This window comes from Streptomyces sp. NPDC091376 (assembly GCF_044757085.1).
Classification (GTDB): domain Bacteria; phylum Actinomycetota; class Actinomycetes; order Streptomycetales; family Streptomycetaceae; genus Streptomyces; species Streptomyces pratisoli.
On sequence record NZ_JBIVUF010000006.1, the window covers coordinates 283,693 to 339,955 of the forward strand.

A 56,263-nucleotide genomic window follows, 5' to 3' on the forward strand; every position below is an offset into this window, starting at 1 on the left:
CGAGCTCACGGTCCGGGCCGAGGCGCGCGAGGGGGTGTCCGCGGAGCAGCGGGAGGCCGCGGCCGGGATGATCGCGGCGGCGGTGAAGGACGGGATCGGGGTGTCGGTGGCGGTGGAGGTGGTCGATCCGGAGACGCTGGAGCGCTCCGTCGGCAAGATCAAGCGGATCGTCGACCTCCGGTAGAACGGCCTCGTCCCGCCACGGGTTCGGCGGCCGGATCCCGGCGGCCCGGGGCGCGGGCCTGCCGACCTGATGCCCGAGCGGCACCGCCGACAGGATAGGCTCGGCAGCTGCTCCTGGTCCTCGGGAGCTGAACTCGCTTGAGGAAAGGGCTGGTTGGCTGTGTGGCAGGAGGCGCCGATCTACGACCGGCTCGTCACGGAACGCGGTGACGTGCCCGCGCAGGTGCGCCGGGAGGCCGAGCACGCGCTGCGGACTCTGGAGCAGGTCATGCGCTCCGGGCTGCCGCCGCTCGGCATGCATCCGCAGCAGACACAGCCGTACCCGACCGGCCCGTGACGGCACGTCCCTCGCGGTGAGATCCGCGGTGGGACCCGCGGTCGGCACCGGAGCCGGCGGGCCCCACGCGCTCACCAGAGCCGGCGGGCCCCCACGCCCTGACCGGAGTCGGCCGGCCCCGCGCGCTCAGGCGAACCTGTCGCGCAGCTCCCGCTTGAGGATCTTCCCGCTCGCGTTGCGCGGCAGCTCGTCGACGAACAGCACCCGCTTGGGCGCCTTGAATCCGGCCAGGTCCTTGCGGGCGTGCGCGAGGAGTTCCTCCTCCGTGACGCCGTCACGGGGGACGACGACCGCGGTGACGGCCTCGATCCAGCGGTCGTCGGGGAGGCCGATGACGGCGGCCTCGGCGACGGACGGGTGCGTGTAGAGGACGTCCTCGACCTGGCGGGAGGCGACCAGCACTCCCCCGGAGTTGATGACGTCCTTCACCCGGTCGACGATCGTGTAGTAGCCCTCGCCGTCGCGGACCGCGAGGTCACCCGAGCGGAACCAGCCTCCGCGGAAGGCGTCCCGGGTCTCCGCCGGCTTGTCCCAGTACCCCTCGCACAGCTGCGGTGACCGGTAGACGATCTCGCCGGCCGTCCCGTCGGCGACGTCCTCACCGTCCTCGTCGACGACTCTCGCCTCGACGAAGCGCACGGGCCGGCCGCAGGAGTCCATCCGGCCCTCGTGCTCCTTGGGGCCGAGGACCGTGGCGAGCGGCCCGATCTCGCTCTGGCCGAAGCAGTTGTAGAAGGCGAGGTGCGGCAGGCGCTCGCGCAGTCGTTCCAGTACGGGCACGGGCATGATCGACGCCCCGTAGTACGCCTTGCGCAGGGCACCCAGGTCCCGGCCGGCGAAGTCCGGGTGCTGGGACAGGCCGATCCAGACGGTGGGCGGTGCGAAGAGACTGTCGGCTTGTCCCGCCTCGACCAGATTGAAGATCTGTGCGGCGTCGGGCGCGTCGAGGATGGTGTTCTCCGCGCCGACGGCCAGGTAGGGCAGCAGGAACACATGCATCTGGGCCGAGTGGTACAGCGGCAGCGAGTGGACCGGCTTGTCGCTCTCGTCCAGGTCCAGGGCGGCGACGGCACTGACGTACTCGTGGACGAGCGCCCGGTGCGTCATCATCGCGCCCTTCGGCTGGGCGGTGGTGCCGGAGGTGTACAGCAACTGTACGAGGTCACGGGCGTCGCGGTCGGTGTCAAAGTCCTCCGGCTCGGCCAGCGCGTCCAGCAGCGAGTCGCCGGTGTCGCGCAGGGCCCGTACGGGGAAGCGGCCCGGCACCGGGTCGGCGAGTCCGGGATCGGCGAGGACGAGTGAACTGCCGGACTGGTCGAGGATGTACGCGAGGTCGTCGCCCGTCAGGTTGTGGTTGACGGGCACATGGATGAACCCGGCGCGGGAACAGGCCAGGAAGGCGATCAGGTAGGCGTCGGAGTTGTGGCCGTAGGCGGCGACCCGGTCGTACTGGCCCAGTCCGTGCCGCTCGCTCAGCACGGCAGCCGCGGTGGAGACGGCGGCGTCCAGTTCGGCGTAGGTCCAGGACCGGTCGCCGTACCTGACGGCGATGCGGTCGGGGACGCGCTGGGCGGTGCGGCGCAGGACGCCGTCGACCGTGCTGTGGACGAGTCGCTCCAAGGCTGCCATGGCTGGATCCTCGGCCGTGCGCTCGCGCGGGTCAAGGAGCGCATTCGTCGCCGGGCCCGGGGCCGCCGGACGGCCGATCGGCGTCGAGGGCTGAACGACGGAAAGTCGTAAGGGGCTGAACGACGGGCAAGCCGTCAGGGGCTGAACGACAGGAACACGAAGGCGGCGAACAGCACCACATGCACCCCGCCCTGCAGGAGAGTGGCGCGCCCCGGCACCACCGTGAGGGCGCTGACCACGGCGGTGAGCGTGAGCAGCACCATGTGGGTGGCGTCCTCCCCCAGGATCAGCGCCCCGGGCAGCCAGATCGAGGCGAGGGCGATCGCCGGGATCGTCAGACCGATGCTCGCGATGGCGGAACCGTAGGCCAGGTTGAGGCTGGTCTGCATACGGTCCCGGCGCGCGGCGCGCAGGGCGGCGAGGGTCTCCGGCATCAGCACCATCAGGGCGATCACGACCCCGACGACGGACTTCGGCAGCCCTGCCGACTCCACCCCGCCCTCGATGGTCGGCGAGACGAGTTTCGCGTCGCCGACGACGGCGACCAGCGCCACGAACAGCAGCGCGACGCTCCACCAGGTCTGGCGGACACCGGGCGGCGGGGCGTGTTCGTCGGGGTCGCTCCGCTGCCCCTCGCGGGCGACGGGCAGGAAGTAGTCGCGGTGCCTGACGGTCTGTACGGCGACGAAGAGCCCGTAGAGGCACAACGAGGACACGGCGGCGAACGTCAGCTGGGCGGAGGTGAATTCGGGGCCCGGCCGACTGGTGGTGAAGGTGGGCAGCACCAGCGTCATCGTGGCGAGGGTGCACACGGTCGCGAGCGCCCCGCCCGAGCCCTCTGCGTGGAAGACGGCGACACGGTTGCGCACCGCGGCCACCAGCAGGGACAGCCCGACGATGCCGTTGCAGGTGATCATCACGGCGGCGAACACGGTGTCCCTGGCGTACGTGGACGCCTTCGCGCCGCCGCCGGCCATCAGGGTGACGATGAGACCGACCTCGATGACGGTCACGGCGACGGCGAGGACCAGCGAGCCGAACGGCTCGCCCACCCGGTGGGCGATGACCTCGGCATGGTGCACCGCCGCCAGCACCGCGCCGACCAGGCACAGACCGACGAGGGTCACGGCGAAACCGGGGAGATGGCGGCCCCAGCCGAGGACGAGCGCGATCGCGGCGACCACCGGCACCCAGGTGGTCCACTGTGCCCCCAGCCCTGTCGTGCCGGTCTTCATGGCGGCCACGCTGCCAGGCCGCCGGGCGGGGCGCGCGGGGTACTGGGCCAACGGGGCCATGGCGGCCCCCACCGGGTCAGAGCGGGCGGTCGTGTCCCGCCCAGTAGGGGTCCCGCAGCCGGCGCTTGTAGAGCTTGCCGTTGGGGTCGCGCGGCATGGTGTCGATGAAGTCGACGCTCTTGGGGCGCTTGTAGCCCGCGAGGCGCCGCTCGCAGTGGGCGAGGATCTCCGCGGCGAGGTCGGGGCCGGCGGCCCGGCCGTCGGCCGGTTCCACGACGGCCTTGACCTCCTCGCCCCAGTCGGCGTGCGGGATGCCGAAGGCGGCGGCGTCGGCGACCGCGGGGTGGCTGAGGAGCACGGCCTCGATCTCGGCGGGGTAGATGTTCACCCCGCCCGAGATGATCATGTCGATCTTGCGGTCGCGCAGGAACAGATAGCCGTCCTCGTCGAGGACACCGAGGTCACCGACGGTGAAGAAGTCGCCGATGCGGTTCTTCCGCGTCTTGGCCTCGTCCTTGTGGTAGCTGAAGCCGCCGGTCGACATCTTCATGTAGACGGTGCCCAGTTCGCCGGGCGGCAGGCGGTTGCCGTCGTCGTCGAAGACGGCGAGCTCGCTGATCGGCCAGGCCCTGCCGACCGTACCGGGCTTCTTCAGCCAGTCCTCGGCGGTGGCGAAGGCACCTCCGCCCTCGCTCGCCGCGTAGTACTCCTCGACGCAGTGGCCCCACCACTCGATCATGGCTCGCTTCACGTGGTCGGGGCAGGGTGCGGCGCCGTGGATGGCGTGCCGCATCGAGCCGACGTCGTACCGGCCGCGGACGTCCTCGGGCAGCGACAGCAGCCGGTGGAACTGGGTCGGGACCATGTGGGTGTGGGTGCAGTCGTACGTGTCGATCATGCGCAGCATCTCCTCGGGCGCCCACTTGTCCATCAGCACCAGCCGGTGGCCGATGTGCAGGGACGCGCCCGCGAACTGGAGCACGGCGGTGTGGTAGAGCGGCGAGCAGACCAGATGGACGTTGTCGTCGAAGGGCCTGATGCCGAAGATGCCGAGGAAGCCGCCGAGATAGGTCTCCTCGGGGAGCTTTCCGGGCAGCGGGCGGCGGATGCCCCGGGGCCTGCCTGTGGTGCCGGAGGTGTAGTTCATGACCCAGCCGAGGGTGCGCTCGCCGGGTACCGTGTCCGGCTGTCCTTCGAGGAGTTCGGCGTACGCCCGGAAGCCTTCGACCGGGCCGACGGCGTAGCGGTGGGCGGGCGGCAGGTCCGCCTCGTCGGCCGCGGCCCTCGCGGCGCCGGCGAAGCGCTCGTGCGCGATGAGGACCTTGGCTCCGGAGTCGGCGACGATCCAGGCGATCTCCGGTCCCACGAGATGGTGGTTGACGGGTACGAGATAGAACCCGGCCTGGGACGCGGCGAGGTACGCGGTGAGGAACTCGACGCCGTTGGGCAGGACGACGGCGAAGGCGTCGCCCCGCCGCAGACCCGCGGCGCGCAGCCCGTGCACGAGGCGGTTGACGTCGGCGTGCAGCCTTCCGGCGGTCCACTCCTCGCCGTCGGGCGCGATCAGAACCGTACGGCCGGGGTCGGCCGCGGCCTGGGCCCAGAATCCGTTCGGGGACTGATTCATGCCTGACTCCGTCCGGCGATGCGGTTGATTCGGTCGACAGCGCGTTCGAAGCCGCGGGTGAGTTCGTCGAAGACCTGCTGGACGCTGCGTTCGGATTTCATGCGGCCGACGATCTGGCCGACGGGCGTACCGAGCAGCGGTTCGATCTCGTGCTTCTGGATACGGGAGACGGCGTCGGCGACGAGGAGGCCCTGCAGCGGCATGGGCAGGGTGCCGGGGCCGCTGGGGTCGTCCCAGGCGTCGGTCCACTCGGTGCGCAGTTGCCGGGCGGGCTTCCCGGTCAGGGCGCGCGAGCGGACGGTGTCCCCGGAACCCGCGGCGAGGAGTTTCTCGGTGAGGGCGCGGGAGTGGAGGTCGGCCTCGGTGGTGGTGAGCCAGACCGAGCCGAGCCAGACGCCCTGGGCGCCGAGAGCGAGTCCGGCGGCCATCTGTTCACCGCTGCCGATGCCTCCGGCGGCCAGTACGGGCAGCGGGCCCACGGCGTCGACGACCTCGGGGGTGAGCACCATGGAGGCGATCTCGCCGGTGTGGCCGCCCGCCTCGTATCCCTGGGCGACGACGATGTCGATGCCGGCCTCGGCGTGTCGGCGGGCGTGCTTGGCGCTGCCGGCGAGGGCGGCGACGAGGACGCCGTGGTCGTGGGCGCGGCTGATGACGTCGGCGGGCGGGGAGCCGAGGGCGTTGGCGAGGAGCTTGATCGGATAGTCGAAGGCGACGTCGAGCTGGCTGCGCGCGACCTGTTCCATCCAGCCGGTGATCCGCCAGCCGGATGCCTCGCCCGCCGGCATGGCGGGCACGCCGTGCTTGGTGAGGGTTTCCTCGACGAAGCGGCGGTGTCCTTCGGGGATCATGGCCTCGACATCGGCCTCGGAGACGCCCTCGACCTTCTTGGCGGGCATCACGACGTCGAGGCCGTACGGCTTCCCGCCGGTGTGCTCCTGCATCCAGTCGAGATCGCGCGCGAGATCGCCGGGGGCGGTGTAGCGCACCGCGCCGAGGACGCCGAAGCCGCCCGCTCTGCTGATGGCGGCGGCGACCGCGGGGAAGGGCGTGAAGCCGAAGATGGCGTGCTCGACTCCCAGTTTCTTGCTCAGCTCCGTCTCCATGGGCGCAGGATGCCGCAGCGGAACGGCCGAGGGAAGAGATTTTCTGATGCAGTGTCAGATTCTTGACCGGTCTTGACGCGCCCTCACCCCGGTAAGAAAGTTTCACGTGTTGCGCGATCTACGAAGGATTCTTTCAGGGAGGGTGAGGTATGACGGATGCCTCGGCGGGCAGAGGGATCAGCCGCCGCCGGCTGGGCGGCGCCGCGCTGGCACTGGGAGGTGCGCTGGTGATCGGACCCTTCCCGGGGGCCGCCACAGCGGCGCCGGGCGGAAACGGCGGCGGGAGCGGTGAGCGGCGGCGCACGACGCTGCGACGCGGCTCGCCCGAGCGGGCCGGGCTGATCGCCACGCATCTGGACCAGCTCGTCTCGGACGCCGAGAAGTACCTCGCGCCCTCCCCCAAGCACCCCTGGTACGCGGGCGCCGTGCTGCTCGCCGGCCGCGGCGGGACGGTGGCCCTGCACCGGCCGGTCGGCATGGCGGTGCGCTACGCGGCGTACGACGAGAAGACCGACACCGGCGTGGAGTTCCCGCCGGAGCAGCAGATCCCGATGGCCGAGGACACCGTCTTCGACCTGGCGTCGGTGTCCAAGCTGTTCACGTCGATCCTCGCGGTGCAGCAGATCGAGCGGGGCGCGCTGGAGCTGGAGGAACGGGTCGCGGCGTACCTGCCGGAGTTCGGGGCGGCCGGCAAGCAGGACATCACCGTACGGCAGCTGCTCACGCACACCTCGGGCTTCCGGGCGTGGATCCCGCTCTTCCAGGAGCCGACCCGGGAGGGGCAGCTGCGGCTGCTGTGGAACGAGGCGCCGGCCAGTGCGCCGGGCACCAAGTACCTGTACTCCGACCTCAATCTGATCTCGCTCCAGCTGGTCCTGGAGAAGATCACCGGCCGCGGACTGGACGCCCTGCTCCACGACGAGATCACCGCCCCGCTCGGCATGCACCGCACACGGTTCAATCCCCCGGCCTCCTGGCGGCCGGGGATCGCCGCGACCGAGGACGCCCGGCTGCCGTGGTCCGGCCTGGACCGGGGGCTGGTGTGGGGCGAGGTGCACGACGAGAACGCGTACGGCTTCGGCGGCGTCGCCGGGCACGCCGGGGTGTTCTCCTGCGCCTGGGACCTCGCGGTGCTCGCCCGCACCCTGCTCAACGGCGGTGCGTACGGGCGGGCGCGCATCCTGTCCGGCGCGTCCGTGGAGCTGATGTTCACCGACTTCAACACCGCGTTCCCCGGTGACGAGCACGGACTCGGCTTCGAGCTGTACCAGCACTGGTACATGGGTGCGATGGCCACGCCCCGCACCGCCGGGCACACGGGCTTCACCGGCACGAGTCTCGTACTCGACCCGTCGACGGACTCGTTCCTCGTCGTGCTCGGCAACTCCGTGCATCCGGTGCGCAGTTGGCGCTCCGGCAGTGCGCCGCGCGTCGCCGCCGCGAACCATCTCGCCCGGGCCGTCGCCGTACGCCCCGACGAGGGCCGCACCGCGTGGTACTCCGGCATGGCCGCGGCGACGACCGCGACCCTCACGCTGCCCGAGGTCACCCCGTCCTCCGACCGTGCCGTCGTGCGCTGCTCGCTGTGGTGGGACACCGAGCCCGGCGCCGACAAGGTCTTCCTGGAGGCCTCGTCCGACGGGGGCACCACCTGGCAGGCGGTGCCCTTCACCACCGCCCGCAAGGGGCAGCAGCCCGAACCGCGTCCCGCCGGCTCGGTGACCGGCTGGTCCGGGCGGGTCTGGCACCGGCTGGAGGCGTCCCTGGCCGGGTGGCACGGGCGTGCGGTGCGGCTGCGGTGGCGCTGTGCGACGGATCAGCTGTACGTGGGGCGGGGGGCGTACGTGGACGGGCTGCGCGTCGAGGACGGTGGGCGCGTGCTGTTCGACGAGCGGCGGCCGGGGGACGCGGGGCGCGTCCAGGCGGTGGGCTGGACGGTGTCACGCGACTGACGCCGGGCCGGCGGCGGGTTCCTCCGGAGCCCGCCGCCGGCCCAGGGCGCACACGCCGGCCGCGGCGCCCGTCACCGCCCCAGCGCCGCCATCGCCGCGTTGTGGCCCGGGATGCCGCTCACGCCGCCGCCCCGCACCGCGCCCGCCCCGCACAGCAGCACGTTCGCGTGGGCGGTCTCCACACCCCAGCGGCCCGTCGAGTCGTCCGCGTAGGGGAAGGCCAGGTCGCGGTGGAAGATGTGCCCGCCGGGCAGCCGCAGGTCGCGCTCCAGGTCCAGCGGGGTCTTGGCCTCGATGCAGGGCTGTCCTGCCTCGTCGAGTGCGAGGCAGTCGGTGATCGGCTCGTCCAGGTGGGCGTCGAGTTCGGCGAGGGTGGCCTTGAGCAGCTCGTCGCGGGTCGCGTCGGGAGCGGCGGCGAACAGCCGGGCCGGGGTGTGGAGCCCGAAGAGCGTCAGCGTCTGATAGCCCTGGGCGGCGAGTTCGGGGCCGAGGATGGACGGGTCGGTCAGGGAGTGGCAGTAGATCTCCGACGGCGGGGCCTCGGGGAGGCGGCCGGACGCGGCCTGGGCGTACGCCGTCGCCAACTGGCCGTAGCCCTCGGCGATGTGGAACGTGCCGGAGAACGCCCGGCGCGGGTCGACGGCGTGGTCGCGGAGCCGGGGCAGCCGCCGCAACAGCATGTTGACCTTGAGCTGGGCGCCCTCCGCCGGCGGCGGGGGCTCCTCGCCGAGCAGGGCGGACAGGGCCTGCGGCGAGGCGTTGACCAGGACCTTGCGCGCGGCGACCGTGCCTTCGCCGTCGTCGGTGCGGAACGCGACCTCCGCGCTCTCACCGTCCGTCTCGATCCGGATCGCCTCATGACCGGTGACGATCTCGGCGCCCGCTGCGCGCGCGGCGTCGGCGAGCGCGTCGGTCAGCGCCCCCATGCCGCCGACGGGCACGTCCCAGTCGCCGGTGCCGCCGCCGATGACGTGGTAGAGGAAGCAGCGGTTCTGCACCAGCGACGGATCGTGCGCGTCCGCGAACGTGCCGATGAGCGCGTCGGTCAGGACGACCCCGCGGACGAGGTCGTGGCTGAAGTTCTCCTCGATCGCGGTGCCGATCGGCTCGTCGAACAGCATGCGCCACGCCGTCTCGTCACCGACCCGCTCGCGCAGTTCGTCGCGCGTCGGCAGCGGCTCGGTCAGCGTCGGGAAGATCCGCTCCGCGACGCGTCCGGTCATGCCGTAGAACGCTTCCCACGCCTCGTACTCCCGGTCGGAGCCGGTGAGGTCCGCGAACGACTCACGGGTACGGTCCCCGCCGACCAGCAGCCCGGTCGCGCGGCCGTCGCGCACGAGCGGGGTGTACGAGGAGACGGTCCGCTTGCGCACCGAGAACGAGAGGCCGAGCTCGCGGACGATCCGCTGGGGCAGCAGGGAGACCAGGTACGAGTAGCGGGACAGACGGGCGTCGACCCCGGCGAACGGGCGGGTGGAGACGGCCGCTCCCCCGGTGTTCCCGAGGCGCTCCAGAACGAGGACGGAACGGCCCGCCCGGGCGAGGTAGGCGGCTGCGACCAGTCCGTTGTGGCCGCCGCCCACGATGACGGCGTCGTACACGGAGCGGCTGAAGGTTTCGGCAGAGGCTGCTGGCATGCCTCTTCGTAACACGCGAAGATCGCCCCGGACCAGAGGTGCGGCCGCGGCGGTGCCCGTCTCAGGTGCCGGTGGCGGCCTCTATCGCCCCCGACGCTATCGCCGCCTGAAGCGCCGCATGGTCCTCCACGGTCCGGTCCGCGTAGGCGAGCGCGAAGGCGGCCATGGCCCGGTCGAAGGTGTCGGAGGTGCCCAGATACGCGGCGATCGCGATCCGGTCGCCGGACCGGGCGTGGGCACGGGCCAGCGCCCTGCCGCACAGCGCCGCGTAGTCGCGCAGCAGCGTCGGGGACATCGTGGCGATGTCGGCGGAGCCCTTCATGTCGCGCAGTTGCCGCCAGTAGAAGTGCCGGCCCTGCGGACCGCTCACCCAGCCGAGGAAGATGTCGCTCGCAGCCTGGAGAAGCCGCTGGCCGGCCACGACCCGCTGGCCCTGGTGACGGTAGGCCGACTTCGGCAGATGGGGTTCGAGGACGGACCGCTGGGCCTGCTTGATCTGCAGGAACAGCGGATCCTCGTCGTCCCGGCCGGTCATCAGCGCCACGAAGCAACGGGTGCCGACGCTGCCCACCCCGACGACCTTGCGGGCCGCCTCGACGAACCTGTACCGGTCCAGCAGGACCCTCCGGTCCTCGGGCAGAGTGCTGCGGTAGTCGCTGAGGATCTTCCGTACGGCCGCCGCGTCGATGTCCGGCGCCGCTTCGAGCAGCGGCGGGTCGTGGACGATGCGGCGGTGTCCGTCGACGGTCTCGGTGAGTTTGTCCACCGCCTGGAGGCTGGTGCGGCGGCGGGCCTTCTCCAGCTGGGAGTGGAAGCGCTCGCGGTCCATCTTCCGCACCAGCGGCACGATGTCCTCGGTGGTGATCCGCTCGTACCAGACGTCGAGTTCACCGAGGCCCGCGAGGCGGCGCATGGACAGCCGGTACGACTCCGCCGCGGCCCGCGCGGCCTGCCAGGCCCGCGCGTCCGGCTGACCGTTGTCGCGCCCGGCCACGGCCACGCTCGCGACCAGTCGTTTCACATCCCATTCGAAGGGGCCCGGCAGGGTCTCGTCGAAATCGTTGAGGTCGAACAGGAGCGCGCGTTCCGGTGAGGCGAAGACGCCGAAGTTCAGCAGATGGGCGTCGCCGCAGAGCTGCACGGTGAGTCCCGTGTGCTGCTGTGCGGCGAGATCGGCGGCCATGACGGCCGGGGCCCCGCGCAGGTACGTGAACGGCGAGACCGCCATGCGGCCGTAGCGGATGGGCACCAGGTCCGGCTCCCGGCTCCTGGCCTGCGCCTCGAGGACGGCGAGCGGTTCCGGCCGGCCGGCGGCGGGGATCCAGCGGCCGTGCGAGGAGCGCGGCGCCTGTTTGCGCGCGGCGCGACCGCGCCGTATCTCTTCGGCCAGGTCCGTCATGGTCACAGTGTGCGGGCGGGCCGGGCGCGGTGACAGGGCCGAGTGGCCCGTTCGGGTGAGGCCGCCGACGCGGCTCAGCGGCCCCGGCTGCCCCGCTGCTGGCGCAGGGCGGCGACCCGCCGGTACAGCTCGACCGCCTCGCCGCCCCGGCCCAGCTGCTCCAGGCAGTGGGCCTCGTCGTTGCGACTGGCCAGCGCGTCGGGGTGGTCGGCGCCGAGGACGCGCTCGCGCGCCTCGGCGACCTGGCGGTAGACCGCGAGGGCGTCGCCCCAGTGACCGAGCCAGCCCAGGCCGACGGCGATCTCGCGGCGGCTGACGAGGGTGTCCGGATGGTCGGGGCCCAGCACTCGCTCGCGGATCCCGCAGACGTCGCGGGCCTCGGCCAGCGCCTCCTCCCAGCGGGCGAGCCGCCCCAGGTTGACTCCGAGGCCGTGGCGGGCGCGCAGGGTCTCGGCGTCGCCCGGGCCGTGGACCCGGGTGCGGTCGTCGACGAGGGCCCGGTACAGCTCCAGGGCCTCGGCGCTGCGCCCGAGGCGACCGAGGCTGATGCCGACCTCGTAGCGTGCGGAGAGCGTGTCGGGATGGTCGGGTCCGAGCGTCTGTGCGCGGCCGGCCGCGACCTCCCGGTAGGTCGCCAGGGCCTCGGTCCACCGGCCCAGCTGGCCGAGCGCGTACGCGACCTCGTAGCGGGTCACCAGGGTGTCGGGGTGCCCGGCCCCGAGCACCCGGGCACGGGCCGCGGCGACCTCGTCCGCCATGCGGTAGGAGTCCTCCAGCCGGCCGAGCCGGCTCAGGTTGAAGGCGAGGTTGTGGCGGCAGCGCAGGGTGTCGGGGTGCTCGGGGCCCACGGTCCGCATCCGGGAGGCGAGCACCGACGTGTACACCTGGTGCGCGTCGAAGTGACGGCCGAGCTGGCCGAGGACGTACGCCGTCTCCTGGCGCGCGGCGAGGGTCTCCGCGTGGTCGGCGCCCATGGTGCGTTCGCGGCCTTCGGCGACGCGGCCGAACTCGCGTAGCGCGTCCGCCGTGCGGCCGGTCCTGCTGAGGGTGAAGCCGACCTCGTAACGGCTGGCGAGCGTGTCGGGATGGTCGGGTCCGAGGGCGTGCTCGCGCTCGGCGGCGACCGCGCGGTGCACCTCGCCGGCCTCCTCCCAGCGACCGAGCCGCCCGAGGCTGAGGCCGGCGTTGTGCCGGCTGGTGAGGACGGCGAGCAGCTCGGGCGAGGGGGTGGGGCGCTCGGGGCGGGGCGGCTGCACCAGGACGGGGTCGTGGAGCCGCACGCCCGTGGTCCACTCGCCGGTGAGGCCCGCGGTGTGGTCGGGCGGCACGGCGCTGAGGGCATGGACACCGGCCGCCTTGTGACCGGTGGTCATGCCGCGGGTCCAGGACGGCAGGTCTCGCTCGCCCGACCGCGGGTGCGGGACCTGCGGCGGGACCGCCGGGTTCGGGGCAGCGGGTGCGCCGGGCGCGGTGCGGACGGCGGCGGTGATCCTGCGGCGCAGGTCCTTGGCGTCCTGCGGACGGTCCTCGGGGGTCTTGGCGAGCAGGTCGAGGACGATCCGGTCGATGGAGCCGGGCAGTTCGGGGCGGTGCGTGCGCAGCGGCTCGGGCGGGGTGTCGCGGTGTCCGACGAGGACGCCCCAGGCGTCGTCGAGGTCGAACGGCGGGGCGCCGGTGGCGATCTCGTACAGCACGCAGCCCAGCGAGTAGAGGTCGCTGCGGTGGTCGACGTGGCCGCCGCCGATCTGCTCGGGCGACATGTAGTGCGGGGTGCCCATGGCGATGCCGGTGCCGGTCAGCCGGGAGGTGAACCCGATGTCGTGGCCGAGGCGGGCGATACCGAAGTCGCAGATCTTCACGGTGCCGTCGGTCAGCCGCATGATGTTGGCGGGTTTCAGGTCGCGGTGGACGATGCTCTGTTCATGGGTGTAGGCGAGGGCGTCGGCGACCTGCTCCGCGATGTCGACGACATCGGACACCGGCAGCGGGTGCTGCTTGTTGTCCTCCAGCAGCTGGCTGAGGTTGCGGCCTTCCAGCAGCTCCATCACCAGGTAGAGCACGCCCTCGTCCTCGCCGAAGTCATGGACGACCGTGACTCCCCGGTGCTGGAGTGCGGCGGCGACCCGGGCCTCTCGGCGGAAGCGTTCGCGCAATACCCGGATGAAGGTCTGGTCGTGCTGTGGGCCCAGTGGTTTCAGGCACTTGACCGCGACGTGCCGCCCCAGTGACTCGTCTCGGGCCTGCCACACCTCGCCCATGCCGCCCCGGCCGATCAGATCCAGCAGCCGGTACCGGCCGTGGATCAGCCTGGTGTCCGCCATCGCGTGCCGTCGCCCCCGTCGCTTCGCTACGCCCTCCCCGGCCCGTCCAGTATGGCCGCCTGTCTGCGTAGTTTGTACGGTGCGGGGCGGCTCCCGGGGCCGAGTCGGGCCATCGCCTTCAAGATGTGACCTGGCGGCAGCTGCCAGCGCAGCCGTGCGGGAACGCAGCGCAGGGCCCTGCCCGTGGCGGCGAGCCGGCGGGTCACGCGCTCCTGCGAGGGCGCCGGTCGGCCGTACAGCTCATGGGCGTACGGAGGCAGCGCGTCGTACGCGAGCGCCGCGACGCGCCGCCAGAGCACGTCCCGCGCCGGGACGAGGAGCGGGTGAACCGGCGGGCTGCGCAGGAAGTCGTCGACGACACGGGCGTCCGCGCCGGCTTCGAGTGCGGGGCGTACGGAGCTGAAGTAGTCGGCGAGCGCGGCCCTGGAGGCGGGCACCTCGGCCGGTTCGAGTCCGACGAGGCGGGCGCTGACGCGGTGTTCGTCGATGTACCGGTCCGCCTGGGCGTCGCTGAGCGGGAAGCCGGAGCGGCGCAGGACGGCGAGGTAGGAGTCCACCTCGGCGCAGTGCACCCAGAGCAGCAGCTCCGGTTCGTCCACGCCGAGGAGCCGGTGGACCTTGCGGACGCGCGCCCCGGCCTTCTCGGCCGCCTCGGTGGTGCCGTACGAGAGGGTGCCGACGAAGTCCGCGGTGCGCAGCAGCCGGCCCCAGGCGTCCTTCCGGAAGTCACTGTTGATCATGACGCCGCGGACGGCGCGCGGGTGCAGGGCCTGGAGGTAGAGCGCGCGGACACCGGCGACCCACATCATCGGGTCGCCGTGCATCTGCCAGGTGACCGAACCGGGGCCGAACAGGCCCGGGTCCCGGTCCTCGGTGACGGCGCTCATGTCTCGACGTCGTGCCTCACAGCTTCGGTTCCCGCCAACGTACAGGCCTCAACGTACAGGCCGTACCGCCACGTGTTCGAGTGCGCGCCCCTGTCAGGGCAGGGTCCAGATCTGGGTCGTGACGACGAAGAAGAAGGCCACCCAGAACAGCATCGCCACGGCGACGATGCCGAGGCCGACGCGGTTGGACCTCGCCGGCGGTTCCTCGGGCGACGGCCGCAGCCAGCGCCTGAGCAGCGGGTTCACGTAGTAGGGCATCGTGAGGAAGCTCATGGCGAAACTGGAGAACAGGTTGCCCACGAGCAGCCCGAGCCACAGCGGCATGTTCAGCGGTGCCAGGGCGAGCGCGAGCAGCACGACGGTCGGGTACAGGCCGACCCAGACCGCGATGGCCGTCTTGGTCTCCGAAGGTGGCGGCGCTTCCCTGCCGTTGTCCCTGAAGGCGAACCAGCTGCCGAACGAGTTGTCGATCGTGCGCATCCTGAAGTCGTTGAACCTCGCGCCTTCGGCGAGGATCTCCTGCCGCCTGGCCGACGTCAGCCAGGAATTGAGATGCTCGGCGTTGTCGAAGCGGTACAGCGTGGTCCATTCGTCCTGGAGCCCCTCGACCGGCCGGAAGATCTCCGTTCCGCGAAAGCCTTCGAACCTGCTCTTCTCCTGGCTCATGCGGCTCTGCCAGTCGAGGAAGTCGTCCACGTGGTTCGGGTGGACGCGGTGGGTGACCACGACGGTCACCAGCGGATCCTCCCTCGGCCGTGTGCCGCCGGTGACGACCTGCTGGGTCGCGGGACCGTCGAAGTAGCTTCTGCCGGTCTCCAGAAGACTCTGCCGGGTCGCGCTGTTGATCCACATCTGCAGATGGGCTATCGAGTCGAATCGGTACACGACGACCCAGTCGGACTGCAGGGATGTCGGCGGGGAGATCTCGGCTCCCAGGAAGCCGGTGTACTCGGCGGCGACGGCGTTGACGGTCTCCTGCCATGTCTCGAACTCCCGCTCGTGTCCGGGCAGGACCTTCTGGCCGATGATCGCCGTCGCCGTGGCGTCTCCGAGCCTTTCGGTGCCCATGGCTCAGTCCGTCCGCACCGGCTGGTTCTCGCCGAGCCGGCTGTAGATCCGCTCCGGGGTCAGGGGCAGCGCGCGGTAGCGGACGCCCGTCGCGTCCTGGAGCGCGTTCGCCAGCGCCGGTGCCACCGGATTGATACAGCATTCCGCCATGCCCTTGGACCGCATGGGCCCGACGGAGTCCGAGGAGGCCACCAGGAGCAGCTCGGTGCGAGGGATGTCGGCAAAGGTGGGGATGCGATAGTTGCGGAAGTTCGGGTTGGCCATGACGCCGTTCGCGTCGACGTGGTGGTTCTCCGTCAGCGTGAAGCCGATTCCCTGGGCGACACCGCCCTCCACCTGGCCCCGCACCTGCGCGGGGTTGATGACGACTGCGGCGTCGGTCGCGTGGACGCTGTACAGGACGCGGATCTCACCCGTCACCCGGTGGACGGCTATCCGGAATCCCTGCGCATTGGAGACGACGCTTCGCGGGGAGCCATAGGCCTTGCGGGCGGCGGTGAACCGGATGCCGCGCGCCCGGGCCAGGGCGACGAGTTCGGCCAGGGACACCCGCTGGTCGCCGCAGAGGACGGCGTCGTCGTCCATGGAGCACATCACGGGATGGACACCGGTGCGCGCGGCTGCGAACTCCAGGATGCGGTCGCGCACGGCGTTGGCCGCGCGGAGCACCGCGTTGCCCGCCACGAAGAGGCCCGCGCTCGCGAAGGCCCCGGTGTCGAATCCCGTACGGTCGGTGTCGGACTGCACCAGGCGTATCCGCGACGGCGTCGTGCCCAGCTGGTCTGCCGCGATCTGGACGTGCGCCGTGGATGTGCCCTCGCCGAACTCGACCGTCCCGACGGCCACCTCGTACACGAGGTCGTCGCCGAGCGTGACCCACGCCTCGGAGATGTGCTCGGTCGGGGGCGCCGTCTCGTGCAGGGAACTCGCGACGCCGGCCCCGACGAGCCACCCGGGACCCGGGGAGGGCTGATCGGCCGTGCGGGCGAGAGCGTCGTCCACCCGGTCGATGCACTTCCCGAGTCCGTCCTCGGTGAACACCACGTCGTCGGGGCCGTCGTGCAGGGCGACGAGCGGCTCACCGGGGCGCACGATGTTGCGTCGTCGCAGTTCGAGCGGGTCGATGCGCAGGGCGCGGGCCAGTTCGTCCATCGCCGATTCCACGGCGAACGCCAGCTGGGTCATCCCGTAGCCGCGCAGCGCGCCACTCGGCACCGTGTTCGTGTAGACGGAGAACGCGTCGTACTTCTTGTTGGGGCAGCGGTAGATCATGACGGCGGCGCCGCCCGCGAACAGCGTTTCGCCGCCGTGGTTGCCGTAGGCGCCCGTGTTCGACACGTTGCGGACCTTGAAGGCCGTGAGCGTGCCGTCCGCCTTCGCTCCGAGCGTGACCGTCAACGTCATCGGGTGGCGTGGCGAGGCGGTGGTGAACTCCTCCTCACGCGTGTACTCGAAGCAGACGGGCCGCCCGGTGTCCAGGGTGGCGAGCGCGACCAGGTCCTCCGAGATCACTTCCTGCTTGCCTCCGAAGCCGCCGCCGACGCGTTTGCAGAACACGCGGATCCGGTCCGGTCGCAGCCCGAAGAGATGGGCGAGTTTGCCCTTCGCGATCGACGGCGACTGCGAACTGGTGCGGACGTTCAGGCGGCCGTTCTCCATCCAGGCGATCGAGCCGTGGGTCTCGAGATGCGCGTGCTGCACCCGCGGTGAGAAGTACGTACCTTCGTGGATCACGTCGGCCGCGGCGAACCCCGCGTCGACGTCGCCGATGTGCGAATGGATCTCCAGCAGGATGTTGTGGACGGGATCGCGGACGAACGGGTCCTCCGCGCCGTGCAGTTGGGGCGCTCCCTCGGCCATCGCCTCTTCGGGGTCGAGGACGGCCGGCAGGACCTCGTACTCCACGACGACCCGTCGGCAGCCCTCTTCCGCGGCCGCGACCGTGTCGGCCAGCACCGCGACGACGCGCTGACCGACGAAGCGGACCGTGTCGTCGAGGATGAAGGTGTCGTCGGGGTCCACGAGATGGTCGGTGTGGATCGCCGTGGTGAAGCGTTTGCGCGGCACGTCCTGCCAGGTGTAGACCCGCCGCACGCCGGGGACGGCGAGCGCGGCGGTCCTGTCGATCGAGACGATCCGGGCGTGCGCGTGCGGTGAGTGGAGCACCTTGAGGTGCAGCATGCCTTCGACGTGGGTGTCCATCGTGAACTCGGCGCGGCCGGACACCACGTCGTTGCCCCCGGGCGCGCCGACGCTCGTCCCGACGGCCTTTCCCGGCGCGGCCGTCTCCAGACCGACGACGCCCTTCACGGCGTCCTCGATCGCCCGATAGCCGGTGCAGCGGCAGAGGTTGCCCTTCAACGCCCTTGGCAGGTCCGCCTTCTGGGCCTCGGTGAACGTCGCCGACGTCATGATCATCCCTGCGGTGCAGAAGCCGCACTGGAACCCCGGGGCGTCGCGGAACCGCCGCTGCATCGGATGCAGGTTGCCGGGTGACCCGATGCCCTCGATGGTCGTCACCTCGTGTCCGTCCGCGCGGAAGGCGGGGGTGATGCAGCTGTGCACCGGACTGCCGTCCAGCCACACGGTGCACGCGCCGCAGTCGCCCGCGTCGCAGCCCTTCTTGACGCCGTAGTGGCCGAGTGCGCGCAGGAAGGTCCGCAGGCACTGGCCGGGCTCCGGTTCCTCGTCGAAGCTCCTGCCGTTCACGCTGTACGTCATGCCGCGCCTCCGCCCATGAGTTCGCGACGGATCTCTTCGGCGAAGTGCTTCGTCAGATGGCGCCGGTGGCCGGGGGTCCCGTTGGGATCGGCGAACCAGACGTCGGCGGGGACGACATCGATGCTCTGCCGCAGGGTTCGGGCGTCCGGCACGGTGTCGAAGGCGATACGCACGGGCCGTGCGGTACCGGCCGTGACGGTGAGGAGCAGATCGCTCGTTCCCGGTGTCCGCGTGCCGACGAGGAACACCGTCGAACGGCCCAGACGGGTCAGTGTGAAGCGACGGTGGGCGACGCGCTTCCTCAGGGCGCGCGCCGGAATCTCGATGCGCCGCAGGATCTCGCCGGGGGTCAGGACGTTCCGATGGTCACCGGTCACGAAGTCGAGGGCGTCGACGGTGCGCGTGGACCCGTCGGGAGCCCACAGCTCGTACCGCGCCTCGAGTGCGACCGTCAGCGTGATCATCGGGCCCGCGGGCAACGACATGCAGATGTTGCCGCCGACGGTCGCCGCGTTCCAGACCTTGAACGAGGACAGGAACGCCTCGCAGCTCTCGGCGAGAAGGGGGCCCGCGAGCCACTCGCCCGGGGGCGCGAAGGCGTACAGGTCGCGGATGGTGCAGGTGGCGCCGATCTCGAGGCCCGTCTCGCTCGGTACGAGGGGATCCCAGCGCAACGCGGTCAGGTCGATCAGCCGACGCAGACCCGGCTGCTCCGCGGAGAACAGCCACGTTCCGCCCGCGAGCCAGGCATCGCCTTCACGCCAGTCGGCACCCGGCCGGTCCAAGGGCCGCCGGACGACTTCGGTGATGGTGTTGAGGTCCATGGGAGACCTCCCTCACGGCTGCGCGACGCGCGCCGGGAGCGGCACGACCTCGGGCGACGACGTCGAGGGACGGAATCGAATCATGGCCGCTTCGGTCGAGACCGCCAGGGCGGGACCAGCAGCACAGAAGCACCCGTAAAGCATATATCGGAACGGGCCTGCCCCGCCAAGGCAGGGCAGGCCCCGGCCCTTGCTGGAAGGCGTCATGCGACACATGTTGTTACGCTCGAAAGGAGTTGATCTGTTCGCCGTGCGAGGTCTCGGGGCCAAGTGCCGGACCGAAAGCCACCGATGGGTGTGCCGATTCCGCGTTGCCGGACCAACTGGCCGAGACCGGTGCGGTCATGGCCTTCGAGATCGGTGCGGCCATGGCCTTCCTCCGTGCCTTGATCCGCAGGCACAGGCTCAACGGCTGACGGGATCGTGCCCCCGCGGTCACGTGTGACACCCGTCGCGCCCGCCCCCCGCGGCACGGACCGCGGAACCGGAAAGAGACGGCAGGAGCACAGTGAACGACACCTCCCGCACATACGACGTCGTCGTCATCGGCGCGGGCCCCGTGGGTGAGAACGTGGCCGACAGGACCAGGGCCGCGGGGCTCAGCACCGTGATCGTGGAGAGCGAGCTGCTCGGTGGTGAGTGTTCGTTCTGGGCGTGCGAGCCCAGCAAGGCGCTGCTCCGGCCGGTTCTGGCGCGTGCCGACGCACGCCGCGTGCCGGGTCTGAGGAAGGCCGTCGCGGGGCCGCTGGACGTCCCCGCGGTCCTCGCCCACCGCGACGACATCGTCAATCACTGGCACGACGAGGACCAGGAGGAGTGGCTGGCCTCGATCTCCGTCGACCTCGTACGGGGCCATGGCCGCCTCGACGGTCCCCGCCAGGTGGTCGTGAGCACCCCCGACGGCGGGACCGTGCGCCTCACCGCCCGGCACGTGGTCGCCGTCTGCACCGGGTCCGGTCCGGCGCTGCCGGACCTGCCCCGTCTGGACGAGGTACGTCATTGGACCAGTCGTGACGTCACCAGCGCCGATGCCGTGCCGGGGCGTCTCGTCGTGGTCGGCGGCGGCGTCGTGGCCGTCGAAATGGCCACCGCCTGGCATGCGTTGGGCGCGGAGGTCACCATGCTTGTTCGGGACGGTCTGCTCGCGCGGATGGAACCGTTCGCCGGGGAGCTGGTCACCGACGCGTTGCGCGAGGCGGGCGTGGACGTGCGCTTCGGGACCACCGTGACGGCCGTGGCGCGGGACGACGGACCCGACGGCGAGGTGGCCATCACACTGGCGGACGGTGAGCGGTTGGTCGCCGACGAGATCCTGTTCGCGATCGGACGGGCACCGCGTACCGATGACATCGGCCTGGAGACCATCGGTCTCACCCCGGGCGACTGGCTGAAGGTCGACGACACCTGCCGGTCGACGGCCGTCGAGGACGGCTGGCTGTACGCCGTCGGCGATGTCAACCACCGCGTACTGATGACCCATCAGGGCAAGTACCAGGCCCGGATCGCGGGCGCCGTGATCGCGGCCCGCGTCAAGGGCGAACCGCTCGACGAAGCCAGGTGGGGCACGCACGTCACGACCGCCGACAGCGACGCCGTGCCCCAAGTGGTCTTCACCGACCCCGAGGTCGCGGCCGTCGGCCTGAGCGCGCGGGAGGCCGAACGCGCCGGACACCGGGTCAAGGTCGTGGACCACGACTTCGGCAGCGTGGCCGGTGCGGTCCAGTACGCGGAGGGGTACCGCGGCATGGCCCGCATGGTGGTGGACCTGGACCGTGGCACCGTGATCGGTGTCACCTTCGTGGGCCCCGGCGTCGCGGAACTGCTGCACTCCGCGACCATCGCGGTCATCAGCGAGGTGCCCGTCGAACGGCTGTGGCACGCCGTCCCCGCCTTCCCGACGATCAGCGAAGTGTGGCTGCGGCTGATGGAGGCGTATCGCGGTTAGGCGTGCGTGCGGCGCCGGGGGTGCGGCGTGCCCGGCGCGCGCCTTCAGCTACGTCGTGCGGCCCACACCATGCGTTCGGTGCGTACGGTCAGATCGTCGCGACGCAGGATGCTGTGCGGGCTGTCGGTGTCGAGCAGCCGGTCGAGCGCGGTGCGGTCCTCGGCCGTCAGCGCCTGGGCGACACCGTCGCGCACGCGGCGCAGGCTGGTCAGCGCGTACCGCCCCACCGCATCGGTAGGGGGCGGGCCGATGTGCACGGTGATGGTGCGCAGGCCTTCGACGGTGAAGCCGGCCGCGGTCAGCTTCGGCCCCCAGTCGGCGCCGCGGTGCGACACCTTATCGGCATGGCGCTGGTCGAGTACGGCGTGGCAACGCTCCTCGAGTCCAGGACGGTCCTCCGGGGCGTCCTCGGGCAGGAAGCGCGGGAAGCCGGCCAGCTCGACGACGGCGAACAGGCCGCCCGGCGCGAGCATGTCGTGGACCTGGCGCAGCGTCCGGTCGGGGTCGGCCATGTGGTGCATGGAGGCTGAGGCCCACACCAGTTCCGGGGTGCCGAGGTCGGGCCAGGCCTCGTCGAGGTCGGCCCTGACGGTGTGCACCCGGTCGGCCAGGCCCTTCTCCCCGGCCTTCTCCCGCAGGCGGTCGAGGTGGCTGATCGAGGTGTCGACGGCGCTCACCTCCGCGTCGGGGAAGCGGTCGAGCAGGGCGAGGGTACCGGCTCCGGTTCCGCAGCCCAGATCCACGATGTGCCGGGGAGTGGCTGCGACGGGCAGCCAGGCGGTGATGGAGGCGGTGTGCTCGGCGAGCACTTCCGCGTCCAGATCGAGGATCTCCGCCTGGACGCCGGTGTCGTGGTCCTGTTCGTGCGCGTGGACCGCATGCGCGCTGTGGTCGTGTACTGCGTGCCGGGATGCGTGTGTCATGGCGGCCACGCTATGAGGATCAAGAGCGTGCGGCACGAGCGCTTTCCGAAAGAGCAAGACGATGGCCGCCTGGGCTGCCGACCGCGCAAGCAGGTCCCGGCCCGCGGTGCGCTGCGGCCGTTCGGCGCGAGGACGAGCGCGCGTGGCGGCCCGCGGTGCGCTGCGACCGTTCGGCGCGAGGACGAGCGCGCGCGTGGGGGTTTCATCCTCGCGAGCGGCTCGCGCCTTCGGTGCCCTCGCCGCGTTGGTGGCCGCGGCGGGCGTCGCGGTCGAAGATTCCCAGGATCTCGCAGGGTCCGCCCTCGGCGCCGATGGCGTGCGGGAGCATCGTCGGGAACTCGGCAGCCTGGTTGGTCTCCACACGAATCCGCCGGTTGCCCAGGAGCAGGACCGCCGTGCCGGACAGGACGACGAGCCATTCGCGGCCGGGGTGGGCACGCATGCTCGAGGGACTCTCCGGCGGCGGGTCCGTCATGCGCCGGCGCACGACGGTCATGCCGGGGTCCGCGCGGACGGGCCACCGCATCTGGCCACGGGCCGCGTCGATCGTCGGGCTGGTGATGACGTCGTCGGTGGCGGTCTCGACCAGTTGGTCGAGCGTGGTGTCCAGGGCGCGGGCCAGGGTGACGAGCTGGTCCAGGGCGAGTCTGCGCTGGCCGTTCTCGATACGGCTGAGGGTGGACGGGCTGAGCTGGGCGCGGGTGGCCAGCTCGTCCAGGGACCAGCCCTGAGCCATGCGCAGAGCGCGGATCCGTTTGCGTACCAGCGCGTCGAGCTCGCCATCGTCTTGCGTCATACGCAGCATCGTATGCCGCATGCGCAAGCCCGACTCCACTTGAGGCACGGACACAGCCATCTCGAACCATAGGGGCGAAAAGCTCCACAAATGGTTGATTACAGACACATGAACCGTCGATCATGGTCCGCGTGTCCGGTCGCGTACCGCCTGCGCACCGGAAAGTGGCGTGGTCCACGAGGGCGCAACGGCCGCCCGAACGTCCCGTCCGGGAGAAGGAGCTGACCAGGATGCTGAACAGTGGTGGTTCCTCGGCCAGGTCGAGGACTGCCGTGGCGGGGGCGCTGCTCGTCGCCGCCGTCGCGGTCGCCTCGTGTGACGGCGCAGGCAGCGCGGCCGACGCGAGCGGCAAGGTCACGGTCGTCTACGAGGACGACACGATCAAGCCGAAGGACCGGCAGGCCGTGGCGGTGATCCGGAAGTCCCGCGTGCTCGAGCAGCTCGCCGACTGGGTGAACGCGTCGCTCGCCCTGCCGCACGACCTGGTCGTGAAGGTCACCGACAAGGTGCCACCGGGGGTCACGGACGCGGTCACCCAGCCCGACGGGAGGACGATCTTCGTGCCCCCGCCGTTCCTGACCCAGATCGAAGAGGTCCTCGGGAATGTGGTCAGGACCGTCGAGCGCCCCGCACTGCTCCCCGAGGCCCAGTTCACCACCGACGGCCTGACCGCACTGTCGACCCAGTTCATCTTCGGCCACGAAATGGGCCACGCGCTGCAGCGCCTGCTTCTGCTCGCGAACCTCGGCCTCGAGGAGGACGCCGCCGACGGTTTCGCGTCGTTCTCCACTGTCAACGAGGTGGGACCGGGTCCGTCGCTGGCAGCCGCGATGCTGTTCGACGAACTCGCCCGCGAGGAGGGCGGGCTGACGCTGGAGGGGTTCGCGAGCGATCACCCCGTCACCCAGCAACGGGTCTTCAACTTCCTTTGCTACCTGGAGGGGAGCGACCCCAGGAAGTTCTACGGGCCGCTGGTCGACGCGGGCTATCTGCCGAAGACCCGAGCACCGTTGTGCCCACAGGCATGGGCGATGCTCGACTACGGCTGGTGGACCCAGCTCCAGCCTGATTTCAACGGGGCGTTCAAGGACCAGGGCGACAAGACGCAGAAGAACGCACGCGACCGGCTGATCGCGGAGACGAAAGCCTTCGCGGAGAAGCTCGACACGATCCGCAGCGGGCAGTGACCCCGCACGGCGCTCGCCGGGAATCCCCGGCAGTCCCGCATCCACCCGGCGAGGGTCTGGACACGGCGTGAGTGCCGGTCCGCGCATTCTGGGTGCAGTGCGGACCGGCACATGGGGGTCGATCGATCCCGTCAGTGGCTGTGGCCACCGCCGGGGCCGCCACCGCCGTGCTCGTCGCGGCCGTGGTCGTCTCGGCCGTGGTCGCCGTCGCCGTGGTCGCCGTCGCCGTGGTCGCCGTCGTCACCGACGATCGTCCACGGGCGCATCAGGTCGTCGTCCTCGTGTTCGAGAATGTGGCAGTGGTGGATGTACGTCGCCGGGAGTTCGGCGCCGCTGCCCGGAATCGACGCGATCGTACCCGTCGGCGGGTGGATCTCCGGAATGACGATTCTGGTCACCGTCTCCGGATAGGACTTGAACGTGTCCTTGTAGGACCGCGCTTCGTCCGGGTCCGGAGGAATCGGCGGGCCGGTGAGATAGTTCTTCAGTACCGGCTTGTCCTCCGTTTTGCGGCCACCGTTAATCCACTTCTCGTAATCCGCCTGGTAGGCGGCCGCGTCGATCGGCTGCCGGTTCAGCACCTGGAAGTTGACGAGGTGCACATGCATCGGATGGGCGTCGTGGTTGGGATTGATGTACTCCCAGATCTCGGTCGAGCCCGCCTTGACGAAGTCCTGGGAGGGCTCCATGAACGGCATCGCGTTGAACGTCATGGTCCGGAAGAGCTTGTGCTGGTACACCACCCATTCCCGCCGACGGGCGGGCGGTTTCGACGTGAAATTCGCGACCGTCGGCAGCGCAAGTTTCTTGGGCGACGTCGTCGTGTCCGCATCTTCGGACAGGAGTTTCGTGACGTGGAATTCCATGATCTCCGAGATCTGCGGTCCCTGGCCTGGGACGCCTGGGTAGTGGACCGGCGTCCCCGGGTAGTTCGTCAACTTGACCTTCGTACCCATGGGCATCCGGCTGAAGTCGACGATCAGGTCGTACCGCTCGGCCGGCGAGATCAGAAAGCTCAGCATCTGCAGCGGAGCGCGGAAGCCGCCGTCGGTTCCGATGAGCCAGAACGGCAGCGTGGGCTGAGGCAGTACGTCCCTGGGAACGTCGAACCTCAGCCGCCAGAAACGCTCGTTCGACGCGTTGAGAATGCGCAGCCGGTAGCGTCGGGGCTCGACGGCCAGGAAGGGGTACGCCTTCCCGTTGACGACCGGGGTGTCCTCGCCTTCCCTCATGGTCATGGTGTAGGCGAGCGAGCCGTCCGGGTTGAAGGTCCGGTCCTGCAGGATGAGCGGGACCTCGAACTCGCCTCGCGGCAGCCCGAGCCGCTCGTCTGCGGGATCACGAATGAGGTAGAGACCGGCCAGGCCCGCATACACGTTGAGGCTGGTCATCCCCATGCCGTGATCGTGATACCAGAGCATGCACGAACGGTCATGGTTGGTGTAGCCGTAGATCGCTTCGTTGCGGTCGACCCGACTCGGGTCCAGCGTTGCGTAACCCTCGGCGTGGATGCCGTCCGGGCTGAACGACTGCAGCGGCATGCCATCGGACTGCGGTGCCGTGAAACCGCCGTGCTGGTGGACGACGTTCCACACGTTGACGTCCCGGGGAAAAGGCAGTTCGGGCTTGTACGGAGGCGGAGGGGTCGGAGTGAGCTCGGGATCCCCGTTCTTGATGCGCTGGATCACGTCCTGGAACAGGTGGTTGGTCGGCAGCTCGTTGCGCCACTTGACGACCGTCGGGTGGTCCGGGGCCACGCTGAGGGTCGGCCCGAGATAGCCCATGCCGATCTCGTGGTGAGGATCGTTCGGGTTCGTGGCCCAGTAGCCCCACGTGGTCGCCGGCCCGAGATCCCGGTGGAAACGCCATGAGCCCTGCCGCATCGTGATCTCGTAGTAGTCGGCGCCCGGATAGACGGAAGGATCCGGGACGGCTGTCATCGGCCTGGGCAGCGGGTCGACGAACTTCTCCAGCGGAGGGGTGTGCGGCACCGAGGCGTCGTCGTGCGCGGACCCCGTCCCGTGAGCCGGCGACGCATACGCCTGCGCTCCCGTGACACCGCGTGGAAGCATGGCCGCACTCCCCATGACACCGGCCATGAGGAAATTCCTTCGCCCGAACATCGCGTGTCTCCAGCCTTCCATCGCGTCACGTAACGTCCAAGGGATACAAGGCTGGTTGGGAACGCTGCCGCAGCACGCCGGTTCCGGTCCGGGAATGCCACTCATTGAGCGGATCTCAGCAGAGATACGGCGGATCGGTGCGATGATCGCCCGCGCCGGAAGAGGGCGCCATCACCGTCGGCACATCCAGGCTCGATGCCGGCAGGACTGCTCGTTCTTCTGCGCCTGTTCAAGACCTGCGGGTGTCATCAACGCTGGTGATCAGTACAGCTGGGAAATGCGAACTACCTCGTCGGTCACTGTGTGACGACGTGGCCGAGGCCGTTCAGTACGGCGGCGAGCGCGGTGTCCGGGACGGCGCGGACCGTCTCGAAGCGGTGACGGCCTTGGCTTCGAGACGGTCGGCGTCCACCATCGCGAGTGCCGCGGTGTCAAGACGGGCGCGGGCCATCCACCCGACGGTGGACCGGGTGCCGTCACCCCATACGCACCGCGCCGGGTGCACCGGCCGGATTGGTTGCCCAGCCGTGCGCCGACCGGTCAAGTGATCGCCGGCTTGGTCCCGTCAGGCAGCGCGCAGGCGTCACCGCCGTAGGGGCGTGAAATGATCTGTCCGCCGGCGGCCGTGCACTCGTCTCGGGAGATGTTCGGCGAGGAGGCGGCCTCGGCGCCGACGGCGCTCACGCCGGCAAGGGTTGCCGCGGCCAGGGCGAGGCCCAGGATCCATCGCATGCGCATGGCCTCCTCCTCCTCTCAGGCGCCTTCGTTCGGCCTTCGGGAAGGACAAGTCTCAAGACGACGGCGCCCTCTTACTCAGCATGGGCGCTCCGCATGAGGCCCGCGAGGCGAGGCTGGGCGCCGCGCCCGGCCAGTGACTGCCCGGCCCCGGAGAGGCATGACGTCACCGACCTTGACCGGCCGCCGTCACCGCTCGGAGGCAGGTACGGCCCGTCTCCTCCTCAACCCCCGGCCTGCGCGGACACAACGCGGCCCGTTGGGCGGTCTCGCCCCGCTTCGACCGACGCGCACGCGGCGTTCCGATGCGGCCCGCGCGCGGTGCTCTAACGCGGTTCGTGTGCCGCCGCCCGGCAGGCACCGGTCGCGGCGCCGCCCGCCACTCCGGCCCCGGTCAGCCCGGTCACACAACTCTGCAGGTCTCCGACCACACCACGGCTGCAGGCCGCTGTGACGGAGTCGGAAGCGGTGGCACCTGCTCGTTCGGCCATCTGTGTGCAGGCGGGGATGTCCGCCCGGACCGCGGGAGCGGCGAGGACCGCACCGCCGAGGGCGAGGGTCAGGCCGGTGAGGGCACCGGCGATACGGGTCGACGTGCGCATGGGACGCACCTGCCTTCCGGGTTGGTCGCGCGGTCCTGGTCCCGGCGGGCCGGATCCACGCGGCAAGGCCGCCTGGCAACGCTCGGTGAGTGGTGCCTCCGGCCGACGGGCTCAGGGACTGACCGCACGATTCTGCGTCGAATCCATTGGGCCGCACCGGGACGTGGTCGCCAGGCCGAAGAGAGGGCCGGATGAGACGCACTCGGACCTCCACTCGGGCCCTCACTCCAGCGTCGCATCCTCTCCCCCGCCCGTCCTGTGCACCCGGCGGGCCGCGCTGGGTAACTACGATCGCGCGAAGCGCGGTAGCCGCCCCGTCCGGCCGACCAGGTGGATTCCCCGCGAGGTGTTGGGGTGGGCCGGTTGCGGACGCTGCCCCCTCGTCCCTGCCCGCCCGGAGGACTTCTTCCGCGGGCCAACCAAGAAAGCCTCGGCGCACGGCGTCAGCGCCGGACGCGCGGCATCCCGAGGCCGATCCAGGAGATGATCTCGCGCTGGATCTCGTTGTTGCCGCCGCCGAAGGTGAAGATCACGGCCGAGCGGTAGCCGCGCTCCAGCTCGCCGTGGAGGACGGCACCGGCCGAGCCCTCCTTGAGGGAGCCCGCGGCTGCGACGACCTCCATCAGCCAGGCGTAGGCGTCTCGGCGGGCCTCGGAGCCGTACACCTTGACCGCGGAGGCGTCCTGCGGGGTGAGGGTGCCTTCCTGGACGGCGCCCACCATCCGCCAGTTGAGCAGCTTCATCGCGTCGAGTTTGGTGTGTGTCCGGGCGAGGCGGTTCCTGACCCAGCCGAGGTCGATGACACGGCGGCCGTCGGTGAGTTCGGTCTGCGACGCCCAGCGCTGGACGTCGTGGAGTGCCCGGATGGCCATGGTGCCGTGGGCGGCGAGCGTGACCCGCTCGTGGTTGAGCTGATTGGTGATCAGCCGCCAGCCCTTGTTCTCCTCACCGACGCGGCGGGAGACGGGCACGCGGATGTTCTCGTAGTAGCTGGCGGTGGTGTCGTGCGAGGCGAGGGTGTTGATGACGGTGCAGGAGTAGCCCGGGTCGGAGGTCGGCACGAGCAGCATGGTGATGCCCTTGTGGGGCGGCGCGTCGGGATCGGTGCGGACGGCGAGCCACACCCAGTCGGCGGTGTCCCCGTTGGTCGTCCAGATCTTCTGGCCGTTGACGACGTAGGTGTCGCCTTCGCGCACGGCGCGGGTCCTGAGCGCGGCGAGGTCGGTGCCGGCGTCGGGCTCGCTGTAGCCGATCGCGAAGTCGATCTCGCCGGAGAGGATCCGGGGCAGGAAGTACGCCTTCTGCTCGTCGGTGCCGTACTGCATGATCGTCGGGCCGACGGTGTTCAGCGCCATCAGCGGCAGCGGCACGCCCGCCTGCGCGGCCTCGTCGAAGAAGATGAACTGCTCCATCGGCGTCATCCCGCGGCCGCCGTACTCCTCGGGCCAGCCGACGCCGAGCCAGCCGTCGGCTCCGAGGCGGCGGATCGTCTCCCGGTAGAAGCGCTTCTGGGTGGCGGGGTCGGCGTAGCGGGCGTAGGCGTTGTCGGGCACGAGTCCGTCGAAGTAGGCACGCAGCTCGGCGCGCAACTGCTGCTGGTCCGGCGAGTATTCGAGATGCACGGCCCCTCCAGGCGTCTCGTGCCGCGTCGCTGCGGCGGCGGACAGACTAGAACGTGTTCCAAGAATCCGGAAGGGTCGTGGCGAGCCGAACGCGGCGGTGCACGTGCGGGCCGAACGCGGCGGTGCGGTGCGTCGGCGGGGGCCCGGTCGACATGGCAAGGGCCCGGGTTGTGGTGTCCCGGGCCATGTCCGGTCCCGGTGCCCGCATCTACGGTCCGGGCCCATGACCTCACTGAGAGCCACCTCGCATCGTCTGTTCGCGGTGCTCGTCACGGTGTTCTCCGCCGTGGCGGCGCTGCTGCTCGTACCCGCTCCCCCGGCGGCGGCCGCCGGCGTCGCAGAAGTCACCGGGTTCGGGACCAACCCGGGGGCCCTGCGCATGTTCCGCTACGTCCCGGACGGACTGCCCGCCGGGCGGCCCGTCGTCGTGGTCCTGCACGGCTGTACGCAGAACGCCGCCGGCTACGGCACCGGAAGCGGCTGGACCGGACTCGCCGACCGCTGGGGCTTCTCCGTCGTGCTGCCGCAGCAGACCGGCGCCAACAACGCGAGTGCGTGCTTCAACTGGTTCCAGACCGGGGACACCGCGCGCGGCCAGGGCGAGGCCGCCTCCATCGCCCAGATGACCGACCGGCAGCTCGCGGACGTCTCCGGCGACCCCGCGCGCGCGTACGTGACCGGCCTGTCGGCCGGCGGGGGCATGACCGCGGTGATGATGGCCGCGTACCCGGAGAAGTTCGCGGCGGGCGGGGTGGTGGCGGGTCTGCCGTACGGCTGTGCGCAGGCGGCGGGCTCCCCCTACGTCTGCATGTACGTCGGCGCCACGCAGACCCCCCGGCAGTGGGGCGACCGGGTCCGCGCGGCCAGGCCGGGGTACGGCGGACCGTGGCCGGTGCTCACGGTGCTGCAGGGCACGGCGGACTACACGGTGAAGCCGGTCAACATGGAGGATCTGATGCGTCAGTGGACGGACGTCCACGGCACCGACCAGAGCGCCGACACCAGTGACACCGTCGCCGGGCACCCGCACCGGGTCTACCGGGATCCGGCGGGCAAGGCGGTCGTGGAGACGTACGCCATCACCGGCATGGGACACGGCCAGCCGGTCGATCCGGGTGCGGCGGCCACGCAGTGCGGCACGGCCGGGGCGTATCTGCTCGATGTGGATCTGTGCGCGGCGTACCGGCTGGGCCATGGCTGGGGGCTCGGCTGAGCCGCCGGCCCCGTGCCTGATCTCGATGTCCGGATTCCGCCGGTCAGGGCCCTCGGCACCCAGCACTCTGGGAGGTGAGAAGCGAGAACGCGGAGCGAGAGAGGACTGAGCGGCCCATGACGGTCTCCACCACCACCAGGATCCACGAGCGCGTGGCCGGAGCCGACTGGGCCGCGGTCGCCACGGAACTCGACGACCACGGCTGCGCGCAGACGCCCGCGCTCCTGACCGCCGCCGAGTGCCGTGGCATCGCCCGGCTCTACACCGACGACGAGCGGTTCCGCACCACCGTCGACATGGCCCGGCACCGGTTCGGTTCCGGCGAGTACCGCTACTTCACGCACGAACTTCCGGATGCGGTACGGGAGTTGCGTGCGGCGCTGTATCCGCGGCTGCTGCCGGTCGCCCGCGACTGGGCGGAGCGGCTCGGCCGGCCCGCGCCGTGGCCGGACAGTCTGGAGGAGTGGCTCGCACAGTGCCATCAGGCCGGACAGGACCGGTCGGCACAGATCCTGCTGCGCTACGGGAAGGGCGACTGGAACGCGCTGCACCGCGACGTCTTCGGCGAGATGCTCTTCCCGCTCCAGGTCGTGATCGGCCTGGACGCGTACGGCACGGACTACACGGGCGGTGAGTTCCTGCTGGTCGAGCAGCGGCCTCGGGCGCAGTCGAGGGGCACGGCGACGCCGCTCCGGCAGGGGCACGGGCTGGTCTTCACCACCCGCGACCGGCCGGTCCGTTCGGCGCGGGGCTGGTCGGCGGGCGCGCTGCGGCACGGCGTGAGCGTGGTGCGCTCGGGCCGGCGCCACGCGCTCGGGCTGGTCTTCCACGACGCTTCCTGAGCACACGCCGGGCGGTCCCGCGACCCGGCCGTGGTCCTCGGTCCGCTCAGAACCCCCAGAGCGGTCCGCCGAGCCCGGCCTGCGCGAAGTAGGCGGCGGCCGAAGACACCTCGCGCCGACGGTAGCCACGGTCGAGCCGACCCGCGTACCAGCCGCGGGCAGCCGCGGGCAGCCGCCAGAGGGTGGTCAGGTCCATCACCTACCCGCGTGACGCGCCGGTGCGCTCCAGCCAGTCGTCCACGCAGCGCGTGGAGCAGAACAGCCGCTGGTGGCGGCAGGTGTGGACGACGTCGTCCCACACGTGGCGCACCGGGACGAGGAAGTGCGCCACCTGCTCCCCCGGTGGCGGGGCGTCCCGGCCGACGACCCAGGCGTGCGGTGTGTCGCAGGCGGGGCAACGGGACGCGACCAGCACGTCGGGTTCCTCGTCGAGCAGCTGCGGCAGGGCGAAGGAGTCCCAGGCGCAGCCGCCCCACCACAGGGTGCGACGGCCCATGACGGAGAAGCCGAGGGGAACCGAGGCGAAGGGATGGGCCATGACGACCCCCTCGCCGTCGGGGCGGCCGGGTCGTCCAGCACGAGATCGCGGTGGTCGTGCAGGGCGCGGAGCGCCTGCCGTACCGTCGCGGGATCGTGCCCGGTGGCGACGGCGAGCCCGGCGGTGCCGGCGGGACGACCGGTGCGGGCGAAGGCGCGATACACGGCGAGCCGGACGTCCTCGGTCGGGTCAAGGTCGGGGCCCGGGTCAAGGTCGAGGCCCGGGTCAAGGTCGGGGCCCGGTCCCGGGTCAAGGTCGGGGCCCGGTCCCGGGTCAAGGTCGGGGCCCGGGTCCGTGTCCGGGTCGGAGCCCGAGTCCGGGTCAGGATCGATACCCAGGTCAAGGTCAGGTTCCGGGTCGGAGCCCGTGTCCGTGTCCGGGTCGGAGCCCGTGTCGGGGACCGGTTCCGGTTCCGCGTCGGGGCCCGTGTCACGTTCCGGGTCGGGGTCAGGGGCCGTGTCCGGGTCGGAGCCCGTGTCGGGGACCGGTTCCGGTTCCGCGTCGGGGCCCGTGTCACGTTCCGGGTCGGGGTCAGGGGCCGTGGGTGGCTCGGCGGGCGGGTGCTGGTCGGTCATCGGCGGTCCTGTCCGGGGAACGCGGCATGCGGCGGCGTACATCTGGTACATGTCCAGCGTGCGCCACGCCGGGTGCCCGCTGCGACACGCAGGCGGGCCGCGCGGTCAGGGTGCCACCGTCGGCGGTCCGTGACGCGGGGTGACCGCCACGGGTAGGGGCCGCCGGACGGTGACGACGCGTCGGATCCGGGGGCGCGGAAGGGCATGCAACGGTGCCTGCCTGCGGCGACTGGCTGAAAGTGCGTCAAAAACCTCTCGTGGCAAGGTGTTCCCTGCGAACCCGCTGGTCATCCTCTAGGGAACGGTCCGCAACCCTGGGAGGCTCGCATGGAACGCAGGCGGTTACTGCACGCCGGAGCCGGGCTGGTCGTGGCGTCCGTGGCGGGGCCGATGGTGGCCCCGTCCGTGGCGCATGCCGGCACAGCTGACACTACGGGCGCGCCGGTCGTCCCGGACCCGGCGAGCAGACCGGGCACGGCCGGTACGACGGGGCACTGTTCGGGTCCCGCGGTCTCCACGTACGGCATCGCGACCTTCACGGCCGCGATCGTCGGCATGACCGTCCTGGGCGATCACGCGTACGTGGTGGCACGTGGTCAGAATCCGCCGCTGCTGGGCGAGATCGACCTGGCGTCGAAGAAGCTCACGAGGACGGTGCGGCTGCCGCGCGGCGAGGGCGGCTGGGCGGCGACGGTCTCCGGCGGGCACGTGTACGTCGGGACGTACCCGACCCCGGACATCTACCGCTTCGACCCGGCGACCGGGTCGGTGACGCTGATCGGCACCGTCGGCCCGGCGGGCGGCTTCGTCTGGTGCCTGACCACGGCGCCCGACGGGACGGTGTACGCGGGCACCTATCCGCGCGGCGAGGTCTGGGAGTACTCGCCGGCGACCGGTGTGCTGCGCAATCTCGGCGTGGCGCGGCCGGGCGAGCAGTACGTGCGCGCGATCGCCGCGGACGACCGTTTCGTCTACGCGGGCACGCTGCCGCTCGGCCACATCGTCGCGTACGACCGCACCACGGGCGCGAAGCAGTCGATCACGCCGGCGCCGTACGGCGGCGCGGCGTGTCTGCTGGCCCGGGGCGGGAGGGTGATCGGTGGGTTCGGCAAGTCGATCGTCGACCTGGCGCCCGACGGCAGCGACGCCCGGGTCATCCCGATACCGGCCACGGAGCGACTGGTGGACGCGATCACGACGACCGCCGACGGCACGGTGTACTGCATCGGCCGGCCCACGGGCACCGTCTACCGGCGGGACGGCGACGCGCTCGTGCCGGTCGCGGCGCCCACACCCGCCGATGAGCACCGGGGTCTGTTCCCGCTGCCGGACGGCACGCTGCTCGGCGGTGCGGGCAGCGGACGGCTCTGGTGGCTGGATCTGGACGGTGGCGGGTCGGACATAGTCGAACTGATCGACACAGCCATGTCAGGACCGGATCCCGTGCAGTCCATGACGTACGGCAGGCGCGGGACGGTGCACGTCGGCGGGCACTTCTCGATCACGACCCACCGGCCGGAGCACGGCTCGTCCCGGCGGATCCAGGTCGCGGGCGAGCCGAAGCAGCTGCGCATGGCCGGCAACAGGGTGTACGCGGCGCTGTATCCGAGCACGGAGGTGGTGGAGCTCGACCCGGACCGCGGCAGGGTCCGGTCGCTGGGGTTCGTCGACAACGATCAGCAACGGCCGACGGACATGGTGTACTCACGGCTCACCGACCAGCTGCTGTTGGCGACCGCCCCGCCGGCCGGCCGGCTCAAGGGCGCGCTGACGATGGTGGACCGGTCGAGGAGGCGGCTCACCGTCTACCAGGACGTGATCGCCGACCAGAGCGTGATGTCGCTCGCGCTGGACGACCGGCCCGGTCGCCGCATCGCGTATCTCGCGGGTGACACCTGGGGCGGCGGCAGCGTCACCCCGGCCCGGCCGAGCGCGACGATCGTCGCCTTCGACCTGTGGCGCCGCAAGGTGCTGTGGGAGTTCGCGCCGTTCGAGGGGTACGCGAGCCTGCAGCACATCGAGGTCCACGACGGTGTGCTGTACGGGCTGTACAAGCGGCTCGCGGGCACGTGGTTCGCCATGGACCTGGACAGCCTGACGGTGCTGCGGTCGGGGAAGCTGCCGAGTTACGGAGAGCTCTCCGTGCACCGGGGCGAGGTCTACGCGTCCGTCTTCGGCGGCCTGGTGTACCGGATCGGCCCGGATCTCGCGGAGGCCGAGCAGGTGCTCACCGGCCTCGGCGACGGCTGGTACAACCCGCCGCAGCTGGCCTGGGAACGGGCGTCGTGGCATGCCTGGGCCGTGTCCGGCCGGGAGCTGGCGAGACTGCGGCTCGATCCGGACTGCCCGCCCCCCGCCACCAACCGGGCCACGGTCAACCCGCCGGACGAGGCGGTCCTGGAGTCCCTGCTGGCCAACTGAGCGGAAGAGCGGAAGGGCGGAAGCGAGGAGGGCGCGGCACACGGGCCCGGCGGCCTTGCGGGGTGGGCACCCGCAAGGCCGCCGGGCCGCCGCACGACCCGGCCGGCGCAGGGCAGGGGGCGGCGACCCGGCCGGCGCACGGCCGGAGGGCGGGGTGGTCCCGGCAATGGGGCCGTTCGGCCCATGTGCGGTGGCGCTCGAGGGGCGAGCGTGGGCTGTGCACGAGGGGAGCAGACCATGGAACCCCGTACACGCATCGCCCTCATCGGACTCGGTAACGACTTCAGACGTGATGACGGGGTGGGCTGGGCGGTCCTCGACGCGATACGGGAGCGGGCCGATGAGCGGCCGCTGCCACCGGTGGTCGACCTCAGCACCTGCAACGGGGAACCCACGAGGCTCGTCGGCCTGTGGCACGAAGCGGACCTGGCGGTGGTCGTCGAATCGGAGCACGGCCACCCGGGGGAACCGGGCAAGATCACCCGACTGGACCTCGACGCCGAGTGGCTCGCGCAGCCCATGGACGCTTCGGACGGCCGGCTACGGCCGGACGGCCCGGTGCTGAACGAGGCCATCGAACTCTCCCGGATCCTCGGTCGGCTGCCGCGACACCTCGTGGTGTACGCCGTGCAGGGCGCCGACTCCTCCGTCGGCTCCGGTCTGTCCTCCACCGTCGCCGCCATGGTCGAGCCGGTCGCCGCCCAGGTGGAGGCAGAGATCGTCCGCCACCTGGGGGCGGCGGACAGGGCCCCTTCGTGGGTGGCGCGACGGCGTCCCGGCGGCGTGACCATGGCCGCCTGTCCGCGGCTCCGCTGAGGAGGCCCGGGTGATGAAGCACGACAAGGTGGGCTCCGTCATGTCCGGCGAAGTCGTCCGCGCCTTGTTCGACACGTCGTATCCGGAGGTCGTCCGGTTGCTGGCGCGGTACCGGATCAGCGGCCTGCCCGTCGTGGACGAGGACGACAAGGTGCTCGGCGTGATCTCCGAGACCGACCTGCTGATCCATCAGCCGAACGCGGACGCCCCGGGGCGGGCGCCCCGCTTCCTCTGGTCCTCGCTCCCCGGGCGGGCCCGCGTCCGGGAGTCCAAGGCGCAGGCGCGAACCGCCGGCCAGCTGATGACCCATCCCGCCGTCACCGTCCGCGCCGAGCAGTCCATCGCCGAGGCGGCCCGCTCCCTGGCCGAGCACCGCGTCGAGCGGCTCCCGGTCGTGGACGTCGAGGACCGTCTCGTCGGCATCGTGACCCGGCGCGACCTGTTCCAGGTCTTTCTGCGCCCGGACCCCGAGATCCGCCGGGAGGTCATCAACGAGGTCCTGGTCCGTGCGCTCTGGCTGGAGCCGGACGCCGTCGATGTCGAGGTGCGCGACGGAGTGGTGACGCTGACGGGCCGGCTGGGACGGCGCGGCGAGATCCCGGTCGCCTTGCGGATGACCCGTCAGATCGACGGCGTGGTCCGCGTCGTCGACCGGCTCGCGTACCTCCTGGACGACTCACCGGCCCGGCCCCGGTCGGCGGAGCGGTACCCGATGGGCGGCCTCGGCCTCGCGGGTTCCTCGTTCCGTGAGCGCGACAGGGGCTGGTCGCAGTGACCCGGACGGCACTCGTGGCCTACGGCACGACGAACGGCTCCACCGCGGAGATCGCCCGGTACATCGGGTCCGTCCTGCAGGACAGGGGGATCCGGACCGAGGTGCGGCCGGCCGCGGAGGTGCGCGACGTCGGCCCGTACGACGTCGTGGTGCTCGGTGGTGCGCTGTACTCGGGCCGCTGGCACCGGGACGCACGGCGCTTCTCGCGCCGTCACCGCCGCGCCCTGGCCGAACGGCCGGTGTGGCTGTTCAGCAGTGGGCCCCTGGACCACTCGGCCTCGCGGGGCGACATCGCGCCGGTGCCGGGCGCCCGCCGGGCCGCGCGGCGGCTGGGCGCGGAGGAGCATGTCACCTTCGGTGGTCGGCTGGCGCCGGAGGCGCGCGGGCGCGTCGCCCGCATGATGCTGGAGGACGGCCGCGGCGGGGACTTCCGTGACTTCGCGTGCATCGCCGCGTGGGCCGAGCGCATCGCCGCCGACCTGGTGGCCCTGGAACCGGAACGGCGCTGAGCGATGGTGTTCCGGCTGTGGGCGTACGGGCGCGGCGGTGGTTCCGGCCCGCCCCGCCGCCCCTCGGACGCCTTCGAGGCGTGGGCCTCGGGCGCCCTCCTGGCCGCGCTGCTGCTCGGCGCCCCGGCGGCGGGGGTGGCGGCCGGCTCGTCCCTGTACGAGCGGGGCAGGGCGGCGCAGGCGAACGCCGGCGAACGGGTGCAGGCGGTCCTCCTCGCGGACGCGCCGCCTCCGATCACGTCGTCCGAAGGCACCGGGGACAGCGGGAGGTACGCGGTGCCGGTGCGCTGGACCGCCCCGGACGGCAGCGCCGGTCAGGGCGTGGCACCGGTGCACGCGGGACTGAGGCGCGGGGACCGTGCGGACGTGTGGCTGGACGCCCGGGGCCGGGTGACCGCGCCTCCGAGGAACGACGCGGAGATCTGGCTGGAGGCGTCGGCGGCCGGTTCGGGAGCCGCGGCCGGCGTGGTTCTGGTCTTCGTGAGCGTACGCGTCGCGGTGCGCCGGGCGGCCGACCACCGCCGGATGGACGAGTGGGAGCAGGACTGGGCCCGAACCGAGCCCGTGTGGACCGGGCGCCGGTCGTGAAGAGGGGCCGTGGGAGGCGTACGGCGGGACCGTTCGGCCCTGTTGCCGCCCTCGCGCGCCACGCCATGATCGGGTGGGACTGCACCAGAGCTGGAGGGCCCATATGTCCGAGGCACCGGCCTTCTCCGAGGAGACGCCCATCAGGGTGTTCCTCCTGGACGACCATGAGGTCGTCCGTCGCGGCCTGCGCGACATGCTCGACGCCGAGTCCGGCATCGAGGTCGTGGGCGAGGCCGGGACGGCCGAGCAGGCGCTGGCCAGGGGGCCCGCGCTGCGCCCTCATGTCGCGGTCCTCGACGTCCGGCTCCCGGACGGCGACGGCATCACCGTCTGCCGTGAGCTGCGCTCGCACATGCCGGACCTCGCGTGCCTGATGCTGACGTCCTTCGACGACGAGGACGCGCTGCTCGACGCGATCATGGGCGGTGCCGCGGGATATGTGCTCAAGCAGATCAAGGGGTCCGACCTGGTCTCCGCCGTGCGCACCGTGGCCACCGGGCAGTCGATGCTCGATCCCGCCACCACGGCGCGGCTGATGCACTCGCTGCGCGATCCCGAGGCCGGCCATCCGGCGGAGGACGACCGGCTGGCCGCGCTGTCGGAGCGGGAGCGTGCGGTGCTGGACCTGATCGGCGAGGGCCTGACGAACCGCCAGATCGGCAAGAGGCTCTATCTGTCGGAGAAGACCGTCAAGAACCACATCTCGCGCCTGTTGTCCAAGCTCGGTGTGGAACGCCGGGTGCAGGCGGCGGTCATCGCGGCCCAGTTCCAGGAGCACGAGGAGCCGCACCGGCACTGACCTGCCGGCCCGCGAAGCCCCGCCCGCCCGCGAAGACCTGCCCGCCCGCGGAACGGAACGCCGCACCTCACCCGTCATGCGGCAGGGACACCCGCCACACCAGCCGGGTGCCGCCGGCGATGCCGCGGGTCACACTCAGTTCACCACCCAGCTTCTCGGCACGTTCCGCCAGGTTGCGCAGCCCGCTGCGCCGCCCGTTCTCCCTGATGCCCACCCCGTCGTCGGTCACCGTCACGGAAACCGCCCCACCGCGCGCGGCGATCGAGACGTCCGCCTTCGAGGCCCGGGCGTGACGCGCGATGTTCGCGAGGGCCTCGCCGAGAACGGCGACGACCTCGTCGGCGACCGTGCGCGTCACGTCGGTGTCGACCAGGCCTTCGATGCGCAGAGCCGGGGCGAAGCCCAGGAGCGGGGTCGCGTCCTCGACGGCCCGTACGGAACGGACCCTGAGGCCGACGGGCACGCCGGGGGCCTCGTGCTCGCGGAGCCCGAAGATCGTGGATCGGATGATCTTGATGGTGGCGTCGAGGTCGTCGATCGCCCGTCCCAGCCGTTCCGCGGCCTCGGGGTGGTCCACGAAACGCTGGGCGCTCTGCAGGGTCATACCGGTCGCGAACAGCCGCTGGATGGCGAGGTCGTGCAGGTCCCGGGCGATACGGTCACGATCGGCCAGCAGGCTCATCTGCTCGGCGTCCCGCCGCCGGTCGGCCAGCTCCAGGGCGAGGGCGGCCTGGCCGGCGAACCCGGACAGGGGCACGGTCTCCGTGTCGTTGAAGGCGGGCCGGCCGGTGCCGCGCGCCAGCATGAGCACGCCCCACAGCTTGTCCCGGTCCCCCACCAGTACCGCCGTGGCCGGACCGCAGTCCGCCCACCGCTCCGGCCGGAAGGTGATGCGGGCGTCGCCGGCCGCGTCAGGGGTCGTGACCACGCCGCTCTCGCTGAGCAGCGCCGCCTTGGCGAAGGTGCCCTCGTCGCGCGGCAGCACCACCCCCAGGTGGCGGTCGGCGCCCGGGCCGCGCGCGAGGGCACAGCGCAGGTGTCCGTCCCGTTCGGTCAGATAGACGAGGCCCAGCTCGGCGACGGTGATCTCGCGCGCCCGGTCGAGCATCATCTCCAGCACATGGGACTCCGAGGCGCCGGACAGCAGCGCACTGGTGAACTCCGCGCTGGCGGCCAGCCACTGCTCCCTGAGGCGGGTCTCCTCGAACAGGCGCGCGTTCTCGATGGCGACGCCGGCCGCCACGGCCAGTGTCGACAGGACCGCCTCGTCCTCGCTGTCGAACTCGGCCCCGCCGCGCTTCTCCGTGAGGTAAAGGTTGCCGAAGACCTCGTCACGCACCCGGATGGGCACGCCCAGGAACGAGTGCATCGGCGGATGGTGCTCGGGGAAGCCGGACGACGCCGAGTGCTCCGACAGTTCCGGGAGCCGCAACGGCTCGGGATGCCTGATCAGCTCGCCGAGGAGCCCGTGGCCGGACGGCAGGTCGCCGATCCGCTTGCGCAGTGCGTCGCTGATGCCCACCGGCAGGAACTGGGACAGCCTCTGGTCGTCGCCGATGACACCGAGTGCTCCGTACCCGGCGTCCACGAGGACGACGGCCGCCTCCACGATCTCGCGCAGCACCTGTGACAGATCCAGGCCCCGGCCCACGGAGAGCACAGCCTCCAGCAGCCCGTTGAGCCTGTCCCTGGTGCCGCGGACCTCGTCGATGCGCACCTGGAGCTCTTCGAGCAGCTCATCGAGCCTGAGCCGGGGAACCCGGCCCGCGTCGCCAGGGGCATCGCCGCCCATGAGTCCTCCGCCGATTCGAACGATCATGGTGCGCTGCGCGCAGTCTTCACGTTAACCCGGCGGTGGCCCGTCTGCTCGACCGTCAACGCCCCGGACGGCGGCCCGGACGGCGGCCGGGGACGGCGGCGGAACGGCGGCACGACAGGCGAAAAGGGCCCATCCACTTCTCGTGGATCCTGATTGCGCGGTGAACGTTCCGACCGTTGCTCCGCGTCTCTCCGCAGGGGCCCTTTCCGTCCCTTCCATGGAAACACCCCCCGACCTGCGTCACCAGGGTCCATCCGGCCCTACCGGCCCGGCTCCGGCCAGCCGTACGGGGCGGGCACCGCGCTCGCGGGGCCGGCGCCCACCGACTCCAGGTCCCGGTCCGCCACGCGCATCAGCTTCCGGGCCAGGTCGCTCATGGCGCGGCTCGCCGCGAGTTCGTCGCCGATCTCGGGCACGTCGGGGTCCTGCGGGTTGCAGCGTGCCGTTCCGTGGCCGGTGAGAGTCGTCGAGCCCGTCTCCAGGTCCACCCTGGCCTTCGTGGTTCCGTCCTCCTCGGACAGGAACATGCGGACCTTCCATTCCAGCGTCCGTGCCATGGCCTACCTCCTCGCCCGGATGGCTCCAGGATGCCCCGGCGCGTACCCGGCCGCGCGCCTGGTCTCTCGGGAGGTGCGACGGCGCAGTGCCGCCGCGCAGCCGTCGGCCGCCGTCAGTCGCCGGCGGGCGTCCACGGGGTGCCGTTGGGGTTGACGACGCGCCGGCCGGTGATGCGTTCGGGCGTGATGGTCAGCCATATCTCACGGCTCCCGCCGGCCCATGGGCGGGAGTGCGCCCGTGCCTCCAGCCGCCGCACCGCCTCGCGGTCGACGACGGCGCGGCCCCGGCCCACGACGAGCACGCTCCATCCCTGGCTGAAGGCTTCGTCGATACGGTCGACCTCGAAGGCGACCAGAGCCCCGTCGGCGGTCGCCGCGACCGTGCCCCACGCGGTACGGAAGGAGATCCCGTCCTCGCCGAAGAGGTAGTTGACCGGCACGACGGACGGCCCGTCCGGCGTGAACACGGCCACCCGTCCCACCCCGTGGGTGGACAGCAGCTCGCGGCACTCCGCCTCGACCAGCTCGTACAGTTCCGCGTCGCGGACCGCGCGTCCCCTGCCCGGTGGCTCCGTGACCGTGGCACCCGTGAGTTCGCCGACCGTGGTCTCCAGCGCGTCGGCGATCCGCAGCAGCACGCCGGCGCCGGGGGTGGCCGCCCGGTCCTCGACGTACTCGACGTACGCGGGCGCGGCCCCGCTGCGTGCGGCGAGCTCGTCCCGGGTCAGCCCGAGTTCCCGGCGCCGGGCCGCGACCCGGCGCCCCAGGTCGCCGGGCCGAGCCTGTACGGTGCCGGCCCCGGCCTGTACCGAGATCTCCTGCTCCATGGTGCTCACGCTCCTCGCGTCGGCTGCCGGGGGCGGCGCGGGTATCAGGTTCCCCCTGGGTCACCGCCAGCGTGCTCCGGCCAGCCGGCCCGTCGCTTGGGCCGGACGGGGCACGTCGGCGGGGTCCTTCAGCCCTGCCCGGCCCCGAGGTGGGCGTCGCACGCTGGACGCGAGGGGTCGCCCGCCACGCTCGGGCCCGACAGGCTCAGGCCCGACGGGCTCGGATCCGACGGGCTCGGGCGCAGGAGAGGAACCCGCCATGGCCGACAGCCCGCACACCGTGGACGACGTCATGACCACGACCGTCGTGGCCGTGGCACCCGATGCCCGGTTCAAGGAGGTCGTCGCCACCCTGGAGCGGTGGAAGGTCACCGCCGTGCCGGTGCTGGAGGGCGAAGGCCGGGTGGTCGGCGTGGTCTCCGAAGCGGATCTGCTGTCCACGGAGGAGGCCCGCGACCGCCGCCCCGGCATGATCGACCGGCTGCCGCCCCTGGACGAGGACGCCGGGGCCCGGGCGGTGACCGCCGGGAGTCTGATGACGGCGCCGGCGCCGGCGGTCACCGTCCGCTCCGGCGCCTCACTGCCCCACGCGGCGCGCGTCATGGCCCGCCACGGCGTCAAGCGGCTGCCCGTGGTCGACGACGCGGGCGTCATTCAGGGAATCGTCAGCCGCGCCGACCTGCTCAAGGTCTTCCTGCGTACGGACGCCGACATCGCGGCCGAGGTGCGCAAGGAGGTCGTGGACCCGCTCTTCCCGCTGTCCGCCCCCGACATCCGCGTCGAGGTGGCCGACGGGGTGGTCACCCTGTCCGGCACCGTCCATGACGGCAGGCTCGTACCCACGGCGGCGCGGCTGGCCTACGCGGTCGAAGGTGTCGTCGGCGTGTCCTGCGAACTCATCGGCCCCGCGCACATCCACCCGCACGGCGACGAGCGCTGACAGCACGCCTCACGCCTCACCGCAGCACACCGCCACAGTGGTGCGGCGTCACGTGGCGCCGGTCGCGGTGCCCTGCACGGCGACGTCCGGCCGGACGATGACGACCGGGCAGGGCGCGTGCTGGGCGACCTGCTGGCTCACCGAGCCGAGCAGCATCCGGGCGAACCCGCCGCGGCCCCGGGAGCCGACGACCAGCAGTTCGGCACCCTCGGCGGCGGCCAGGAGGGCCTCGGTCGGGTTGCCGTGCACCAGGCGCTCATGGACCTGGGCCTCGCCCTTCTCACCGAGCACCTTGCGTACCTCTTCGACGAGGCCCCGCTTGGCCTCCGCGGCGTCGAACTCGGCGTCGACCGCGGGAGCCGACCAGCCGTGCGCGCCCGGCAGCTCGTACGCCGCCACCGCGTCGACCGTGCCCCCGATCAGACCGGCGTGCCGGACGGCCCAGCGCAGCGCCGCGTACGACGACTGCGAGCCGTCGATGCCCACGACCACGCGGGGAGCCTGATCGCCTGTGCTCATGGCCGTTCCACCTTTCTCGACCTCTCACGGATCCGTCGGCTTCCGGCGGATCCCTCATCCACGCTGCGCGACCGCCGGGCGTTCCGCCAGACGAGCGCCGCCACCGGAGCCCGCGGCCGTCAGCCGGTCCAGGACCAGTCGGCGACCTCGGGCATGTCGACGCCGTGCTCGCGGACCCAGGCGTGGTGCCGGGTGCGGGCGTCGGCCATGGCCTGACGTACCGCGACCGCACGGACGCCGAGTCCGGGCACCCGGTCGACGACGTCCATGACCAGCCGGTACCGGTCGAGGTCGTTGCGTACGACCATGTCGAAGGGCGTCGTGGTCGTGCCGAACTCCCGGTAGCCGCGGACGTGGAGATTCGCGTGCCCGGTCCGGCGGTACGCGAGGCGGTGCACCAGCCACGGGTAGCCGTGGTACGCGAAGATCACGGGCTTGTCCCGGGTGAACAGGGCGTCGTACTCGAAGTCCGGCATGCCGTGCGGGTGCTCCTCCTGGGGCATCAGCCGGGTCATGTCGACGACGTTGACGACCCTCAGGACCAGGTCGGGAAGGTGCCGGCGCAGGAGCCCGGCGGCGGCCAGGACCTCCTGCGTCGGCACGTCCCCCGCACAGGCCAGGACGACGTCGGGCGCCCGCTCTCCCGTCTCCGTACCGGCCCAGTCCCAGGCTCCGGCCCCCCGGGCGCAGTGGGCGCGCGCCTCGTCCAGGCTCAGCCAGTCGAAGCAGGGCTGCTTCCCGGCGACGACGACGTTGACGTAGTCGCGGCTGCGCAGGACGTGATCGGCCACGGAGAGCAGGGTGTTGGTGTCCGGCGGCAGATAGACGCGGACGACCTCGGGGCTCTTGTTGAGGACGAGGTCGACGAAGCCCGGGTCCTGGTGGGAGAAGCCGTTGTGGTCCTGGCGCCAGACATGCGAGGTCAGCAGGTAGTTGAGGGAGGCGACGGGTGCGCGCCAGGGCAGTTGCCGGGACGTCCTGAGCCACTTGACGTGCTGTCCCACCATCGAGTCGACGATGTGCACGAAGGCCTCGTAGCAGGAGAAGAGCCCGTGGCGTCCGGTGAGGAGGTAGCCCTCCAGCCAGCCCTGGCAGCAGTGCTCGGAGAGGATCTCCATGACCCGGCCGTCGCGCGCCAGATGCTCGTCGGTGGGCAGGACCTCGGCCTGCCAGGCCTTTCCGGTGGCGCCGTAGACCGCCTGGAGCCGGTTGGAGGCCGTCTCGTCCGGGCCGACCAGCCGGAAGTCACGGCGCCCCGCGGTGTCCCGCATGATCTGCGCGATCAGGTCGCCCAGGACCCGGGTGGGTTCGTGGAGGGTCTCGCCGGGCTTGTCGACGGGCACGGCGAAGCGTTCCAGCGGCGCGACGGGGAGGTCGCGCAGGAGGAGCCCGCCGTTGGCGTGCGGGGTGGCGCCGAGCCTGCGGTCGCCGTCGGGAACGGCCGCGAGGACCTGCGGGCGGGGGCGGCCGTCCTCGTCGAAGAGCTCGTCGGGACGGTAGGAGCGCAGCCACTCCTCCAGCTGCGCCAGGTGCTCCGGATTGTCCCGGACGCCCGGGAGCGGCACCTGGTGGGAGCGCCAGGTGCCCTCGACGGGCTCGCCGTCGACCCGGGCGGGACCGGTCCAGCCCTTGGGGGTGCGCAGGACGATCATGGGCCAGCGAGGCCGCTCGGTGGTCCGTCCGGCACGGCCGTCCTGCTGGACGGCGGCGATGCGGTCCAGCGCCAGGTCCATGGCGGCGGCCATCGCCCGGTGCACCTGAGCCGGCTCGTCGCCGGCGACGTGCAGCGGCTCGTGGCCGTAGCCGCGCAGCAGTTCGTCGAGTTCGCCCCGCGGGAGCCTCGCGAGAACGGTCGGGTTGGCGATCTTGTAGCCGTTGAGATGGAGGACCGGGAGCACGGCCCCGTCGTGGACGGGGTCGAGGAGCTTGTTGGAGTGCCAGGAGGCGGCGAGCGGACCGGTCTCGGCCTCGCCGTCGCCGATGACGCAGGCGACGACCAGTTCGGGGTTGTCGAGGGCGGCTCCGTAGGCGTGGGCGAGGGAGTAGCCCAGCTCACCGCCCTCGTGGATGGAGCCGGGCGTCTCGGGTGCGACATGGCTGGGAACGCCGCCGGGGAACGAGAACTGCCGGAAGAGCCGGTTCATGCCCACCGCGTCCCGGCTCACGTCCGGGTACGTCTCGCTGTACGTGCCCTCCAGCCACGAGTTGGCCAGCACGGCGGGCCCGCCGTGGCCGGGGCCCCAGATGCAGAGCGCGGACAGGTCGCGCGCCTTGATCACCCGGTTGAGGTGGGTGTGGACGAGGTTGAGCCCGGGCGAGGTGCCCCAGTGGCCCAGCAGCCGCGGTTTGATGTGCTCCGGTCGCAGCGGCTCCTTCAGCAGCGCGTTGCTCATCAGATAGATCTGGCCCACGGCCAGGTAGTTCGCCGCCCGCCAGTGCGCGTCCAGGCTCCCGAGTTCCTCGCGGCTCAACGCCGTCCGGCCATGGCGCATGACCTTGCGCATCGGTTCCTCCGTAACGTCGGGTGGTGAGGCCACATCGGGCCGTACGGCGCCGTCCGGTCCTCCCGCGCCGTTCGGTCAGCGGGCGGCGCCCGGCCCGGTGTCCGGGATCGTGTACCCGTGGTGGAGGGTCTCGATGTCGCCGTACGCCGCCATCATGAGCTGACGGCCGAAGCCATGGCGGGCACGGCTCGCGGCGAGTTCGTCACCGATCTCCGCAACGTCCGGGCACGCCGGACGGCAGCGGGCGACTCCACGGCCCGTGAGCACCGTCGTTCCGGTGTCCGGCCGCGCGTGGGCCTTCGTCGTCCGGCCCTCCTCGAACGGATCGAGCCGGATCCTCCATTCGGCCGTTCGCGCCATGACCCGTTCGCCTTCTCCCGCCTCACGCTGCTCGTGCCGTGCGCGGTACGAGGGCCGCGCACCACCAGCGTGCGTCCGGGGCTCGCCGCGGGCATGGGCCGTTCGGCTCGGCCGGGGGACCGAACGGCGCAGGGCTGCCGGGCCGGGCCGCTCCCCGCCGGCGGCAGGCCGGACGGCGGGGAGCGGCGGGACGGCGGCGGCGACCCGGCGCCGTTCCCGCCCACCGGGCACGGCTTCACCGCTCCAGTTGTGCCTCCGTCACCGCGAGCGCCGCCGCCATGATGCTCAGCTGCGGATTGACCTCGGGGCAGCCGGGCAGCACCGAGGCGTCCGCGACCAGCACGCCCTCGACGCCGCGGAGACGTCCCGTGGCGTCGGCCGGGGAACGCTCCGGGTCGGAGCCCGCCGCGGCCGTGCCGGTGGGGTGGTACGCGGACAGATGCAGCTGCCGCGGGCCTGCCGTGGCGAGGACGCGGTCCAGTTCGTCGAGGCTGCGGGCGCGCGGGGCGCCGGGGATGCCGGTCAGGACCTCCTGCGCACCGGCGGCGAACAGCAGTTCCCCCATGGCGCGCACAGCGCGCATCAGGCGCCCCGCGTCGCGGCGGTCCAGGTCGTAGCGGAGCAGGGTGCGGTCCCGGCCCAGGACGCGGCCCGAGGGACGGTCGGCGATCATGGCTCCCAGGGTGGCGAGCCGGTCGGCGTCCTCCAGTTCACGACGGAGCTCGTGGCCGAGGCCGGGCAGGACGAAGGAGCCCATTCCCGGCGGGGTCGCGGTCGCCTCGATCAGCACGCCGCCGTCGTGGTGCTCCTCCACGCCGACGCTCTGCAGCACCCCCTCCCAGGCGGTCACGGGCTCAGGGAAGCGTCCGGCGACGCTGGTCGCCGGGTGGACGCTGAGGTTGCGGCCGAGCCTCGGGTGGCCGCCGAGGCCCGAGCGGCGCAGCAGGGGAGGCGACTGCAGGGCGCCCGCCGCGACGACGACGAGCGGGGCGAGGATCTCGAACTCGCCGCCGTCCTCGCGTCGTACGCGCACGCCGGCCGCGCGCGGGCCTCCGGGCCTGTCCCCGTCCACGAGGATCCGACGCACCTCGGCTCCGGTGACGATCCGGGCGCCCGCGGCGCAGGCGTCGGGCAGCACGGACAGCTGCACGCTCTGCTTGGCCCCGGTCGGGCAGCCGACGACGCACTGGCAGGAGCCCTTGCAGCCGGGCGCGTTGCGCCGCAGCGGCGCCGCCCGCCAGCCGAGCCGTTCGGCGCCGTCGAGCGCGATCCGGCCGTTGTTGCCGAGGACGTCCAGGGGCTGGGTGGCGACCTTCAGCGTGCGCTCGCTCTCGTCGAGGTACGGTCCCAGACGTTCGGCGAGGTGGAACCCGAACTCCTTGGTCCAGCGCGCGAGGACATGCTCCGGGGTGCGGTAGCACGTACCGGAGTTGACGACGGTGGTGCCGCCGACGGCGCGGCCGACGGGCAGCAGCAGCGGCGGACGGCCGAGGGCGACGGTGGCTCCGCCGTCCCGGTACAGGTCGGCGAACCGGTCGAGCGGGGTGCGCCGGCCGAACGACGCCGTGGAGTGGTGCTGCCCTTCCTCGAGGACGAGCACGGCGAGCCCGGCGCGGGCCAGGGTCCGCGCCGCCATGGCACCGCCCGCGCCGGAACCGATGACCACGGCGTCGGCGGTGGAGCGGTCGGGCCAGCTGTCGGCGGGGGTGCAGTCGAGCGGAGGGTCCTCGCGCGTCAACGGCGCTACGGACAGGCCCTGCTGGAGCATCCGTTCCGTCCCGGCGGCGAGCAGGACGGGCACTTTGAGCACATCGAGCAGCGGGAGGAGCGCGGGCCGCGCGCCGAGTGAGCCGAGGACGGACTCCCGCTCGGCGGGCGTGAGGGCGGCGAGCCCCCGGCCGGTGCGGGCGAGGGCGTACGCGTCGAGGGCGCGGGCCGCGGACCGCACCCCGGTCCGGGCGGGACGCGGCATCGAGGCGAGAACGGTTTCGAGCCGTGCGGGCACCCGGGCCGGCCAGCCGTCGGTGCCGTCGTCGGCGATGAGGGACGCCACGAAGCCGGTGAGGTTCATCGGCTGCCCACTTCCGCGTGTGCCGTGCCGTCCAGCGTCCACTCGGCTTCGGTGCGCCAGCCGCCGAACCACCACCGCTCCAGCAGCACGTGCGCATCGGCGCGTTCGCTGTTGCGGCAGACCGCGGGTGAGCCGTCCGGGTCGGTGTAGTCGAGCGCGAGGGTGCGGTCCTCGGGCTGTGTGACGTCGACGCGGATACGGCGCAGCCCGGCGCGTCCGGTCACGGTCCACGTGGGCAGACCGATCGCGGCACGGAACCGTCCCGGCCCCGCCCATCCGACGGCCGTGCGCTCGGCGCGCCGGGGCCAGGTACGGCCGCCCCGGCGCAGCCGCAGGAAGACCAGGGGCGGAAGCCTGCGCAGCCCGGGCCGCATGGAGACCGCGGCCACGATCTCCAGTACGTCGCCACCGCCCAGGTCGGCGTGCAGCCAGGCCCAGCGCCGGGCGTTGCCGTGACCGTAGATCCGGGCGGAGGCACCGGGCGCCGAGGCGAGTGTCAGCGTCGTGTTGTCGTACGAGAACGTCCCGCCGTAGGTGGCCCGTGCGGCGGGCAGGATCTGGGCGGCGGGGAGCAGGGGGCGGCGCCAGGACCAGCGAGGGAAGGTGAACAGCGGCGCGTCAGCGCCCTGTTCGGCGAGGTCCCAGCGGAGGGTTCCGGCGGCGCCGGTCAGCCGGCCAGGGACGGCCGCGACGCCGTCGGCGGTGAAGCCCGCTTCGCCGGGGGTCCACTTGCCGGGTCCGAACCGGGCGTGGCGGACCGGCGCGTCCTTCGGGAACGCCGCGGCCCAGCCGTGTGCGTACGGCTCGGACCCGTCGGCGGGCGCGGTGAGTTCATGGTGGAGCCACAGGCCGGTGCCGGTGGCCGGGTCCGTGATGGTCGTGTACCAGACCTCGGTACGTCCCGGCGCGCCGTTCCAGCGTGGGGCCATCAGCGGCGCCGCGTGCTCGTGGCGCGGGAAGCGGAAGCTCGCGAGGAAGGGCAGCAGCCCGGTGGTCACGGGGAAGCGCAGCGTTCCCCTGCCGGCCTCCGCGCCGTCCTCGTACAGCGTGAACGGGAGCACGGTCATCGAGGAGACCGGCCTGCGCGGGGTGACGGACTTCCAGCCGTCGAGGGTGAAGCGGCGACCGCCGGCCGTGAACGAGATCCGGTAGCGGATGCGCCGACGCGCGAGCGGGGATATCTCCAACTCGCCGTCCGCGTGCGGGTCGTCGGCCCATCCTTCGACGCGGATCCGGCCGGTGGCCCGCGCGCCGGTCGTGCCGAGGAGCCGCATGACGCGGTCCGCCGTCACCCGCAGGTCGAGGCGGACACGGCGGGTGCGGTCCTCGCCGTCGAGCCGGACGGTGCCGAGCATGGTCTCGCCGAACGAGGTGCCGCGCGTGCTCGCGCGCTCGCGTGTACCCGCGCCTGTGTCCGTGCTCGCGCCTGTGCCTGTGCCTGCGTTCACATCCGGGCCTGCGCCGGTACCGGTGCCGGCGCCGGAACCGGAACCGGTGCTCGCGCCTGTGCCTGTGCCCGTGTCTGTGCCTGTGCCTGTGCCTGTGCCTGTGCTCATGCGAGACCCTCCAGCATGATCCGCTCGGTCGCCGTCAGATATGCCTCCGCCGCCCGACGGGCGGCGCCTTCGTCACCCGCGGCCACCGCCGCCACCACCGGCTCCAGCCGTCCGTACGCGGCCTCCGGGTCCGTGAAGGGCCCGACGAGCGCGGCGCGCACCGGCAGATAGGCGTTGAAGAGGGTGTTGGTCAGCAGTCCGTAGACACGGTTGCCGGTGGCGCGGGCGAGCGCCCGGTGCACCTCGATGTCGGCGAGCTGCACGGCGTCCCCGCCGTCGGCCGCCCGCACCTCGGCCAGCAGCGTGCCCAGTTCGGCCCGCTGTTCCGCGGTGGCGCGGACCGCGGCCCGTGCGGCGATCAACGCACCGACCCCGCGCCGCACTTCGAAGATCTCGCCGATCCAGTCCGGGCTGTGCCGTACGAGCATGGGCAGCAGGTCGGCGCCGCCGAGCCGTGCGTAGTCACGGACACGGGTGCCCACTCCGTGCCGGGTCTCCAGGAGCCCGGCCTGGACGAGGCGGCCGAAGGCGTGCTTGAGGGTGGTACGGGTGACGCCGTACCCGTCGGCGAGTTGGCGCTCCGGCGGCAGATAGCTGCCGGCCGGGTGGCGGCCGGTGAGGATGTCCTCGCGCAGCCGGCCCTCCAGGACGTCGACGATGGTCTCGCGGGGCAGTGCCTCCACGCCGTTCCTCCCAGTGGCTCAGTGGATGAGCCACTCAACCAACGGGAGTCGACCACGTCAAGGGGCGTGACCGCGGGATGACAGGATCATGCACGGATGGACCGGTTTCACGAGGAGCGACACATGACCACACCTCCGGCCGAGCTGGAACTCGCCGTCGACGGCGGGGCGTTGCGCGTCCTGCGTTTCGGCGAGGGACCGCGCACCGCCGTCGCCGCACACGGAATCACCGCGTCCGGCATGTCGTTCCGCGCCCTCGCCCGCCATCTGCCGCCCGACTGGTCGCTGTTCGCCCCTGATCTGCGGGGCCGGGGCGGCAGCGCGGCCACCCCCGGTCCGTACGGCTTCGACACCCACGCCGCCGACCTGTGCGCGGCGGCCGAGCGGTGGGGCGGCGGCGCGCGTGTCGCCCTCACCGGTCACTCCATGGGCGCGTGCGTCGCCCTGCGTGCCGCGGCCCGCCGTCCCGAGCTCTTCGACCGACTGCTCCTCATCGACGGCGGGCTGCCCGTTCCGGCCGCTGCGCACACCCACCCCGACGCGCTCCTGGACGCGTCGCTGGGACCGATCCTGGCCAGGCTGTCGCGGACGTTCGACAGCGACGAGGCGTACGTGAACCAGTTCCGCGCCCATCCGGCGCTCGGCCCGGACTGGAACGACGACATCGAGGCGTACGTCCGCTACGACATCACCGGCCCCGAGGGCGCCCGCCGCTCCCGCGCCCAGGAGGGCCCTGTCCGCCGGGACGGACGGGAGCTGCTGACCTCGGCGGCCGCGCTCGCCGAGGACCTGACCGGGCTGTCCGTACCCACGAAGGTGCTGTACGCGCCCCGCGGGACGACGGGCACGGAACCGGGGGTGCTCGACGCCGGCCTCGTCGCACGCTGGACCTCGCGGACATCACCCCTGACCGCCGAGGCGATCCCGCAGTGCAATCACTTCACGATCCTGATGAGCGGCACGCCCGCGAAGACGGTCGCCGACCGCCTCGTGTCGATGGCGTGAGCCGCCGGCTCCGGGCAGCGGCCGCGGTGCCCGGTCCCGGCGCCCGGTCCTGGTGCCCGATCAAGGAATCGGACTTATGGTGCATAGAGTTGGTTATCGGTCGTGGCACTCCCGTGCACGTCCGCTCGGAAAGGGTGGTCCCGATGCACCCAGCTCTCCGCTCCGACGATCTGGCACGGCTGCGACGGCAGCGCCCCTATCCGGCGGTGTCGGTCCTGATGCCCACGCATCGCCGGGATCCGGGCAGCGCACAGGACCCTGTCCGGCTGCGCAACCTGATGGCCGAGGCGAAGGAGCAACTGCAGGCCGATCCGGCCGTCACGCGTGAGACGCGGATGGATGTCACCGCCCAGCTCGACCAGGCACTCGCCGAGATCGATCTCGTGCACGCCGAGGACGGACTGGTGGTGTTCGCGGCGCCGGGAGAGCATGAGGTGTGGATGCTGGGCCGGAGCGTGCCCGAGCGTGTGGTGCTCTCGGACACGTACCTCACCCGCAATCTCGTCTCGGCGCAGGCCGCGGAGCGCCCCTTCTGGGTGCTGGCGGTCTCGTCCGACCACGTCACGCTGTGGAGCGGCGCGGCGGATCACGTCACCGAGGCGCACACCGGATCCTTCCCGATGACCCGGATCAGCGAGAACTTCGACGCCGAGCGCCTGGAGCGGATCGGCGATGTGCCCAGCACCTTCACGGACGAGGCGACGCGCCAGTTCCTGAGGGAGGCGGACACCGCCGTCGGCGCCGTGCTCAGGAACGATCCACGGCCCCTGTACGTGACGGGTGAGGCGGCCGCTCTGTCGCTCATCGACGACGCCGGCACCGTGGTCAGGGCAACGGCCACGCATGTCACCCAGGGCGGGCTGGCCGCCGGTCCCGGCGACGCCGTGTGGCAGGCGGTACGGCCGTTCGTCGAGGCCCGGGCGGAGAAGGACGTCGCCGGGGTGCTCGAAGAGCTCGATCGGGCCCGTGGCAGGCGCGCCTTCGCCGCGGGGGTCGACGAGATCCACCAGAACGTGGAGTCGGGCCGGGTCGCGCTGCTCGCCGTGGAGGAGAACTACCGCGAGACGGTGCGCGACTCAGGCGGCCATCTCCTGCCGGCCGACCCCGGCGATCTGGACGCCCTCGACGACATCGTCGACGAGATCGTCGAGAAGTCCCTCGACACGGGCGCACAGGTGCGCTTCGTCCCCGACGGGACCCTCACCGGCATGGGCGGCATCGCGAGCACGTTGCGCTACTGACACGGGCGCGTCGCGCTCCTGAGGGGCGGACCGGACCCCAGCAGTGAAAGGACGGGCACACATGTCTGCGTGCCGGAAGAACCCCTCCCTCGGGCGGCAGTTGGCGGCGGCCGTGCTGACGCTGGTCGTGACGGCATCGGGCGCGGCCGCACTGGTCTCGTGCAGCACCGAGAGTGGCGATTCGGGGACCAGTTCACCGTTCAGCCCCCGGCCGACCCCGCCCGACACGGCGTCCTTCACCGGCACGGCGGCCTCGGCGCTTGCCTCGCTCGAGGCGTCGGCCCGCGCCCGGGCCTCCGCCCGGGCCTCGTCCGCGTCGGCCGCCGCCTCCTCGTTCGAGGCCCGCGTCTCCGACGAGGCGTCACAGGCCGCCAAGGACGCCGAGGCACGCCTGAAGAACCTGCAGGGCGGTGGCAACGCCCGGTCCGACGTGGCTCTCACGGGGCGGCCGACGGCCGACACCGGCGGCCTGCAGGTCGTCGTCGTCACCATCACCAACCGCACGGACGCACAGGCGTCGTACGCGGTGCAGGTGGACTTCAAGGACTCCTCCGGGAAGGTCGTGGAGAGCCGGATCGTCGGGGCGAAGGACCTCGCACCCGGTGAGCAGGCCCAGCCCCTGGCCATCAGCCGCAAGCCGGCCGACACCACGCTGACCCCGACGGTCGCCAAGGCGCAGCGGTACTGATCCGGGATTCGCGGGTGGCGCCCGGGTGGCCCGGGTCCCGTGCCAGCGTGGCACGTTGATCCACCGCATCCGGTGGCCTTCACTCGTACCGGCCGTGCGCCGCGGTCCCGCAGGACCGTCCTGCGGGTCGTCGCAGACCGTTCTCGACCGCTATGGGGGTCGTTCACTGTGCCCGAGGTGATCAACCGATCCCCCGGCGGATCGCGCTCGCTCGGCGCTGCACTCGACAGCGCACCGATCTCACGTCTGCACCGGAGGTTCTGGCTGCTGGCCGGACTGGGCATCATGCTCGACGGCTTCGACTTCTTCATCATCGGGGTCGCCAACCCACTGATCTCGAAGGAGTTCGACGGGAGCCCGGCCGAACAGGGACTGCTGTCGGCCGCGGCGATCGTGGGGGCCGCCCTCGGCGCCGCTCTGCTGGGGCCGCTCGGCGACCGCATCGGCCGCAGCCGGATCTTCCGGATCGACCTGTGGATGTTCGTCGTCTTCTCGGTGCTGTGCGCCTGCGCGTGGGACATCTGGTCCCTGATCGCCTTCCGGCTGCTGCTCGGGGTGGCGGTCGGGCTGGACTATCCCATCGCGGCCAGCTACCTCGCCGAGATCCTGCCGTCCCGCAACCGCGGACGCTGGCTGGTGGGCGCGTTCAGCCTGCAGGCCGCCGGCATCCTCCTCGGAGCGGTGGCCGGTGTGGTCATCCTCCTCGCCCTGCCCGACCTGGACTCCTGGCGCCTCATGCTCGGGTTCGGTGCGCTGCCCGCCCTGCTGATCATCGCGCTGCGGCGGAACATGCCCGAGAGCCCGCGCTGGCTCGCCCGCAACGGCCATGAGCGCGAGGCCCGCGAGGTCGCGGAGGTGCTGACCGGGCAGCCGGTCCACATCGCGGAGACGGACCGTGAGCGCGACGCGCCACCGCCGGAGGGGCTCAGGGCCTTCGTCCAGCCCCAGTTGTTCTCGCGTCGTCTGGCGCGGCGCACCGTCTTCACGTCCGTGCCCTGGTTCCTGATGGACATCGCGACCTACGGCGTCGGCATCTTCACCCCCACGCTGCTGGCCGGCCTGGCACTCGGCGGCGCGAACGCCACGTTCATCGCCGACGACATCGCGTCCACCGAGGGTACGGCCGCCCTGGACGTGTTCCTGGTGGTCGGCTTCGTGCTGGCGATCGTCCTGGTCGACCGGGTGGGACGGGTTCCCCTCCAACTCGCCGGATTCGCGATGATGACCTGCGCGCTCTGCCTCCTCGCCGTGTCGGGTCAGCTCACCGGTGGCTCCGGGTCGCATCTCGTCCTGGTCTTCACCGGCTTCGCCCTGTTCAACATCTTCATGAACATGGGCCCGAACGCCACGACGTTCGCCCTGCCCGCCGAGGTCTTCCCCGCCGAAGTGCGGGCCGGGGGTCATGGCTTCGCCGCCGGCTGCGGGAAGCTCGGTGCCGCGCTGGGCACGTTCCTCTTCCCCGTACTGCTGGCGGACATCGGAGCGAGCGCGCTCCTGTACGGGATCGCGGCGACCAGCGCGCTGGCCTTCGTGGTCACTCTGGTCTTCCGTATCGAACCGGCGGGCCGGTCCCTCGAAGAGCTCTCCGGCCGGGAAGCCTCCGCCGTCGCCCCCCGCGTGGCGCCGCCGTAGCCGATACTGGCAGGGCCAGGGCGTACGGCACGGTGCCGGCGCGGTCCGACCTGAGAAGACACCGTCCGCAGTGAGATCGTCACCAGTCTCATCAGGAGGTTCCCATGAGGATGCTCATCAATGTCCCCGAGACGGTCGTCGCGGACGCCTTGCGCGGGATGGCCGCGGCGCATCCCGGCCTGAGGGTGGACGTCGAGAACAGGGTCGTCGTGCGGGCGGACGCGCCGGTCGCCGGCAAGGTGGCGCTGGTGTCGGGCGGCGGCTCGGGGCACGAGCCCCTGCACGGCGGGTTCGTCGGGCCCGGGATGCTCTCGGCGGCATGCCCCGGCGAGATCTTCACCTCACCCGTCCCGGATCAGATGGCGAGGGCGGCGGCCGCCGTGGACAGCGGGGCGGGGGTGCTGTTCATCGTCAAGAACTACACCGGCGACGTGCTGAACTTCGACATGGCCCAGGAGCTCGCCGAGGACGAGGGCGTCCAGATCGCCAAGGTGCTGGTGAACGACGACGTGGCGGTCACGGACAGTCTGTACACGGCGGGCAGGCGCGGGACGGGTGCGACGCTGTTCGTCGAGAAGATCGCGGGTGCGGCGGCCGAGGAGGGTGCACCGCTGGAACGGGTCGAGGCCCTCGCCCGCCGGGTCAACGAGCGCTCGCGGAGCTTCGGTGTGGCGCTGAGCGCGGTCACGACGCCGGCCAAGGGCTCGCCCACGTTCGACCTGCCGTCCGGCGAGCTGGAGTTGGGGATCGGTATCCATGGCGAGCCGGGCCGTGAGCGGCGGCCGATGATGACGTCGCGGGAGATCGCGGACTTCGCCGTGAACGCCGTCCTGGAGGACCTGGAGCCGTCCAGTCCGGTGCTGGCGCTGGTGAACGGGATGGGAGCGACACCGCTGCTGGAGCTGTACGGGTTCACCGCGGAGGTGCACCGGGTGCTGGCCGAGCGCGGCGTGCCGGTGGCGCGGACCCTGGTCGGGAACTACGTCACCTCGCTCGACATGGCCGGCTGCTCGGTGACGCTGTGCGAGGCGGACGAGGAACTGCTGCGGCTGTGGGACGCGCCCGTGTCGACGCCCGGACTGCGCTGGGGCCGCTGACCATGGGAAACGAAGGAGACATTGTGCTCGACACGGACTTCTTCCGCCGCTGGATGACGGCCGCCGCCGACGCCGTGGGCCGTGAGGCCGGCCGGCTGACCGAACTCGACTCCGCGATCGGGGACGCCGACCACGGCATCAACATGCAGCGCGGTTTCACCGCGGTGACGGCCGCTCTGGAGAAGGACGCGCCGGATACCCCGGGTGCCGTACTGATCCTGTCCGGGCGGCAGTTGATCTCGACGGTCGGCGGGGCCTCGGGCCCTCTGTACGGGACGCTGCTGCGGCGGGCCGGCAAGGCCCTGGGCGACGATCCCGAGGTGTCCCCGGCGCAGCTCGCCGAAGCGCTGCGGGCCGGGATCGCCGCGGTGGCCCAGCTCGGCGGCGCGAAGGCCGGGGACAAGACGATGCTGGACGCGCTGGAGCCGGCGGCCGCGGCGCTGGACGAGTCCTTCGCGGCCGCCCGGGCCGCCGCCGAGGAGGGCGCGCTCGCGACCGTGCCGATGTTGGCGCGCAAGGGCAGGGCGAGCTATCTGGGCGAGCGCAGCATCGGGCACCAGGACCCGGGGGCGACGTCCTCCGCGCTGCTGATCGCTGCGCTCGAGGAGGTGGCGCGGTGAGTGCGGCGGGTCAGGTCGGCATCGTCCTCGTGTCGCACAGCGCTCAGCTCGCCGCGTCCGTCGCCGAACTCGCGCGGGGCCTCGCCGGCGGCGCCCCTTCGGTGCCTCTCGCGCCCGCGGGCGGTCTGCCGGACGGTGGGCTCGGCACCAGTTCGGAGCTGATCGCCGCTGCGGCGCGGGAGGTCGACCGTGGCGCGGGAGTGGCCGTA

The 56,263-nt window shown here is 72.0% G+C and carries 50 protein-coding genes (2 of these 50 running past the window's edge); 21 read left to right on the forward strand and 29 right to left on the reverse strand.

Going from position 1 to position 56,263, the window contains the following annotated elements; all coding sequences use genetic code 11:
* Window positions 1–184: the 3' portion of a phenylacetate--CoA ligase PaaK gene (gene paaK / locus ACIQMR_RS15605; RefSeq protein WP_401386455.1), read on the forward strand. The gene continues 1,133 nt to the left of window position 1, outside the view; the window shows 184 of its 1,317 coding nt (coding positions 1,134–1,317); its start codon lies beyond the left edge, outside the window; its stop codon occupies window positions 182–184.
* Window positions 185–337: 153 nt separating this feature from the next.
* Entirely contained in the window at window positions 338–520 is a 183-nt protein-coding gene (locus tag ACIQMR_RS15610; RefSeq protein ID WP_401386928.1) for a hypothetical protein, read from the forward strand.
* 126 nt (window positions 521–646) lie between these two features.
* Here the strand turns inward: ACIQMR_RS15610 and ACIQMR_RS15615 are convergent, their stop codons facing one another.
* The 4 genes from ACIQMR_RS15615 to ACIQMR_RS15630 form a co-directional block, all read right to left on the reverse strand.
* Window positions 647–2,149, reverse strand: a complete 1,503-nt coding sequence (locus tag ACIQMR_RS15615; RefSeq protein WP_401386458.1) for an acyl-CoA synthetase — start codon at window positions 2,147–2,149, stop codon at window positions 647–649.
* Between the two features lie 134 nt (window positions 2,150–2,283).
* The gene (locus tag ACIQMR_RS15620) at window positions 2,284–3,384 is read right to left on the reverse strand and encodes a calcium:proton antiporter (RefSeq protein WP_401386461.1); all 1,101 of its coding nucleotides are present in this window, start codon (window positions 3,382–3,384) and stop codon (window positions 2,284–2,286) included.
* A gap of 76 nt (window positions 3,385–3,460) precedes the next feature.
* Window positions 3,461–5,011 (reverse strand): acyl-CoA synthetase, encoded by a 1,551-nt coding sequence (locus tag ACIQMR_RS15625; protein WP_401386464.1) that lies wholly within the window; start codon window positions 5,009–5,011, stop codon window positions 3,461–3,463.
* Window positions 5,008–6,117, reverse strand: a complete 1,110-nt coding sequence (locus ACIQMR_RS15630) for an NAD(P)H-dependent flavin oxidoreductase (protein ID WP_401386467.1) — start codon at window positions 6,115–6,117, stop codon at window positions 5,008–5,010. The genes ACIQMR_RS15625 and ACIQMR_RS15630 overlap by 4 nt, the downstream gene beginning before the upstream one ends.
* A gap of 149 nt (window positions 6,118–6,266) precedes the next feature.
* Between ACIQMR_RS15630 and ACIQMR_RS15635 the strand changes: the two genes are divergently transcribed.
* The gene (locus ACIQMR_RS15635; protein WP_401386469.1) at window positions 6,267–8,069 is read left to right on the forward strand and encodes a serine hydrolase; all 1,803 of its coding nucleotides are present in this window, start codon (window positions 6,267–6,269) and stop codon (window positions 8,067–8,069) included.
* A 71-nt stretch (window positions 8,070–8,140) separates the two neighbouring features.
* Here the strand turns inward: ACIQMR_RS15635 and ACIQMR_RS15640 are convergent, their stop codons facing one another.
* The 7 genes from ACIQMR_RS15640 to ACIQMR_RS15670 all read right to left on the reverse strand — a co-directional run bounded on the left by ACIQMR_RS15640 (window position 8,141) and on the right by ACIQMR_RS15670 (window position 18,926).
* A complete protein-coding gene (locus ACIQMR_RS15640; RefSeq protein ID WP_401386472.1) occupies window positions 8,141–9,706 on the reverse strand; it encodes a phytoene desaturase family protein in 1,566 nt (521 codons plus the stop codon).
* Between the two features lie 61 nt (window positions 9,707–9,767).
* Entirely contained in the window at window positions 9,768–11,105 is a 1,338-nt protein-coding gene (locus ACIQMR_RS15645) for a DUF2252 domain-containing protein (RefSeq protein ID WP_401386475.1), read from the reverse strand.
* Between the two features lie 74 nt (window positions 11,106–11,179).
* Window positions 11,180–13,426, reverse strand: coding sequence for a tetratricopeptide repeat protein (locus ACIQMR_RS15650; protein ID WP_401386478.1), 2,247 nt, complete (start codon window positions 13,424–13,426; stop codon window positions 11,180–11,182).
* A gap of 26 nt (window positions 13,427–13,452) precedes the next feature.
* Window positions 13,453–14,313: an oxygenase MpaB family protein gene (locus tag ACIQMR_RS15655; RefSeq protein ID WP_401386481.1), complete on the reverse strand. Its 861-nt coding sequence runs from the start codon at window positions 14,311–14,313 to the stop codon at window positions 13,453–13,455.
* A gap of 93 nt (window positions 14,314–14,406) precedes the next feature.
* On the reverse strand, window positions 14,407–15,381 hold the full coding sequence (locus ACIQMR_RS15660) for an antibiotic biosynthesis monooxygenase (protein WP_401386484.1): 975 nt from the start codon (window positions 15,379–15,381) through the stop codon (window positions 14,407–14,409).
* Window positions 15,382–15,384: 3 nt separating this feature from the next.
* Window positions 15,385–18,102, reverse strand: a complete 2,718-nt coding sequence (locus ACIQMR_RS15665; protein WP_401386486.1) for a molybdopterin-dependent oxidoreductase — start codon at window positions 18,100–18,102, stop codon at window positions 15,385–15,387.
* Window positions 18,099–18,926 carry an FAD binding domain-containing protein gene (locus tag ACIQMR_RS15670; protein WP_401386489.1) on the reverse strand — a complete coding sequence of 276 codons (828 nt, stop codon included), beginning with the start codon at window positions 18,924–18,926 and terminating at the stop codon, window positions 18,099–18,101. The genes ACIQMR_RS15665 and ACIQMR_RS15670 overlap by 4 nt, the downstream gene beginning before the upstream one ends.
* Before the next feature lie 508 nt (window positions 18,927–19,434).
* Here ACIQMR_RS15670 and ACIQMR_RS15675 point away from each other — a divergent pair.
* A complete protein-coding gene (locus ACIQMR_RS15675) occupies window positions 19,435–20,871 on the forward strand; it encodes a dihydrolipoyl dehydrogenase family protein (RefSeq protein WP_401386492.1) in 1,437 nt (478 codons plus the stop codon).
* Window positions 20,872–20,915: 44 nt separating this feature from the next.
* Here the strand turns inward: ACIQMR_RS15675 and ACIQMR_RS15680 are convergent, their stop codons facing one another.
* Together ACIQMR_RS15680 and ACIQMR_RS15685 are read right to left on the reverse strand one after the other, a co-directional pair.
* On the reverse strand, window positions 20,916–21,794 hold the full coding sequence (locus tag ACIQMR_RS15680; protein ID WP_401386495.1) for a class I SAM-dependent methyltransferase: 879 nt from the start codon (window positions 21,792–21,794) through the stop codon (window positions 20,916–20,918).
* A gap of 202 nt (window positions 21,795–21,996) precedes the next feature.
* Complete coding sequence (locus ACIQMR_RS15685) at window positions 21,997–22,590, reverse strand: helix-turn-helix domain-containing protein (RefSeq protein WP_401386497.1); 594 nt, start codon at window positions 22,588–22,590, stop codon at window positions 21,997–21,999.
* A 230-nt stretch (window positions 22,591–22,820) separates the two neighbouring features.
* Between ACIQMR_RS15685 and ACIQMR_RS15690 the strand changes: the two genes are divergently transcribed.
* Window positions 22,821–23,777, forward strand: coding sequence for a DUF4344 domain-containing metallopeptidase (locus ACIQMR_RS15690; protein ID WP_401386499.1), 957 nt, complete (start codon window positions 22,821–22,823; stop codon window positions 23,775–23,777).
* Between the two features lie 131 nt (window positions 23,778–23,908).
* Here the strand turns inward: ACIQMR_RS15690 and ACIQMR_RS15695 are convergent, their stop codons facing one another.
* From ACIQMR_RS15695 to ACIQMR_RS15715, 5 genes are all read right to left on the reverse strand, one after another.
* Window positions 23,909–25,876, reverse strand: a complete 1,968-nt coding sequence (locus ACIQMR_RS15695) for a multicopper oxidase family protein (RefSeq protein WP_401386502.1) — start codon at window positions 25,874–25,876, stop codon at window positions 23,909–23,911.
* A gap of 349 nt (window positions 25,877–26,225) precedes the next feature.
* Window positions 26,226–26,351: a hypothetical protein gene (locus tag ACIQMR_RS15700; protein ID WP_401386505.1), complete on the reverse strand. Its 126-nt coding sequence runs from the start codon at window positions 26,349–26,351 to the stop codon at window positions 26,226–26,228.
* Between the two features lie 89 nt (window positions 26,352–26,440).
* Window positions 26,441–26,638: a hypothetical protein gene (locus tag ACIQMR_RS15705; RefSeq protein ID WP_401386508.1), complete on the reverse strand. Its 198-nt coding sequence runs from the start codon at window positions 26,636–26,638 to the stop codon at window positions 26,441–26,443.
* A 323-nt stretch (window positions 26,639–26,961) separates the two neighbouring features.
* Window positions 26,962–27,237 carry a hypothetical protein gene (locus ACIQMR_RS15710; protein ID WP_401386511.1) on the reverse strand — a complete coding sequence of 92 codons (276 nt, stop codon included), beginning with the start codon at window positions 27,235–27,237 and terminating at the stop codon, window positions 26,962–26,964.
* Between the two features lie 443 nt (window positions 27,238–27,680).
* Complete coding sequence (locus ACIQMR_RS15715; protein WP_401386514.1) at window positions 27,681–28,859, reverse strand: acyl-CoA dehydrogenase family protein; 1,179 nt, start codon at window positions 28,857–28,859, stop codon at window positions 27,681–27,683.
* Between the two features lie 223 nt (window positions 28,860–29,082).
* Between ACIQMR_RS15715 and ACIQMR_RS15720 the strand changes: the two genes are divergently transcribed.
* Window positions 29,083–30,072: a PHB depolymerase family esterase gene (locus tag ACIQMR_RS15720; protein ID WP_401386517.1), complete on the forward strand. Its 990-nt coding sequence runs from the start codon at window positions 29,083–29,085 to the stop codon at window positions 30,070–30,072.
* A 116-nt stretch (window positions 30,073–30,188) separates the two neighbouring features.
* Window positions 30,189–30,914, forward strand: coding sequence for a 2OG-Fe(II) oxygenase (locus ACIQMR_RS15725; RefSeq protein WP_401386520.1), 726 nt, complete (start codon window positions 30,189–30,191; stop codon window positions 30,912–30,914).
* 46 nt (window positions 30,915–30,960) lie between these two features.
* Here the strand turns inward: ACIQMR_RS15725 and ACIQMR_RS15730 are convergent, their stop codons facing one another.
* Window positions 30,961–31,110, reverse strand: coding sequence for a hypothetical protein (locus tag ACIQMR_RS15730; RefSeq protein ID WP_401386523.1), 150 nt, complete (start codon window positions 31,108–31,110; stop codon window positions 30,961–30,963).
* A 3-nt stretch (window positions 31,111–31,113) separates the two neighbouring features.
* Complete coding sequence (gene merB / locus ACIQMR_RS15735; RefSeq protein ID WP_401386526.1) at window positions 31,114–31,452, reverse strand: organomercurial lyase; 339 nt, start codon at window positions 31,450–31,452, stop codon at window positions 31,114–31,116.
* A 902-nt stretch (window positions 31,453–32,354) separates the two neighbouring features.
* Between merB and ACIQMR_RS15740 the strand changes: the two genes are divergently transcribed.
* The 6 genes from ACIQMR_RS15740 to ACIQMR_RS15765 all read left to right on the forward strand — a co-directional run bounded on the left by ACIQMR_RS15740 (window position 32,355) and on the right by ACIQMR_RS15765 (window position 37,935).
* Entirely contained in the window at window positions 32,355–34,448 is a 2,094-nt protein-coding gene (locus tag ACIQMR_RS15740; protein ID WP_401386529.1) for a hypothetical protein, read from the forward strand.
* A gap of 237 nt (window positions 34,449–34,685) precedes the next feature.
* Window positions 34,686–35,264 (forward strand): hydrogenase maturation protease, encoded by a 579-nt coding sequence (locus tag ACIQMR_RS15745; RefSeq protein ID WP_401386532.1) that lies wholly within the window; start codon window positions 34,686–34,688, stop codon window positions 35,262–35,264.
* Between the two features lie 13 nt (window positions 35,265–35,277).
* Entirely contained in the window at window positions 35,278–36,039 is a 762-nt protein-coding gene (locus ACIQMR_RS15750) for a CBS domain-containing protein (protein WP_401386535.1), read from the forward strand.
* Window positions 36,036–36,548 (forward strand): flavodoxin domain-containing protein, encoded by a 513-nt coding sequence (locus ACIQMR_RS15755; RefSeq protein WP_401386538.1) that lies wholly within the window; start codon window positions 36,036–36,038, stop codon window positions 36,546–36,548. Before ACIQMR_RS15750 ends, ACIQMR_RS15755 begins: the two co-directional genes overlap by 4 nt.
* Before the next feature lie 3 nt (window positions 36,549–36,551).
* Window positions 36,552–37,136: a hypothetical protein gene (locus ACIQMR_RS15760; protein WP_401386541.1), complete on the forward strand. Its 585-nt coding sequence runs from the start codon at window positions 36,552–36,554 to the stop codon at window positions 37,134–37,136.
* A 103-nt stretch (window positions 37,137–37,239) separates the two neighbouring features.
* Window positions 37,240–37,935, forward strand: coding sequence for a response regulator (locus ACIQMR_RS15765; RefSeq protein ID WP_401386544.1), 696 nt, complete (start codon window positions 37,240–37,242; stop codon window positions 37,933–37,935).
* 67 nt (window positions 37,936–38,002) lie between these two features.
* Here the strand turns inward: ACIQMR_RS15765 and ACIQMR_RS15770 are convergent, their stop codons facing one another.
* The 3 genes from ACIQMR_RS15770 to ACIQMR_RS15780 all read right to left on the reverse strand — a co-directional run bounded on the left by ACIQMR_RS15770 (window position 38,003) and on the right by ACIQMR_RS15780 (window position 41,138).
* Complete coding sequence (locus ACIQMR_RS15770; protein ID WP_401386892.1) at window positions 38,003–39,727, reverse strand: GAF domain-containing protein; 1,725 nt, start codon at window positions 39,725–39,727, stop codon at window positions 38,003–38,005.
* A 287-nt stretch (window positions 39,728–40,014) separates the two neighbouring features.
* Complete coding sequence (locus ACIQMR_RS15775) at window positions 40,015–40,311, reverse strand: DUF1876 domain-containing protein (RefSeq protein ID WP_401386547.1); 297 nt, start codon at window positions 40,309–40,311, stop codon at window positions 40,015–40,017.
* A gap of 113 nt (window positions 40,312–40,424) precedes the next feature.
* On the reverse strand, window positions 40,425–41,138 hold the full coding sequence (locus tag ACIQMR_RS15780) for a helix-turn-helix domain-containing protein (protein ID WP_401386896.1): 714 nt from the start codon (window positions 41,136–41,138) through the stop codon (window positions 40,425–40,427).
* 259 nt (window positions 41,139–41,397) lie between these two features.
* On the opposite strand from ACIQMR_RS15780, the gene ACIQMR_RS15785 reads away from it, so the two are divergent.
* Window positions 41,398–42,078 (forward strand): CBS domain-containing protein, encoded by a 681-nt coding sequence (locus tag ACIQMR_RS15785; protein ID WP_401386550.1) that lies wholly within the window; start codon window positions 41,398–41,400, stop codon window positions 42,076–42,078.
* Between the two features lie 48 nt (window positions 42,079–42,126).
* Here the strand turns inward: ACIQMR_RS15785 and ACIQMR_RS15790 are convergent, their stop codons facing one another.
* From ACIQMR_RS15790 to ACIQMR_RS15815, 6 genes are all read right to left on the reverse strand, one after another.
* Window positions 42,127–42,597, reverse strand: coding sequence for a universal stress protein (locus tag ACIQMR_RS15790; RefSeq protein WP_401386553.1), 471 nt, complete (start codon window positions 42,595–42,597; stop codon window positions 42,127–42,129).
* Between the two features lie 119 nt (window positions 42,598–42,716).
* Window positions 42,717–45,101 carry a phosphoketolase gene (locus tag ACIQMR_RS15795; RefSeq protein WP_401386556.1) on the reverse strand — a complete coding sequence of 795 codons (2,385 nt, stop codon included), beginning with the start codon at window positions 45,099–45,101 and terminating at the stop codon, window positions 42,717–42,719.
* Between the two features lie 75 nt (window positions 45,102–45,176).
* Window positions 45,177–45,461, reverse strand: coding sequence for a dsRBD fold-containing protein (locus ACIQMR_RS15800; protein WP_401386559.1), 285 nt, complete (start codon window positions 45,459–45,461; stop codon window positions 45,177–45,179).
* Window positions 45,462–45,696: 235 nt separating this feature from the next.
* Window positions 45,697–47,532, reverse strand: a complete 1,836-nt coding sequence (locus ACIQMR_RS15805) for an FAD-dependent oxidoreductase (protein WP_401386562.1) — start codon at window positions 47,530–47,532, stop codon at window positions 45,697–45,699.
* Complete coding sequence (locus tag ACIQMR_RS15810; RefSeq protein WP_401386564.1) at window positions 47,529–48,980, reverse strand: hypothetical protein; 1,452 nt, start codon at window positions 48,978–48,980, stop codon at window positions 47,529–47,531. The genes ACIQMR_RS15805 and ACIQMR_RS15810 overlap by 4 nt, the downstream gene beginning before the upstream one ends.
* A 104-nt stretch (window positions 48,981–49,084) precedes the next feature.
* A complete protein-coding gene (locus ACIQMR_RS15815) occupies window positions 49,085–49,771 on the reverse strand; it encodes a FadR/GntR family transcriptional regulator (RefSeq protein ID WP_401386567.1) in 687 nt (228 codons plus the stop codon).
* 123 nt (window positions 49,772–49,894) lie between these two features.
* Between ACIQMR_RS15815 and ACIQMR_RS15820 the strand changes: the two genes are divergently transcribed.
* From ACIQMR_RS15820 to ACIQMR_RS15850, 7 genes are all read left to right on the forward strand, one after another.
* Window positions 49,895–50,776, forward strand: coding sequence for an alpha/beta fold hydrolase (locus tag ACIQMR_RS15820; RefSeq protein ID WP_401386570.1), 882 nt, complete (start codon window positions 49,895–49,897; stop codon window positions 50,774–50,776).
* A gap of 143 nt (window positions 50,777–50,919) precedes the next feature.
* Window positions 50,920–52,017 (forward strand): chemotaxis protein, encoded by a 1,098-nt coding sequence (locus ACIQMR_RS15825; protein WP_401386573.1) that lies wholly within the window; start codon window positions 50,920–50,922, stop codon window positions 52,015–52,017.
* Between the two features lie 61 nt (window positions 52,018–52,078).
* Window positions 52,079–52,705 (forward strand): hypothetical protein, encoded by a 627-nt coding sequence (locus ACIQMR_RS15830; RefSeq protein ID WP_401386576.1) that lies wholly within the window; start codon window positions 52,079–52,081, stop codon window positions 52,703–52,705.
* A gap of 177 nt (window positions 52,706–52,882) precedes the next feature.
* Window positions 52,883–54,337: an MFS transporter gene (locus tag ACIQMR_RS15835; RefSeq protein ID WP_401386579.1), complete on the forward strand. Its 1,455-nt coding sequence runs from the start codon at window positions 52,883–52,885 to the stop codon at window positions 54,335–54,337.
* 104 nt (window positions 54,338–54,441) lie between these two features.
* Complete coding sequence (dhaK, locus tag ACIQMR_RS15840; RefSeq protein WP_401386582.1) at window positions 54,442–55,434, forward strand: dihydroxyacetone kinase subunit DhaK; 993 nt, start codon at window positions 54,442–54,444, stop codon at window positions 55,432–55,434.
* 23 nt (window positions 55,435–55,457) lie between these two features.
* On the forward strand, window positions 55,458–56,054 hold the full coding sequence (gene dhaL / locus ACIQMR_RS15845; protein WP_401386585.1) for a dihydroxyacetone kinase subunit DhaL: 597 nt from the start codon (window positions 55,458–55,460) through the stop codon (window positions 56,052–56,054).
* Window positions 56,051–56,263: the 5' portion of a PTS-dependent dihydroxyacetone kinase phosphotransferase subunit DhaM gene (locus ACIQMR_RS15850; protein WP_401386588.1), read on the forward strand. The gene runs 198 nt beyond the window's last position; only the first 213 of its 411 coding nucleotides appear in the window; it begins with the start codon at window positions 56,051–56,053; its stop codon lies off the right edge, out of view. The genes dhaL and ACIQMR_RS15850 overlap by 4 nt, the downstream gene beginning before the upstream one ends.

Excerpts from the sequence above, each read along its gene's own strand:
- ACIQMR_RS15760 (WP_401386541.1), top strand. The coding sequence starts at position 36,552 with ATGGTGTTCCGGCTGTGGGCGTACGGGCGCGGCGGTGGTTCCGGCCCG.
- dhaK (WP_401386582.1), top strand. The coding sequence starts at position 54,442 with ATGAGGATGCTCATCAATGTCCCCGAGACGGTCGTCGCGGACGCCTTG.
- ACIQMR_RS15690 (WP_401386499.1), top strand. The coding sequence starts at position 22,821 with ATGCTGAACAGTGGTGGTTCCTCGGCCAGGTCGAGGACTGCCGTGGCG.
- ACIQMR_RS15765 (WP_401386544.1), top strand. The coding sequence starts at position 37,240 with ATGTCCGAGGCACCGGCCTTCTCCGAGGAGACGCCCATCAGGGTGTTC.
- ACIQMR_RS15665 (WP_401386486.1), bottom strand. The coding sequence starts at position 18,102 with ATGACGTACAGCGTGAACGGCAGGAGCTTCGACGAGGAACCGGAGCCC.
- ACIQMR_RS15655 (WP_401386481.1), bottom strand. The coding sequence starts at position 14,313 with ATGAGCGCCGTCACCGAGGACCGGGACCCGGGCCTGTTCGGCCCCGGT.
- ACIQMR_RS15775 (WP_401386547.1), bottom strand. The coding sequence starts at position 40,311 with ATGGCACGGACGCTGGAATGGAAGGTCCGCATGTTCCTGTCCGAGGAG.
- ACIQMR_RS15635 (WP_401386469.1), top strand. The coding sequence starts at position 6,267 with ATGACGGATGCCTCGGCGGGCAGAGGGATCAGCCGCCGCCGGCTGGGC.
- ACIQMR_RS15615 (WP_401386458.1), bottom strand. The coding sequence starts at position 2,149 with ATGGCAGCCTTGGAGCGACTCGTCCACAGCACGGTCGACGGCGTCCTG.
- ACIQMR_RS15820 (WP_401386570.1), top strand. The coding sequence starts at position 49,895 with ATGACCACACCTCCGGCCGAGCTGGAACTCGCCGTCGACGGCGGGGCG.
- ACIQMR_RS15725 (WP_401386520.1), top strand. The coding sequence starts at position 30,189 with ATGACGGTCTCCACCACCACCAGGATCCACGAGCGCGTGGCCGGAGCC.
- ACIQMR_RS15730 (WP_401386523.1), bottom strand. The coding sequence starts at position 31,110 with ATGGACCTGACCACCCTCTGGCGGCTGCCCGCGGCTGCCCGCGGCTGG.
- ACIQMR_RS15800 (WP_401386559.1), bottom strand. The coding sequence starts at position 45,461 with ATGGCGCGAACGGCCGAATGGAGGATCCGGCTCGATCCGTTCGAGGAG.
- ACIQMR_RS15745 (WP_401386532.1), top strand. The coding sequence starts at position 34,686 with ATGGAACCCCGTACACGCATCGCCCTCATCGGACTCGGTAACGACTTC.
- ACIQMR_RS15680 (WP_401386495.1), bottom strand. The coding sequence starts at position 21,794 with ATGACACACGCATCCCGGCACGCAGTACACGACCACAGCGCGCATGCG.
- ACIQMR_RS15620 (WP_401386461.1), bottom strand. The coding sequence starts at position 3,384 with ATGAAGACCGGCACGACAGGGCTGGGGGCACAGTGGACCACCTGGGTG.
- ACIQMR_RS15720 (WP_401386517.1), top strand. The coding sequence starts at position 29,083 with ATGACCTCACTGAGAGCCACCTCGCATCGTCTGTTCGCGGTGCTCGTC.
- ACIQMR_RS15685 (WP_401386497.1), bottom strand. The coding sequence starts at position 22,590 with ATGACGCAAGACGATGGCGAGCTCGACGCGCTGGTACGCAAACGGATC.
- ACIQMR_RS15825 (WP_401386573.1), top strand. The coding sequence starts at position 50,920 with ATGCACCCAGCTCTCCGCTCCGACGATCTGGCACGGCTGCGACGGCAG.
- ACIQMR_RS15670 (WP_401386489.1), bottom strand. The coding sequence starts at position 18,926 with ATGGACCTCAACACCATCACCGAAGTCGTCCGGCGGCCCTTGGACCGG.
- ACIQMR_RS15750 (WP_401386535.1), top strand. The coding sequence starts at position 35,278 with ATGAAGCACGACAAGGTGGGCTCCGTCATGTCCGGCGAAGTCGTCCGC.
- ACIQMR_RS15705 (WP_401386508.1), bottom strand. The coding sequence starts at position 26,638 with ATGCGCATGCGATGGATCCTGGGCCTCGCCCTGGCCGCGGCAACCCTT.
- ACIQMR_RS15805 (WP_401386562.1), bottom strand. The coding sequence starts at position 47,532 with ATGAACCTCACCGGCTTCGTGGCGTCCCTCATCGCCGACGACGGCACC.
- ACIQMR_RS15640 (WP_401386472.1), bottom strand. The coding sequence starts at position 9,706 with ATGCCAGCAGCCTCTGCCGAAACCTTCAGCCGCTCCGTGTACGACGCC.
- ACIQMR_RS15710 (WP_401386511.1), bottom strand. The coding sequence starts at position 27,237 with ATGCGCACGTCGACCCGTATCGCCGGTGCCCTCACCGGCCTGACCCTC.
- ACIQMR_RS15645 (WP_401386475.1), bottom strand. The coding sequence starts at position 11,105 with ATGACGGACCTGGCCGAAGAGATACGGCGCGGTCGCGCCGCGCGCAAA.
- ACIQMR_RS15630 (WP_401386467.1), bottom strand. The coding sequence starts at position 6,117 with ATGGAGACGGAGCTGAGCAAGAAACTGGGAGTCGAGCACGCCATCTTC.
- ACIQMR_RS15695 (WP_401386502.1), bottom strand. The coding sequence starts at position 25,876 with ATGGCCGGTGTCATGGGGAGTGCGGCCATGCTTCCACGCGGTGTCACG.
- ACIQMR_RS15625 (WP_401386464.1), bottom strand. The coding sequence starts at position 5,011 with ATGAATCAGTCCCCGAACGGATTCTGGGCCCAGGCCGCGGCCGACCCC.
- ACIQMR_RS15830 (WP_401386576.1), top strand. The coding sequence starts at position 52,079 with ATGTCTGCGTGCCGGAAGAACCCCTCCCTCGGGCGGCAGTTGGCGGCG.
- ACIQMR_RS15740 (WP_401386529.1), top strand. The coding sequence starts at position 32,355 with ATGGAACGCAGGCGGTTACTGCACGCCGGAGCCGGGCTGGTCGTGGCG.
- ACIQMR_RS15780 (WP_401386896.1), bottom strand. The coding sequence starts at position 41,138 with ATGGAGCAGGAGATCTCGGTACAGGCCGGGGCCGGCACCGTACAGGCT.
- ACIQMR_RS15770 (WP_401386892.1), bottom strand. The coding sequence starts at position 39,727 with ATGGGCGGCGATGCCCCTGGCGACGCGGGCCGGGTTCCCCGGCTCAGG.
- merB (WP_401386526.1), bottom strand. The coding sequence starts at position 31,452 with ATGGCCCATCCCTTCGCCTCGGTTCCCCTCGGCTTCTCCGTCATGGGC.
- ACIQMR_RS15790 (WP_401386553.1), bottom strand. The coding sequence starts at position 42,597 with ATGAGCACAGGCGATCAGGCTCCCCGCGTGGTCGTGGGCATCGACGGC.
- ACIQMR_RS15660 (WP_401386484.1), bottom strand. The coding sequence starts at position 15,381 with ATGGGCACCGAAAGGCTCGGAGACGCCACGGCGACGGCGATCATCGGC.
- ACIQMR_RS15785 (WP_401386550.1), top strand. The coding sequence starts at position 41,398 with ATGGCCGACAGCCCGCACACCGTGGACGACGTCATGACCACGACCGTC.
- ACIQMR_RS15795 (WP_401386556.1), bottom strand. The coding sequence starts at position 45,101 with ATGCGCAAGGTCATGCGCCATGGCCGGACGGCGTTGAGCCGCGAGGAA.
- ACIQMR_RS15650 (WP_401386478.1), bottom strand. The coding sequence starts at position 13,426 with ATGGCGGACACCAGGCTGATCCACGGCCGGTACCGGCTGCTGGATCTG.
- ACIQMR_RS15700 (WP_401386505.1), bottom strand. The coding sequence starts at position 26,351 with ATGGCCCGCGCCCGTCTTGACACCGCGGCACTCGCGATGGTGGACGCC.